A 55,445-nucleotide genomic window follows, 5' to 3' on the forward strand; every position below is an offset into this window, starting at 1 on the left:
CTGCACGCCCCCATTGTGCGACGCGGACCCGGTGCCACCGGTGTTCGACGGCAGGCTCACGGCGGGCCCCACCGACGCGTCGAGCGGTGCGCTCAGCGAGAGCGTCGTCCGCGCGGCGTTGCTGCCTTGTTCCGCCTGCCTGGCCGGAGCGCCCCGCGCCGGTCGGTGGGTGTCGACGTCGGCCGTCACCGACAATCCCGGCAACAACACCGCGCGCAGGGATTCGGGCACGTCGAGACGAATGCGCACCGGAACGCGCTGCACGATCTTGGTGAAGTTACCCGTGGCGTTTTGCGCGGGAAGCAGCGCGAACTGCGCGCCGGTGCCGGGCGAGAGCGAGTCGACCACGCCGTGGATCGGCTCGCCCGGCAGCGCGTCGACGTGCACCGTCACCGGTTGCCCGGCACGCATGTGACCGACCTGCGTCTCCTTGAAGTTTGCCGTCAGGTAGACGTTCTGAACCGGCACGACCGTCAGCAGACGCGTGCCGGGTTGCGCAAACTGGCCAACGCGAACGGCGCGATCGCCCACGCGGCCGGCCAGCGTGCTCTTGACGACAGTGTCGGCCAGATCGAGCTCCGCCTTGCGGGCGCCGGCCTGCGCCACCGCCAGTTGAGCCCGGGCCTGCGCGAGTGCGGCATCGAGCGTATCGGTCTGGCGCTGGGTCGACTGCAGACTGGCCTCGTTGCTCTTGAGTGCGGCGTCGGCGCGAGTGCTTGCATTGCGCAATTCGGCCAGGCGCTCGTCCGTCTCGGCACCCGTAGCCACGAGTGGGGCGTAGCGCCTGACCTGACCGGCCGAATACGCCGCGTTGGCGCGTGCGCTGTCGAGTTCCGCCCGCGCCTGAGCGATGGTGGCGGCGTGCTGCGCGAGTTCGGCCTGTGCGCGGGCAACGTCGGCTTCACGGGCAACGACCGTCGCACGCGCCTCATCGTAGGCCGCCTGGTACTGACGGCTATCGAGCCGCACCAGCGGTTGGCCGACGCTCACCGTTTCGTTGTCACGCACCAATACTTCGGTGACGTAGCCGCCCACCTTCGGCGCGACGGTCATGCTGTCGGCCTGCAGATAGGCATCGTCGGTGGATTCGATGAAGCGCCCGACGAACCACCAATGCGTGCCCCAGCCGAGGCACGCCACCATGCCCAGCGCGAGCGCGCCGAGCAAAAGGCGTTTGCGGCGTGGGTTGCGCGGGGTTTGCGTTGGCCCGGGTGTGCGCGCGCTCGCCTCGGCGCCGCCGTCTCTGGCGGCGGGCGAATCGACGCCGTGCACGGCGCCATGCGTTGATTCCGCCGGTTTGACCTGTGCTGCCGTCGTCATGCGCGTTCCTCAGAATTATTCCAATTGGCAGAATTATTCCAGTTGATCGATTTATGTCAAGTGTTATATTTTTGACGAAAGTTTTGGCAAGCAAGGAGTGACATGACAGGGACTTCACGCGCCGGGCGCGCACGGAGTGCCGCTGCGCGCCCGCGCCATGCGGTCGACACGGGGTATCAGCGCGGTGAGGAAACACGCGCGAGGATTATCCTGGCGGCGATCAAGTGCTTCGGGGAATATGGATTCGCGGGCGCGTCCACGCGCGACATTGCCGCCGAGGCGGGCGTGAACGCGCCGGCGCTGCAGTATTACTTCGATAACAAGGAAGGGGTGTACAAGGCGTGCGTGGAGTACATCGCGGACCTCATCCTTGGGCAGATGAGCGCGGCGATCGAAGCGGCCGAGCAGGTGCTGATCGATCCGGCCTCGACCGACCGGCAACTCATCGACGCGTTCCTTGAATTGCAGAACCGCAAGGCGGGCTTCATGGAGGAGGTGCCGGAGATTGATGGCTGGCACATGTTCATGGCGCGCGAGCAGGCGGGGCTGGGCCCGGAGGCGGGCTTCAAGGTGTTCCACGAGCGTGTCTCGAGGCGTCTGGCGGCGGTCGGCGCGGGCATCGTGACACGCCTTGCCGGCGTGGCGCCCGACGATGAGGCGATGCGCATTCGCGCCGTGTGCATCAGCACGTTGGGCATGGCGTTTCGCGTGATGCGTCGCTCGGTCGATTGCTCGATGGGATGGGACGGCGAGCCGAACCCCGAACGCAACCGGATGGTGCGCGACGCCGTGCTCGAACAAACGCGCTATCTGCTCGAGCGCACGGTGCGGCAGCGCAAGGCGTCGGGCCGCTAGCGCGGCCGCCCGACGCGGGGCATGCGAGATGCGAGAGTGGGCTAGGGTGGGCGAGGACGGCCGTCCTCGCCGGAGGCTCAGAAGATGTGGCGGATACCCGTTGCCACGCCCACCTGTGTCGAATTGCCCGGCAGTTCGATGCGCGCCGCACCACTTACCTTGTTGTAATCGACGGTGCCGTAGATCTGGGTGCGTCGGGACAGCGAGTACTCGGCGAGCAGCACATACGTATAGCGGCGGCCCGAGCCGGCATCGCCCGCCTGCGCGTTGATGTTCCTGATGTCGTCGAAATACGCCGCACCGGTGATGGCGAGGTTCGGCATCGCCTGCACGGTGGTGCCGAGATAGAACGTCATGTCCTTGCGCGGATTGTCATTCAGGTTGCCGGTGGCGACCGTGTGAGCCGGGTCGTTGAGCGTGCCGTCGAGCCAGCCGCTGCGATCGCGCCCGCCCATGTAGCCGACGAACACCCTGGCGATGGAAACGCTGTAGATACCGCCCAGGCCCCACATCTGCTGCACGCGTTTGGCGGCGTCGCGGGCCTGCTGGTAGACACCCGCGACCTGCAACGGCCCCATGGCATAGGCTGCGCGCGCGCCCCAGTAATTGCTGGCGGCCATCGTGCCGGCGGTATTGCCGAAGCCGTAGGTCGCGCCGACCGACAGGCCGCCGAACGTACCGGCATAGCTCACGGCATTGTCGACGCGCCCGCGCGTGATGTTGTACATCCACGAGTTGTTCGCATAGTTGCCGATCGTGAGCGGGTCGAAGTCGCCGTAGACGTTGAACGCCTCCGTGGCCTGACGGCCGAGCTTGACGGTGCCGTACTGGTTTTGCAGGCCGACGAACGCGTAGCGGTCGAACAGGCGCGGATTGTTCGTGAGTTGACCGTTCTGCGGATTGATGCCGGACTCGAGCTGGAAGATCGCCTTCATGCCGCCGCCCAGGTCTTCCGATCCCTTGAAGCCGAAGCGGCTGTTGGTCACGGCGCCGTTGGCGACTTGCCAGAGGGCGTCGTTGTTGGCGTTTGCGTTGGTCTGATAACGCACGCTCTGGTCGACGATCCCGTAAAGGGTGACCGAGCTTTGCGCTGCGGCGGCGGTACTGAAGGCAAGGCCGCAGGCGGCCGAGAGCACGGCCAGACCGGCCGGAATTGCGGACTTCATGAGTCTCCTTTGTTGTCTTGAAGACGTTCAGGGCGTGTTCAAACCTCCGCGTCCGCGATCGATTTCGCAGCGCACGGAGCGATTCGGCACGACAGCAGCCATCGCCGAAATCCGCCCGGTATGTCGAGGTGCCGAAATGCCGCCTGCGTCCGGCCGCCTGGGCAGGGACCGCACACCAGCGCAAAAACGGAACTTGCTTGCTATTTCTGTCGGAGAACTGGCGGCGGGTCGAAGGATCTGCCAGAATTTGGGAAAACTTGACGGATTCTGCCAATGAACCTCGACCTTGCCGATCTGCGCATTCTTCGCCATCTCGAACTCAACGGTCGCATCTCCAACCAGGAGCTTGCCGATGCCGTCGGCTTGTCGCCGTCGGCATGCCTGCGCCGGGTGAAGCTGCTCGAAGATCGCGGGGTGATTTCCGGGTATCGCTGCATCGTGGACGCACAGCATATCGGGCTGGAGTTCGAAGCGCTAGTGCAGATCACGCTGCGTCCGGACGTGGAACAGTGGCATGAAAAGTTTCTGGCGTGCGTGCAGAACTGGCCCGAAGTGGTCACCGCGCGCATCGTCACCGGCTCGGCCAATTACATCCTGACAGTAAGAGCGCGCAACCTCGCGCATTACTCCGACTTCATCGTCAATGAGCTGTACCGCGCCCCGGCCGTGATGTCGATTCAGTCGAACATCGTGCTCAAGACGATCAAGAACGCGCAGTCGCTGGTCGATCTCGTCAGGCAAAAGTAAAAAATATAGAAGATATTAACTAATTCCCGTGGCGCGAGACATCGCGCGAGGGCAATCCCAGCAGAGCAGGACAGAAGAAGAGACGCAGCATGGAAGTCATTACGACCATCGAGGACTTGCGGGTTCTCGCGCAGCGGCGGGTGCCGCGCATGTTTTACGAGTATGTCGATTCGGGGTCGTGGACCGAGTCCACCTATCGCGCCAACGCGGCGGATTTCGCCGGTATCGGGTTCCGTCAGCGGGTGGCGGTCAATATCGAGCATCGCAGCACTCGCTCGACGATGCTGGGGACGCCGGTCGCCATGCCGGTGGCGCTCGCCCCGACGGGGATGACCGGCATGCAGCATGCCGATGGCGAAATCCTCGCGGCCCGCGCGGCCGAGGCGTTCGGCGTGCCGTTCACGCTCTCGACCGTGTCGATCTGTTCCATCGAGGACGTGGCGGCGCACACGAAGGCGCCGTTCTGGTTCCAGTTATACGTGATGCGCGATCGCGACTTCATCGAGCGATTGATCGATCGCGCCAAGGCGGCGGGGTGTTCGGCGTTGATGGTGACGATGGATCTGCAGATCAGCGGCCAGCGTCATCGCGACATCAAGAACGGTCTGTCGGCGCCGCCGAAGCTCACGTTGCCGAACATCGCGAACATGATGACCAAGCCACGCTGGTGCATGGGAATGCTCGGCACGCGGCGTCGCACGTTCGGCAACATCGTGGGGCATGCCAAGGGCGTGGACGACATCGGTTCGCTCGCCGCGTGGTCGGCGGCGCAGTTCGACCCGTGCCTGTCGTGGAACGATGTCGAGTGGATCAAGAAGCGTTGGGGCGGGAAGCTGGTACTCAAGGGCGTGCTCGACCCGGAAGACGCGCGCGCGGCGCGCGATACGGGCGCGGATGCGATCGTGGTGAGCAACCATGGAGGGCGTCAGCTCGACGGCGCGATTTCGACGATTCGGGCCCTGCCGGACATCGTCTCGGCGGTGGGACGCGACATGGAAGTCTGGCTCGACGGCGGCGTGCGCTCGGGGCAGGACGTGATCAAGGCGCTGGCGCTGGGCGCCAAGGGCACGCTGATCGGTCGCCCGTTTCTGTATGGCCTCGGCGCGATGGGGCAGGCGGGCGTGCGTCGTGCGCTCGAGGTGATCGCCAAGGAAATGGACGTGACGATGGCGTTGACCGGACGCACGACGATCGACCGGCTCGATACGTCCATGCTCATCCCCGGCAGCTACCCGACGGGAATCGGGCCTTATCTGCCGGAGCCGGGCGGCGAGTGACCCGCCTGCCCGGCCTGCCCCTCGAAAATCGGGACACGCCGGGCGCATGAGGTAAATCGTCTGCGCCAGGCGCCGGCCGATCAATGATGATGGTGCTTGCGATGGCCGCGGCGCTTGCCGCGATAGTCGTCGTCGTACGAGTTCGAACGCGACATGTTGCCGCCGAGCGCGGCACCCGCACCGCCGCCCACCGCTGCGCCGATCAGACCGCCCGAGCGCCCGCCCATCGCGTTGCCCGCGGCGGTACCCGCGCCGCCGCCCAGTGCGCCGCCGAGAATGGCGCCGGTGCGCTCGCGGCGGTTCGAGGTGATCGCGCCGCCGGCGCCGCCGCCGACAGCACCGCCCACCACGGCGCCGGTGCTGCCGCCCAGCGCGCCGCCCACGGCAGCGCCCGCGACACCGCCCAGCGCACCGCCGAGGGCATTGTTCATATCACTGGCCGAAGCCGTCAGGGAAGTGGTGGCGGCCAGAGCGGCGATCGCCATCATCGGAAAAATTCGCTTGAACATGAGTCTCGATTTCCATTCGGATTGACGCGACGCAAGTATAAAGACGCGTCGGCCCCTCGCCGCGGTCCCATTGTTTCGCCTGACGTAAGACGGGTAACAAAGTGTTTCGGTGCGTGCATTCGTAAGGATTCGGCTATACGTCGTCATTGCCGCGCCGCCGCGTTCCCGCCTTCATCTCCGCCACGAAGCGGTACAGTTGCGCCGCGGCGGGCGAGAGCGGGCGGGCCTTGCTTCGGATCATGCCGACGCGCCGGCTCACGACCGGATCGATCAGCGGCACGCTGGTCAGCAACGGGTGGTCGCCGCCGGGCATGGCCATCGTGGGTACCGCCGCCACGCCCAGTCCCGCTTCGACCAGACCGAGCATGGTCGTGACGTGCTGTGTCTCGCAAATGCTCGGCGGCCGCTGCGGCAGTCCCGTCAGCGCCTGATCGAGCAGCAGCCGGTTGCCAGAGACCTTGCCCACCGTGATGTAGTCGTACTCGTAGAGTTCGCGCCACGTCACCCGCTTCTTGCCGGCAAGCGGATGGTCGCGGCGACAGGCCGCCACGTAGCGTTCCTGGAGCAATAATTTGAATTCGATGTTCGGCTCCTGACTGCCGATGAAATTCAGGCCGAAGTCCGCGTCGCCGTTGGCCACCGCTGCCAGCACTTCGTTCGCGCTGGCATCGAGCACCGAGATACGGATGCGTGGAAACGCCCGGTGGTAACGCGAAATGACCTGCGGCATGAAGTAGTACGCCGCCGATGGCACACAAGCGATGGTCACGTGCCCGAGGCTCGACGACGCCACATCGCGAATGCCGAGCAGCGCATTGTCCAGATCGTCCAGAATCCGCTCCGCATCACGGGCAAACGCACGGCCCACGTTGGTGAGCGCCACGCGCCGCGTGCTGCGCTCGAACAGCTTGACGCCCAGCGCCTCCTCCAGCTTGTCGATCCGGCGCGAGAGCGCCGGTTGCGAGATATGGATCGACTCGGCCGCGCGGCGAAAGCTCGAGAGCTGTGCCACCGCGCGAAAGGCCTGCAAGTCATTCAGGTCGAAATTGATCGCCATGTCGTAGGGACGTCCAGAATTCCGGGGTAAGGGTCGCGAGCGCGCCGGCCGGCATCGCGGCGCCCGACGGAGTGCCGCGCAGTGTAGCGTGTTACCGATCGGTAGGCGCATTAGCACTCTACGATTGATAGCCTATGCGCATCAATCCTTCCAAAACTTGCAATTCACAAGCGACGAACTTCCGGCGCAACATTGGCGCCTTCCAGAATGCGTCCACGGCGAAGAAAAGCGCCCCCGGCGAAGACGCAGAACGTCGATTCATTGACGGCCCGATCCTCCGGGCCGCAAGCAACACGGAGACAGCGCATGTCACAGCGCCCCAATGACGCCAATGACGCGGTTTCGCGTCGCCCCTCGAAAGCCGGCGCGGTCCTGCGCGTGACTGCCGGCAATTTCCTCGAACAGTTCGACTTCTTCCTGTTCGGCTTCTACGCCACCCAGATTTCCCGTGTCTTCTTTCCGACGAACAGCGAGTTCGCCTCGCTGATGCTCACCTTCGCGGTGTTCGGCGCGGGCTTCCTGATGCGACCGCTCGGTGCCATCGTGCTGGGCGCGTACATCGACAATGTCGGCCGGCGTAAGGGGTTGGTGACCACGCTGGCCATCATGGCGAGCGGCACGATCCTGATTGCCTTCGTGCCGGGCTACGAGACGATTGGGCTCGCCGCGCCGGTGCTGGTGCTCATTGGCCGACTGCTGCAGGGTTTCTCGGCGGGGGCGGAGTTGGGCGGCGTGTCGGTGTACCTGGCCGAAATCGCCACGCCGGGACGCAAGGGGTTCTACACGAGCTGGCAGTCGGCCAGCCAGCAGGTCGCCATCGTCGTCTCGGCGGCCCTCGGCTTCACGCTTTCGCTCACGCTCAATGCGCAGCAGATCGCGGCCTGGGGCTGGCGCTTGCCGTTCTTCGTGGGCTGCATGATCGTGCCGGTGATCTTCGCCCTGCGCCGCTCGCTTCAGGAAAGCGACGAATTCAAGCAGCGCAAGCGCCATCCTTCGCTCGGCGAGGTGTTCCGTTCCATGGCCGCCAACGCGGGCGTGGTCATCGGCGGCACCATGCTCGTGGCGCTCACGACCACGGCGTTCTATCTGATCACCGTCTACGCGCCGACGTTCGGCAAGAGCGTGCTGCACCTGTCGAGCGCCGACGCGCTGCTCGTCACGCTGTGCGTGGGCGTGTCGAACTTCATCTGGCTGCCGATCGGCGGCACGTTGTCCGATCGCATCGGGCGCCGTCCGGTGTTGCTGCTCTTCGCCGGTCTCACGCTCGTGTCCGCATACCCCGTGCTGACGTTCCTCGTGCAGGCGCCGAGCTTCTCGCGCATGCTCGTCGCACTGCTGTGGCTGTCGTTCCTGTATGGCATGTACAACGGCGCCATGATCCCGGCGCTGACCGAAGTGATGCCGCCGGAAGTCCGTGTGGCCGGCTTCTCGCTCGCTTACAGCCTCGCCACGGCAATCTTCGGCGGCTTCACGCCGGCGCTCTCGACCTATCTGATTCACGCCACGGGCGACAAGGCGGCGCCCGGCTACTGGATGAGCTTCGCGGCGCTGTGCGCGATCTGCGCAACGTTGATGCTCTATCGCCGCCGTGCGGGCGGCCAGGGCAGCACCCGCGCGGAACTTGCCGCCGGCTGATGCCGCGCACCTCGCCCGCCGCCCGCGCTCCTTCGGCGGGGCGGCGCGCCCGAGGCAGATTTCCCTGTCCGACGCCGTCGCGCGTCCGTAATCCCCAAAAGCAAAATTCAGAGAGACAACACCATGAAAATCACTGCTGCCCAGGCTCGCATGCGTCGCCTGTTGACCGTCTTCGGCGCCGGCATTGCCGCGGCGACGCTGCTCGCCGCCACGCCCGCCGTCGCGGAAGAACTTCACGTGATGAACTCCGGCGGTTTCACCGCGGCGTACAAGGTGCTGCTGCCCCGGTTCGAGGCGTCGAGCGGCGACCACGTCGACACCGCGTGGGGCCCGTCGATGGGCAAGGCGCCCGAGGCTATCCCCAATCGTCTGGCGCGCGGTGAAACGGCCGACGCCGTGATCATGGTCGGCTACGCGCTCGACGATCTCATCAAGGCCGGCAAAGTGCGGGCCGACTCCCGCGTCGACCTGGCGGACTCGCGCATCGGCGTGGTGGTCCGGGCAGGCGAGGCCGTGCCCGACGTGAGCACGCCCGACAAGCTCAAGGCGGCGTTGCTCGCGGCGAAGTCGGTCGCGTATTCCGATAGCGCCAGCGGCGTCTATATCGAGCGCGAGCTGTTCAAGAAGCTCGGCATTGCGGAGCAGATGCACGGCAAGGGCGTGATGGTGCAGAAGACGCCCGTGGCCGAAAAGGTCGCCGCCGGCGAGTACGCGCTGGGGCTGCAACAGGTCAGCGAGCTGCTGCCGGTCAAGGGCGTGAGCTTCGCCGGCAAGATCCCCGAGTCGCTGCAATCGGTCACGCGCTTCGCGGGCGGCGTGCCGGTCAATGCGCCGCATCCGGAAGAGGCGAAGAAGCTCTTGATGTACATGGCCGCGCCGGACGTGGCGAAGGACGTCCGGTCCACCGGCCTCGACCCGCTCGTGCATTGAGCGTCGGCGTGCGTGCAAGTCTCCTGACCCGATGGGGTTGGACGACGAGACAGGCATAATTTTCGCTCGGCAACCTTGGCGGGTTTGGCACACAATGACGTGTCAAACCACGGCGTCGCCAACGACGACGCCACGCCAAGGAGAGAGACATGGCCATCGCGCCAGCCACACCGTCCCCGGCCGCTCGCGCCGGGCGCACCGGCCCTCACGACGTCCCCGCGCTGGATGACATCGTCGCGCTCGACGCGCTGGCGCTGTCCGACGCCATCCACAAGCGCCGCGTGTCATGCCGCGAAGTGATGCAGGCATACCTCGCGCACATCGCGCGGCACAACCCCGCGGTCAACGCGATCGTGTCGCTGCGAGACGCCGCTGCACTGCTTGCGGAAGCCGACGCACGCGATCGTCAATTGGCCAGCGGCGAGTCGCTTGGCTGGATGCATGGCATGCCGCACGCGGTCAAGGATCTGGCGTCGTGCGCCGGGTTGCCTACGCGCAAGGGCTCGCCGTTGACCTCCACGGCGCCCGACACGCAGGACAGCATCAGCGTGTCCCGCATTCGCGCCGCGGGCGCGATCTTCATCGGCAAGACGAACGTTTCCGAGTTCGGTCTGGGCTCGCACAGCTACAACCCGGTGTTCGGCGCCACGCGCAACGCCTACGACACCTCGCGCGTCGCGGGCGGCAGCAGCGGCGGGGCGGGCAGCGCGCTCGCCCTGCGCATGCTGCCGGTCGCCGACGGCAGCGACATGATGGGCTCGCTGCGTAACCCGGCCGCATTCGGTAACGTGTACGGCTTCCGACCCTCGCAAGGGCGCGTGCCGTACGGTCCGGCGCCGGAAGTTTTCGTCCAGCAACTGAGCACCGAGGGACCGATGGGGCGCACGGTCGCCGACGTGGCGCAGCTGCTCGCCACGCAAGCGGGCTATGACGCTCGCAGCCCGCTCTCGATCGCTCGCGACGCCTCGCACTTCCCCGCGTCGCTGCAACGCGATGTCAAGGGACTCAAGCTCGGGTGGCTCGGCGACTACGGCGGCCACCTGCCCATGGAAGACGGCGTGATGACGCTATGCGAGGCGGCGCTGCATGACTTCGCCGCGATGGGATGCGAAGTCGAAGGCTGCACGCCGGACTTCGCACCGGACCGTCTCTGGCAGACGTGGCTGACGTTGCGTCACTGGCTCGTGAACGGTGCACTGGGTGAGATGTACGCCGATCCGGCGCGTCGCGACAAGCTCAAGCCCGAGGCGCAATGGGAAGTGGAGGGGGGCAATGCGCTGCGCGCGGCCGACGTCTTTCGGGCGTCGGTCGACCGCAGCGAATGGTATCGCTCGCTGGCGCGCCTGTTCGAACGTTACGACTTCCTGCTGATGCCATCCGCCCAGGTGTTCCCGTTCGATGTCGATACGCACTGGCCGACGGCCGTGGCCGGCAAGTCGATGGATACGTATCACCGCTGGATGGAAGTGGTCATCGGCCCCACGTTGGCGGGTTTGCCGGCGATCAGCGTGCCGGTCGGATTCGACGCCCGAGGCTTGCCGATGGGGCTGCAGATCATCGGCCCGGCGCAGGCCGATCTCGCCGTGTTGCAACTGGCCCATGCCCACGAGCGACAGACGCAGTGGGTGAGCCGTCGCCTGCCGCCGATGCTCGCGGGCGCCGCGCAACGCTGAATCACGCTGAATCGCAGGGGCGCGTCGGACGGCACGGTCGATGCCGTGCGTGCCGGTCGCCGCCGCTCGGCTTACCGGCCGCGCGTCGCCCCGGCCTGCGCGCGCAGCGGGCGAAGCAGCTCGCCCAATGCGTTGTGGTCGATCTCGTGCATGAGCGCAAGCAGACGGCCGAGCTCGCCCGGGGGGAATCCTTCGCGGGCGAACCAGCTCAGATAGTTGCCCGGCAGGTCGGCGATGAGCGTGCCCTTGTGCTTGCCGTAGGGCATTGGCGTGGTCACGAGGCGCATGAGCGCGTCGGCGTCGAAATCGGTCATGAAATGCGAGCGGGGCGGACGAAAGCCGACACGCTACCACATGCAGCGTCCGGGCATGGACGCGGGACATGCCCGAAGTCCCTGGCCCGCCCGCATGCGCCACATCACCCCCAAGCGTCGGACGCGCGGCATCCGTCCGGCGTGTCAGACGCGCGACATCAGCAGTTGCCAGCCCGCCGTGCCGAATACCACCGCGAGGCAGCCGTCGAGCCAGCGGCGAATGCGCAGGTAGAGGCGGCGTGCCGCGTGCGTCGAGAAGAGAACGGCATAGCCGCAGAACACCGTCATCCCGATGGCGGCGCAGCCGGGTACTACCGCCAGCGGCATGCCGCCGTTTGGCGGGGAGGACAGTGCGGCGACGGAAACCCACCCCAGCACCGCTTTCGGATTGGTCAGGTGAAACAGTGTGCCGCGCACGTACAGGCGTTGGAGCGACAGCCTGCCGTCGTCGTCGATCGGCACGAAATTCGACGCCTGGGCACCGCGCAGTGCCGCGCGTCCCGACTTGAAGGCCAGCCACAGCAGATAGGCGCCGCCGAAGAGCTTGATGGCGATCAGGAATTGGGAATAGGCGAGCAGCGTGGCCGAAATGCCCAGCATGGCGACCATCGCCCAGAAGAGCGATCCCGACATGACCCCCAGCGCGAACGTCAGTGCCGGCCTGCGCCCGTGGCTTGCGGCGATGGACAGGATCGCAAGATTGCTCGGCCCCGGGCTGGCCGCGTTGACGAAGTACGCCGTGAAGGCGATCAGCAGGTGAGCGGAAGCGGAAGCGGAAGTGGTGGCGGTCATGGCGGAACGCAGGCGGGCGTGGGATTTGCGCAGTGTCGCGGTGCCCACGTCGTCGCGCCATGGACAGTTCGTCGATTGGCGGCCGGGCCAGTTGCTTCGGAGCGAGGCCATGGGCGTCGATGGATCGGCGAAGTCGGAGAACCCGATGACGAGAATGCCAGCGGTGCGCTACAGTTCACGGTGACGGGAACTGCAATCCGGGCGCCGAACTCGCGTTGCAGGTCCCGGGCAATCACGGGCGCTCGCGGCACAATCCGCTGGAGCGTCATGACCGCGACGCGCCGTGCCGCTGCATCGCACGTCGCGGAACCGCACCATCCTGGGCGCCGCCGGCCGGCAGGCGCTCGCTGCTTTCCGGGACTCCGCATGACAGAAGCGTTGACCGGCAGCGTCCTCGACGACGACTTGCCGCAGCATCACCACGAGGCGCTGGCGCCGTTGCGCACCTTCGTGACCGAGTTTTCGCACCTGCTCGCGCGCCGTCCGCACGAGGCGACGCTGCTCGAAGCGGGGGCCGGTCTGCTGGCCCGCCTGGTCGAGCGCGACGATTGGTTGCCCGATGCGTTTGCAACGCCGCATCCCGAGCACTATCAGCAATTCCTGCTGCATTGCGACGCCGCGCAACGCTTTTCGATCGTGAGTTTCGTCTGGGGGCCGGGGCAGCGCACGCCGATCCACGACCATACCGTCTGGGGGCTTATCGGCATGTTGCGCGGCGCGGAGGACTCGCAACCCTTCGTGCTCGACGCGCAGGGCGTGCCGGTCGCGGCCGGGGCTCCGGTCCGTCTGGCGCCCGGCGACGTGGAGACGCTGTCGCCTCGACTCGGCGACATCCACCGCGTGAGCAACGCGTATGACGATCGCGTCTCGGTGAGCATTCATGTGTATGGCGCCAACATCGGCGCCGTGCATCGCAGCGTGTTCACGGCGTCGGGCGAGCGCAAGGGGTTCGTCTCCGGCTACGCCAACGCCCGGCTGCCGGCGCCGTGGGGCATGCCGCAGTAGTGTCTGGCAAGCGTTCGCCGTCAGATCCCGTTCAATACCGACACCTTCGGGGAATTGCCGTGTCCGTTCAATCCGATGTCCCTTTTCCTGTCCTGAGTTTCGCCGACGTGCGCGCCGCATTGCTGGCCCGCGAGGAGATCGCGCTGCTCGATGTGCGCGAGGAAGATCCGTTTGCGCAGTCTCACCCGCTCTGGGCGGCCAACATGCCGCTCTCGCGCGTCGAAATCGAGGCATGGGCGCGCATTCCGCGTCGCGACACGCGCATCGTTCTCTACGGAGCGCATGACGGCGAGGATCTCGCGCCGCGCGCGGCCGACGTGCTGCGCAAACTGGGCTACACCGACGTCAACTTGCTCGAGGGCGGGCTCGACGGCTGGGTCGCCGCGGGCGGCGAGGTGTTTCGCGACGTGAACGTGCCGAGCAAGGCCTTCGGCGAGTGGGTGGAGAGCGTGCGACACACGCCGTCGCTCCCGGCGCAGGAAGTGCAGGCGTTGCTCGACGCCGACGCCGACATGGTGATTGTCGACGCGCGGCGTTTCGACGAATACCAGACGATGAACATTCCCGGCTCGACCAGCGTGCCCGGTGCCGAGCTGGTGCTGCGCGTGCGCGAGCTCGCCCCGGACCCGGCCACGCGCGTGATCGTGAACTGTGCCGGGCGCACGCGCAGCATCATCGGTACGCAGTCGCTCCTGAACGCCGGGCTGCCGAACCCGGTCGCGGCACTGCGCAACGGCACCATCGGCTGGACGCTGGCCGGCCAGACGCTCGAGCACGGGGCGGATCGCCGCCACCCGGCGACCGTGCGCGAGGCAACGTTGGCCGTCGCGCGCGAAGGTGCGCGGGCGGTCGCGGATCGTGCCGGCGTGCGACGTATCGCGTTGCAGGACGTGCCTTCGCTGGGCGCACCGGGCCGGACGATTTATCGCTTCGACGTGCGCACGCCCGAGGAATACGCGGCGGGCCATCTGCCGGACTTCGCCAGCGCGCCGGGCGGACAACTCGTGCAGGAGACGGACCATTGCGCGCCGGTACGCGGCGCGTGGATCGTGCTTGCGGACGACGACGGGGTGCGCGCCGACATGACCGGCTCGTGGCTCGCGCAGATGGGATGGACCGTGTACGTCGTGGAACCGCACGGCGCCCACGAACGAGACGCCCGGGGCGGTTGGCCGCTGCACACACCGAGCGCCCCCGACGTCGCCACCGTCACGCCGGCGCTGCTTGCGCGCTGGCTCGACGAGGCCGAACCGGGACAGCTCGAGGTGCTCGACTTCACGTCGGGCGCGAACTACGTCAAGCGCCATATTCCGGGTGCCTGGTTCGTCATTCGCGCGCGTCTGGCCGATGCCCTGCGCAAGGTCGGCCCGGCGCAACGCTACGTACTCACCTGCGGCTCCAGCCTGCTGGCGCGTTTCGCGGCCGACGACCTGCGGCGTCTGACCGATGCCGAGATCGTGGTGCTCGACGGCGGCACGCAGGCGTGGATCCAGGCCGGATTACCGCTGGAATCGGGTCAGACGCGTCTGGCCAGTCCGCGCGACGATCGGTATCGCCGTCCGTACGAGGGCACCGACAACGCCGCGGCAGCCATGCAGGCCTATCTCGACTGGGAGTTCGGCCTGGTCGAGCAATTGCGCCGCGATGGGACACATCACTTTCAGGTCGTGTAGACAGCGCCGCGCGGCGCCGTGTGCATGCGCCCGGCGCCGCGCGCCCTGCCTGATGTCGGGGCGGACGTGGCATACTCCCGATCTTCCGACGCCGCCGCCTGATGCGTCTGCCGGCATCGCACCTCCCATCCGGGGGGCCGTGCCGGCATCGCGGCCGACCCGTTTCCGATTCGACCATGCCATTGCAGCGCTTCATCGCCCGCCGACTGGGCGCCCTTACCGAGCCGAGCACCCGCATTCCCTATGCGTGGGTGTATCACGAGCCCGACGTCTTCATGCAGCGGACGTCGTCGCTTACCGTGGCCAAGAAATACCTTCACCGCCGTCTGCGGCTCGCGTTGAGCGGACAGGCCAATCGCGAGGTGCGCCATGTCGCGCCAAACGCACGGGTATTGTGGATCTACGGCGGCAAGGCCTCGGTTGGCGATGCGGTCATGGACCTCTCCGGGCGCGCACTCCTGCGTGAGCGCGAAGGCCCGATCGACCTGCTCATCACGCCGGGCCTGAAGGCCGTCTTCGAAGGCGACGACATTTTCCGTCAGGTCTTCGACGATCCTGCGCGACTGAATCCGGCCGACTACGATGTCGTCGTGCTGCAGGAATTCAACTACCCGACGCTGCGTCTGAAGCGCAAACACTTTCCGTCGCTGCCATTCGCCTGCCTGTTCCGCTTCTTTCACGGTCCGGACCGCAACCAGACGCAGTTCAGTCTCGCGGCCGTCAACGACGTCTTTTCGCTCGGGTTCGGTCCGGATGCCTTGCTGGCGCGCGCCAAGCCATACCTGCGTCAGGAGTCCGACCTGCCGGAAAGCGTGGTGCGGCAACTTCCGGCACGCCCGTTCATCGTGCTCGCCATGGGCGGTGTCGAGCCGCGTCGCACTTACGCCCATTGGCGGGAATTCCTGCAGGCCTACGACATTGCCTATCAACCGGGCCTGCCGACGGGGGTCGTGCTGCTGGGTTCCGGCAATGGTGTCGACGCCGCCCGGGCGCTCATGGAAGCGAAATTCGTCCACCTGCGGATGGCGTCTTTCGTCGGACAGCTGACGCTTCGCGACGCGAAACGCCTGATCGCCAATGCGGCACTGTTCGTAGGCGCGGACGGCGGGCTGATGCACGTCGCGCATACCACGCCGACACCCAGCGTCACGCTCTTCGCAAAGGCCGAGCCACCGTATCTGCGCCTGACGCCGCAGTGCCGGTCCACGCCGCTGCAAACGGAATCGGACGTGAGCGCCGTCGATCCCGACGAACTCGCGAACACCGTCATCGATACGTTGCGCGCGGCGCCCGCCAGACTGCGCTGAGTCGCTAGCGAGCGCGCCCGGCGTTGGGCGCCGGCGCACAATACACGCGCGGCTGATCGTTGTAGCCGACGCTCGCGCCGTCTCCCACGCGCATTGCCTGAAAATAATCGGTGTGGCCCGGCTGAAAACCGCGATACACGAATCGATAGGCGACATCGTCCGGGGTGTCGTCGTTCGGCAACCGGCTTGCACGAAGCGTTTTCACGCGCAACCAATTCCTGAGCGCGAAGTATTCGAACTCGCTCGCCCGGTGCACCACGCTCAACGCGTCGCCCTGTCGCACCCGCCCGGTAAAGCGTGCCGTGCCTTTCCCGTCGCGATGATAATTCGACTCCATCGTGCCGAAGACCTGTACTCGCGTGCCGTCGGAAGTCCGCGTGTCGAATTCGATGGTGGACAGACACTGCCATTCGACACGGTCGTTCGGAATCAGCCACCACGCGGCAAACCACGGCAAGGCGGCCGCGGCCGCGATGCCCAGCCACAGAGTGCGCCTGGACAGGCGACGACGTGCAGATCGCGGTGGAGCGGGTTCAATACGGGTCATGATGTCGCATGGTCGATCAGCAGATAGGACAGGCAATCGGAGTCGGCACGCCCGATCGGCTCGCGACACAAAAAGTAGCTGAACACGTCGAAATTGCCCGCGCCGTTGATGTAGACATAGCGATCGCTCGCGTCGCCGATCGTGACGGGGGGAGTGCTCGCCAGTCGCGCGAGACGTTGCGTCACGAAATCCGTGTTCTCGCGATAATCGGGCGCCACGAAAACGCGGTTGCCCGGTGTGGCGTCGAGCGCGGTCCATTGCGCTGACTTGGCGTTCGTGCGCACGTCGCCTCGCAGCGACGGGATCGTCCATGTGGCCAGTACGGCGCTGATCGCGGCCACGCTGACCCAGATGCCAACAGTCGTCCAGACCGACGGACCCTGGACACGCGTTGCAGTGCCGATCCCGTCGCCGGACGCAGGTGAATTTTCGACGCTGGAGGTTTCACTCTCATCGCGTGAACTTTGGGCAATTTCCCGGTCAGTTGTCGCATCTGTGCGGCCGTTTTCGACAGTCGTCGACGGGGGAGGGGGCGCCTCGACGAAAGGGCTCACGCGTGTCACGCCCGTTAGCCGATAGCCGATTCGGGGCAGCGTGACGAGCAATCCCGGGTCGGCGCCAAGGTGTTGCAACGCCCGGCGAATACGAACGATCGATTGACTGAGGTTGTTGTCCGTGACGACGGCCCCGTATTGCTCCCAACCCTGGGCGAGCAGCGTGCGCTTCGTCACAATCTCGCCGTCGGCCTCCAGCAGTACCTGGAGGCAGCGGCCCGCGGTCGCACCGAGCGATACGCTCAGCGCGTCATCTCGCCGGGAGACGAGAGCGAAGGTGTCGGTATCGAAACCCGCGATGTCACCGATAAGGAACTTGACCATAAATCGTCGCGAAGGCGTGGGACACCCTGGCGCAGTGTTGAACAGGAGCGCGACAGAGACCGGATCGTTCTGGTGACGGAATTCGACGTCTATCGCGTTGCAGCATGTTACTCCCTGAGCGGTTGCGCGGGGACGGGGCCGGGATCGCCAAGTGTGCGCCTTCGATCACCACGGCGACACTGTCAACATTGGCAGCCCTTGGTCTTGGCCACCGTGATGGTCTCGTCTGCCGTCCAACGTCGACATGTGCACTCGCCCAATGCGGGGGGCGAGCGCAAGCCCGGGGACACCCTTGCCGAATCGCCTGGACGATGAGCGCTCCATGAATGAAGAACCTGTCGGCGTGCCCAACGTTGACCTGTCAACGTTGACAGTTTTCGCTGAATATTCGCGTGGATACGCTGCCTCCATCTACATGGAGGTATGCGATGAGAGTCGATGTTCAGAGAGGTGCCCAACTGGTCCCGTCCACCCGTTCCGAGATTGCGCGCTTTCGCCACAGGGTTTTCGTCGAGAAACTGGGTTGGCATGTTCAGGCCTCCTCTGCCTGTCCTCGACCGACGGAGGGTGAGGAGTCCGATGAATACGATCATGACGACACCGTCTACGTCACACTGCGCGGCCGGGAAGACGCCATTGTGGGATGCGCGCGTTTACTGCCGGCGAAGAACCGGTATCTGCTCGGTGACCATTTCCGACATCTCGTCGACGACCTCCGGGCCGCCGTCGATGTTGGCGACGCCGTCGAGGCCACAAACGCGTCGGCGGGTGCCAAATACGGCTGCGCGAGTCACGTGGTCGACACGCCCGTGTGGGAGCTGTCGCGATTCGCGTGGGATCAGCCGGAGCCGAACATGCCCAGGGGCGCCGGGCGCGAAGCCAGCCACGGAGCGCATGAACTCCTCAGAGCTGCGGTGTTCACGGCACGGGCCCTTGGCGCGCGGCGTCTGATCGGTGTGACCTTCGTGAGCCTGGCACGCTTGTTCGTGCGCATCGGGGTGCCGACACACAAGCTCGGTGCGGCCTATCGCATCGATGGGCGTTGGGTCGCTGCCTATCGCATCGACATCGACGCACAGACGCTGACCGCACTCGGCCTCTCGGGGCGGCGCCGCAAGTCTCGCATACGGCGCCCTGGGGGGCGCCGTGCGAGGAGTCCGAGGTGATCCTTCCCGCGCGCGCTACCGCAAGCGAGTGCGTCAGCCCCACATGACCAGGCGAATCGCGCTCTGCACCTTGTTGCGGCAGCCGGTCTTGTCCAGGCAATTGCGGATGTGAAAGTTGACTGTGCGAGTGGAGATGCCGAGGATATCGCCGATCTCGTCGGCGGTTTTCCCCTCGGCCGTCCAAAGCAGCACTTCCCGTTCGCGCGCCGACAGCGAGTCGAAATCGAACGGGGGGCGCTGGGGGCGCAGCAGCCGGCTCATCGCCTCGTGCGTGTAGTTCGCGAGAACGCCGACACCGACCCGAAGCGACTTCAACTCCACGTCGTTCAGCGCGTCGTGGCTCCGTCCGAAGCTCAACAGTCCGAACTCGCCGTGTGGTCCCCAACTGGAGCGGGCTACACCGTGCTTCAGACCGAAGTCATGCGCATCGCGCCAGAACGCGTCAGCGGGGATGAGCGTGGGGTCGCGCCATTTGATGAGGTATTGGCATTGCGTGCCGGCGTGCACCGTCGGATCGACCGCGAGATAGCCTCGCTCGCTGTACCGCGCCATCCAGCCGGCGGGGTAGCTGTCGAACACGCGGACTTCCGACTGGGTGGCGCTGCGGGGATGTCGAAAGCCGTACGAGCAATATTCGAAACCGATGCGTTGTGCGAACTCGTTGACGCGTGCAAAGAGAGTGTTCGCGTCATTTACTTCTCCACAGTCGTCGCGAATCGTTTCAAGCAAATGCATCAGAGCGGGCATGATGCCTCCCGAAGGCGCGGCACCTTGAAGACACCGGGCGGTTCGGTGTTTTTTGCCGCTCCGTCAGTTCCGTACGCGCGCACGACTTCTCCATGGCGATGTTGGCCACGGGCCCCGATGAAGGATGAAAGCGTCGGAATCGAAATTGAATAACTGCAACTGATGGTGAAGCTCACGCAGGCCGTCGAAACTGCATGCCACGACAATGCAGGAATTAAAGGCTACGTACCGGAACGGGTGACTTATGTCACGTGTAAAAAACTGAAATACTCGCTCCGATGCGATGAAGAATATCAACCGGATTTTGGTATTTCAATGAATGCATCTAAAATATCGAAAAACGGGACATCTCGATTTTCAAGATAATTTTTTGTTATTTTAAATGTATTGAAATCAATGGTTTGTGGAATATTCGACGTGAATCCCACGTGGTCGTGGCTGCTTGGGAAGCATTTTTTGTGTTGATGATTGGTATAAAAATTGTGTAAAAATTTCCAGATTTTTTAAATAAAGTTTTAAAAAAATCGAAGAATTTTTTTGGTGATTTAAAATCGAATTGTTGTCGTTATTCGGCGGCGTGGTTTCGGTAAATTGTTTTTTGATTGAGGGTCAGGGTTGATTCGCCTTTATCGCAGCTCGAATGAGTTCGGTGAGTGCATTTGCGTCGATGGGTGCACCTTGATGGAAATCGATGGCGCGGCGGGTATTACCTTCGAGGCTGGCGTTGAAGAGGCCTGAGGGGTCGGGAAGGGAGGCGCCTTTGGGGAAGGTCATCTTGACGGTGGTCTTATAGGTTTCGCCGGTGCAGAGGATGCCATTGCAGGACCAGACGGGGACGCGCCATTTCCATTCCTCGACGATGTTGGGGGAGGTTTGGGTGATGATTTGGCGGAGGTGTGCGAGGATGGTGCCGCGCCAGTCGTTCAGTTCGGCGATGCGGGCGTCGATGAGGGCGGCGGCTTCGGTGGCGTTGGGAAAGGATTTCTTCATGTCGCGGTCTCCGGAGGTGACACGATAGAGGAAGCGACATTGTAGCGGGGCGATTGGTGTGCGGAGGCGGGAGGAGGGAGGGGGAATGGGGAAGGGGGAAATACAGCGGGGGGAAATACAGCGGGTTGGGGGGTGGAAGGGGGAAGACGGACCGCGGTGCCTTTTCGAACCGAGTTGGGTCTATGTCTGAGGGGCGGAAAGGTGCCGCGGTCCGTCGGGGGGCGTGCAGTACCGGGGGGGGAGGGAGAGGATCCCACCGGTACGGCGAATGCAACAAGCGTTGGCAGAAAAGCCGGGTCAGAAAGCGGCGCTGTAGATGGCGAGAGCGTCTGCTTCGGTGACTTCGCGGGGGTTATTGACGAGCAGGCGGGTTTGGCGCATGGCGTCGGAGGCCATGCGGGGGAGGTCGTCCTGCTTGACGCCGACTTCGCGAAGTGAGCGGGGGATGGCGGTGTCGACGATCATCGATTCGATGTGTTGGATGAGGGCATCGGTTTTTGCCTCGTCGCTGCCGGTGAAATGCGTGGGCAGGATGACGTCGGCGAGTTCGGCGTAGCGCTCGCTGGCGGCGGGCGCGTTGAATCGCATGACGTGGGAGAGCACGAGTGCGTTCGACAGGCCGTGCGCCACGTGAAAAATACCGCCGATCGGATAGGCGAGTGCGTGCACGGCGGCCACGGGTGAGTTGGCGAACGATTGACCTGCGAACATTGCGCCGAGGAGCATCGCTTCGCGTGCGTGGCGATCGGCGCCGTCGCGGCAGGCGGGCAGCAGATTGCGCGAGAGCAGTTCGAGCGCCTTGACCGCGAGCATGTCGGAGATCGGGTTCTTCAGGTGTGCGGAAGTATAAGCCTCGATCGCGTGGACCATTGCGTCGATGCCTGTTGCCGCGGTGGCGGCGCGGGGCAGGCCGAGCGTGAGTTCCGCGTCGAGGATGGCCAGATCGGCGAAGAGTTGGGGGGCGACCACGCCCATCTTCGTCGTCTCGCCCGTCGTCACGATCGACACCGCGGTGACTTCCGATCCGGTGCCGGCTGTCGTGGGCATCTGCACCAGGGGCAGGCGCGAGCCAGTCACCTTCTTCACGCCGTACATTTCCTGGATGGACTGCGTGCCTGGCAGCAGCACGGCGAGCAGCTTCGCCACGTCCATCGACGAACCGCCGCCCAGGCCCAGGACGATTTCCGCGTCGGCCGCGCGTGCGCGTTCGGCGGCTTCGAGCACCACATGTTCGGGCGGATCGGCGATCACGTCATCGATCACCGAGACCTGCCAGTCGTGCTTTGCCAGGTCGGCGAGTGCGGGGGCCAGCAAACCGCTCTTGTGCAGAAATCCGTCCGTGACCACGCACAGACGCTTGCCTGCCGGAAACTGCTCGCGCAGCAGCGCGCCCAGGCGCCGGGCCGCACCGAACTCCACCACGACGGTGGGGACCGTCTGGAAACGAAATGCATTCATGATCGATTTCCTCTTGAAACCTGTGTGTTGAAAGCTACGCGACCATCTGGCCGCGATCGATCCGGTAGACGTCATCGAGCACCGCGCCCGCATGCTGCAGATCCGCGCCCGACAGAATCACCGCGAGGCCTTCGCCGCGCATCTGGCCGATCACTTCGGCAATGCGCTTCGACAGCGCTGGCGCCACGCCTTCGAACGGTTCGTCGAGCATCAGCAGGCGCGAACTCGTCATCAGTGCGCGCCCGACGGCCACCAGTTTCTGCTGGCCTCCCGACAATTGCAAGGCGCGGCGCGGCGCCCATTCGCGGGCTTCGGGGATGATGCGGTACACCTTGTCGAGACGCGCCTGCACGTCCCTGGCTTTCAGGGCCCAGGCCGGCACGCACAGATTCTCTTCCACCGTCATGTCCGGAATCAGCCGGCGGTCCTCCGGCGCGTAGCCGATGCCGAGCGACGTGCGCTCGTGCGAAGGCGCCTTCGCCAGATTCACGCCGTCGAACGTCAGCGTGCCACCGTTCGCTTTCACCAGCCCCATGATCGCGCGCAGCGTCGTCGTCTTGCCCGCGCCGTTGCGGCCAATCAGACCGACGATCGCGCCCTTCGGCACCGAAAACTGCACGCCGCGAAGAATGTCCGTCGCGCCGAAGCGCACATTCAGATTTCCGACTTCAAGCATGGGCCACCTCGCTCGCCACCCCGGCGGTGCCCGGCACCGCGGCCACCGTCTCGCCAATGATCAACTCACGCACCTGCGCGTCGGACAGCACCACATCCGGCGTGCCGTCGGCCAGAATGCGCCCGTCGCAAAACGCCAGCACGCGGTCGCTGTAGCGGCGCACGATCTCCATGTCGTGCTCCACGAACAACACCGTAATGCCCAGTCCGCGCGCTGCATCGAGCACGCGGTTCATCACGTCGAACTTCTCCTCCGCCGCCACGCCCGACGTTGGTTCGTCGAGCAACAGCACCTCCGGCTTGCAAACCATCGCGAGCGCGATGTCCAACAGCTTGCGCACCCCCTCCGGCAACGTGCCCGAGACCATGTCCGCAAACTCCAGCACGCCCAGCCGGGCCAGACTGTCGTTGGCCAGATCCGCCGACAGCCCCGAGATTGCCAACGCGATCTCGATGTTCTCGCGCGCCGTCTGCGAACCGAACAATTGCGGAATCTGGAACGAACGGGCGATCCCCAGACCCGTGATCTTGCGCGGTGCCAGCCCCGTAATGCGCTTGCCTCGGAATACGATCTCGCCGCGATCCGGCTTGATGTATCCGGTGAGCATGTTCACGAACGTCGTCTTGCCGGCACCGTTCGTGCCGATCAGCCCGACCACGCTCTGCGCGTCGATATTGACCGTGATGTCCCTGGCCGGCGTCACGCTGCCGAACGTCTTGTACAGGCCCGTGGCCTCAATGATGTGATTCGATGCCATCTCCTGCCCCTTATGCGGCGTCGCCCGAAGCGGCAGCCGTCTTCGTCTGTGCCGCGCGCGTCACCGGATGCCCGGCCGCCATCTTGCGACGGCCCAGCCCCAGGCTCGTCAGGCCGCCCGGCAGGAACGCGATGATCGCCAGCATGATCGCGCCCATCACGATTTGCCACGTGTTCGGCGCATAACGGTAAGCCATCGCGCGGGCCACCTCCAGCAGCAGCGCGCCGATGAACGGCGAGAACGCAAAGCGTGTACCGGAGAGCACCGCAATGAAGACGAACTCGCCCGAGGTCGTCCAGAACGCCATGTCCGGATCGATGTGCCCGATATTGAACGCCTGCAAGGCGCCACCAAGACCGGCCAGCGCCCCCGCGATCACATACGTCAGATGAATGTTCGCGCGTGCCGACGTGCCCAGGTATTCCACGCGGATCTCGTTGTCCTTGATCGCGGGACCGAGCCGGCCCGGCGTCGAGCGCATGTAGACGGCAACCGCCATCACGCACACGATCGCGGCGATGAAGCCCACGGCGAACAGGTTCGTGCCCGTGAGCTGCCACGGCTCGGCACTGCTGCCCAGCGTGGGCGCGTTCACGTTGAAACCGTCGCTGCCGCCCAGCTCCACGTTATTGAGCAGCAGCCCGTAGCAGATCATCGACAGCGCCAGCGTGAGCATCGCGAAGAAAATGTCGCGATAGCGCGCGAGCAGGAAGCCCAGCACCAGGGCGAGCAATGCCGAGACGATCATCGAGATCGCGAGCAGCGCGAACAACTCCGTGAGGCCGTAATAATTCATGCCAAGGCCAACGCAGTACGCCCCGACCGCGAAGAAAAGCGCCTGCCCGAACGACGCCAGGCCCGTGCGCAGCAAGAGCGCGAGACCCAGCGCCACGATGCCCTTGGACAAGGCCACCGACACCAGGAACTGCCATTGCGGCAGCGCAAGGCCCGCCGCACCAATCACGACGAAGCCGATCACCGCGAGCCACGTGCCGGGCGCGCGCAGTTGGGAACAGATTGCGGAACTCATATCTTGCGGGCCTCCAGCGGAGCGAAGATGCCTTTCGGGCGCACAGCCAGCACCAGCGCCATGACGATGTAAATGGAGAACAGCTCGCCTTGCGGCCAGTAATGCACCGCGCTCGCGCGCACCAACCCCACGAGCAGCGCGCCGAACGCCGCGCCGGGCAGCGAGCCCAGACCGCCGATGACGACCACGGCAAACGTCAGCACCACGATCTCGACCCCCATGCCGGGCGCCACCGACACCGTCGGCGCCGTCAGCGCGCCGCCGATGGCCGCGAGCACCGCCCCGGCCATGAACGTGACCACGAAATAGCGGCTCACGCGAATGCCCATCGCCTGGCTGACCTCGCGATCGTGAATCACGGCGCGCAGCAAGCGACCGCTGCGTGTGAACTTCAGGAAGGCCGTGAGCCCCACGCCTGCCACGAGCGCCACGCCCACGATCAGGAAGTTGTAGTTGGGGTACGAAAGATCGCCCAGATCGAAGTTGCCGAGGAAGCTGTACGGTTCCGAGACCGTGTACGGGTCCACGCCCCACACGAGCTTGATCGCGTCTTCCATGATCAGGAAGAGCGCGTAAGTGACGAGCAGCAGTACCACGGGGTCCTGCCCGTAGAAGCGCTTGAGGATGCCGCGCTCCATGATGAAACCGATGGCCCCGCCCGCGACAATGGCCGCCAGCACGAGCAACAGGTAGCTCACGTACAGATTGCCGCCACGGGCAACCCACGGGCCGATCAGCGTCACGCCGGCGTAAGCGCCGAGCGCATACAGGCTGCCGTGCGCCATGTTCAAGATTTTGAGCACGCCGTAGACGAGGGTCAGTCCCAGGGCAACCAGGAACAGCCACGCGGCGTACATCACCCCGTCCACCAGGACGGCGTAGATCTGCGACATCTCGCATTCTCCTTGGAACGCAAAGCGGCGGGCGGACCCCCGTCCGCCACACCGGCTTTGCGGATTCGACGCAAGGTCGATGACAGCTTTCTTGCATGGAGGACACGCGGTCCTCCCAGACTCGCCACCCTCGCCGTGGCACGCCGGGTGCTCATGGCGAAGGTCATGTGCCCGCGGCTCAGTGCTTCAGGCCGCCCTTGATCCAGTCGGCCGACTTCACGCCTTCGGGTGGGGTCACTTCCGCGATCGAGTACTGCTTCACGTCCGTCACGGTGACCTTGCCGTTCACGTTCTTCACCACGCCGAACGCGGTGCCCTGAGCGGCCTGGTGCCCCTTGCCCAGCGTGAGGCCGATCTTGCCGGCCGGTGCGTCGAAGCTGAGGTGCTCGAACGACGCGATGACCTGCTCCGGCGTGGGCTGCTTGCCGCCATTCGCGGCCTGCGCCTTCTCATAGGCCGCCTTGAGCGCGAGAAGGCTCTGGTTCATCTTGTAGGAGGGGTAGCTGGGCGTGTCGTTGAACTTCGCGCTGTAGGCGGCGCGCAGCCAGCGGTTCAGGGCGTTGTCCGGTGCGAACATGCCGTACATGCCGCGTGCGCCGATGATCACGCCGTCGGGCAGGCGCGTCTTGCCGTGCGTGGCCGTCTCGCCGGCGGTCAGCACCGTGAGCGACTTCTTGAACAGGTCGCGCGGGCCGGCCTGCACCACCAGACCTTCCAGATCGCCGCCCCAGAAGCTCGAGTGCAGCACGTCCGGGTGGGCGGCCAGCAGGCTCGAGATACCGGCGTTGTATTGACCGGCGCCGAGTTGCGGCATTTGCGAGCTCACGGCCTTCGCGTTCGGCTTGAGGACCTTCAGCGTGCCCTCGAAGTCGGCCCAGGCGTCCTGGCCCCAGGCGTAGTTCTGGTTGATGCCGGCGTACGTTTGCAGATCCGGCTTGCGCTCGGCCACGTAACGCGCCGCACCCACGTTATCCATCGTCGCGGTGGCGACCGGGCGGAACACATACTTGAAGCTCGCGTCTTCGAACACGCGCGGCGTGCCGCAATCGAAGAACAGCGTGACCTTCTTCATTTCCTCGGCGACCGGGGCAATCGCCAGGCAGTTGCCCGACGACGTGTAGCCGACCACATAGTCCACGCCCTGATTCAGCAGGTTGCGATATTCGCTCACCTGCTTGCTCGTGCTGCCCGCCTCGTCGATGTAGACGAGCTCGATCGGCGCACCGCCGAACCCCTTCGTTGCGTAAGGCGCGGGCACCTTGCCGGCATTGAGCTCGGCGGCGGTGACTTCGGCGGCATTCTTGGCCGGCACGCCGAACGGGCCCGCGGCCGCGCCCGACATGAACGTGACGATACCGATCTTGATCGGCTTGGCGTCGGCGTGCGCCGTGGTGGCAACCGAGGCGATGGCGGCGCCGGCCGCCAGTGCGAGGGCGAGCGGCTTCATGCCGCGCTGGATTACGCGCTTCATACGGGTTTCCTTTGGTGGTGTTGCGACTTGTCAGTCGATTTTTGGATTGACGGAGTTCTGGTGCCCCGGTGCGATGTCGGGGCCCGGCGTGCAAACGCTCAGGCCCGCGCACATCACACTTGCAGGCACAGGTACTTCAGTTCGAGGTATTCCTCGATGCCGTAGTGCGAGCCTTCGCGGCCCACCCCGGATTGCTTGATGCCGCCGAACGGCGCGACTTCATTCGAGATCAGGCCCGTGTTCAGGCCGACCATGCCGTACTCGAGCGCCTCGGCCGTGCGCCAGGCGCGCGCGATGTCACGGGTGTACAGATACGCGGCGAGGCCGAATTCGGTGTCGTTCGCGAGTGCGATCGCATCGACGTCGCGCGTAAAGCGGAACAGCGGTGCGACCGGCCCGAAAATCTCCTCGCGCGCCACGCGCATTTGCGAGGTGGCGTCGGCGATCACGGTCGGCGCGTAGTACGTGCCGCCCAGCGCATGCGCGTTGCCGCCCACGAGTACGCGGGCACCGCGCGACTTGGCGTCTTCGACCAGCGTCACGACCTTCTCCACTGCCTTGCCTTCGATGAGCGGACCGATGACCACGCCGTCTTCGAGACCATTGCCGACCTTCATCTCCGCCACGCGCGCGGCAAACTTCGCGGCGAAGGCGTCATAGATGCCGTCCTGGATATAGAAGCGGTTCGCGCACACGCAGGTCTGCCCGCCGTTGCGGTACTTGGCGGCGATTGCGCCCTCGACGGCCGCATCGAGATCGGCGTCGTCGAACACGATGAACGGCGCGTTGCCGCCCAGCTCGAGCGACAGCCGTTTCACCGTCGGCGCGCATTGCGCCATGAGCAGGCGGCCCACGCCCGTGGAACCGGTGAATGACAGCTTGCGCACCGTGGGGTGCGAGGTGAGCACACCGCCCACGGCACGCGCGTCGCCCGTGACGACCTGGAAAACGCCCGCCGGAATACCGGCGCGCTGCGCCAGCTCGGCCAGCGCAAAGGCCGACAGCGGTGTGAGCTCCGAGGGCTTCACCACGATGGCGCAGCCGGCGGCCAGCGCCGGCGCCACCTTGCGCGTAATCATCGCCGCCGGGAAATTCCACGGCGTGATGGCCGCGCATACGCCGACCGGTTGCTTGAGCGTTACCAGACGCTTGTCGGCCGCGGGCGTGGCGAGCACATCGCCGTCGACACGCTTGGCCTCTTCCGCGAACCACTCGATGAAGCTCGCGGCGTAGCCGATTTCTCCCCGCGCTTCGGCAAGCGGCTTGCCCTGTTCGCGGGTCATCAGATACGCCAGGTCCTCGGTGTTTGCCATCATCAGGTCGAACCAGCGGCGCAGCACGGTGGCGCGTTCCTTGCCGGTGCGTGCCGCCCAAGCCTTCTGGGCGGCTTCGGCGGCCACCACGGCCCGCGTGGTTTCTTCCGCGCCGAGCTCCGGCACCTTGGCCAGCACTTCGCCCGTGGCCGGATCGATCACGTCGAACGTCCTGCCGCTGTCGGCGGCAATCCATTGGCCGTCGACCCAGGCAAGGGTCTTGAACAGAGTGGGGTCTTTGAGTTGCATGGCTGGAATCGTGTGTTGGCGGAACGGCGCGCAGCAGTGTCTCGGGTTGTTGCTTGCCGTTCTATCTATTGAACGGTATTCTATGTATTGAATATGATTCTACGTATTGAACGTTTTAGGTGCAACTAAGGGGTTTTCCTAGGGCGGGATGAGAATCACTTGCCCGTACCATGCTGGCGGCGTGGCCCGTCGTCGGGAGCGCCGAATCCACCCCTGAAATTTCCCAAGCCGATTCCCGATTCATGCCCAAGCGCAAACTCGACGTCCCTGCCAACGCCTCCTCGTCCGCCACTGAAGCCGAACCGCTCAAGACCACGGCGCCTGCCGTGGTGCGCGCCGTGCACATCCTCGATGTGATTGCCGCGTCGTCCGAGCCGGTGGCGCTGGCCGACCTGGCGCGCGAGACGGGCGTGCCCAAGAGCACGCTGCACGGGTTGTGCGACACCCTGGTCAAGCTGCGGCTGGTCAAGCGCCATGCCAACGGGGGCATGACGATGGGGTCGTATGTGATGGGGTGGGCGAACGCCTTTCTCTCGCAGACCAATATCACCGAGGAGTTCCGCGCTGTCTGGGAAGCGTCGCGGGCGTTCGCGCAGGAAACCGTGACGCTGTCCGTGCTCGACGGCGCCGAGGTGATCTACCTGGCCTGTCACAACGGCAATCGCCCGCTGGGTGTGACGTTTCGCATCGGCATGCGATTGCCGGCGCCGTACACGGCCACCGGAAAGGCCATGCTCTCGACGTTGCCGCCCGGCGAGGCGGCCGATCTGCTCGCCGGCGCCTGGCCCGCACCGCTCACGCGTGCGAGCGTGGCGACATATCCGGCGTTGGCCGAAGAGATGGCGCAGGTGCGCCGCGACGGGTATTCGATCGACAACGGCCAGATGCGTGAAGGCATGATCTGCTTCGGCGCCCCGGTGTTCGACGCCAGCGGCGAGCGTGCCGTGGCGGGCCTCGCCGTGAGTTTCCTGACCAACGAGATCGACGCCGAGACCGGGCGCCGCATCGGGCGCCAGATGCGCGAACTTGCCGATCAGCTTTCGGTCCGGCTGGGCGCGCCAGCCCGCCGATAAGGCATGTCAGCGTGGCGCCAGCCGCGCGTCAGGCGGGCGTTGGCTGGCCGACAGCGTGGTGCGGCCACTGGATTGTTATCTTTAGCGGAACAGTCATGTTCAGTTATGCGGGCTATTCCCTAGGGGTTATCACTGGCATCATCTGGCCTTGACCGATGTCCAGACAAGCCAGAGGAAGCGTAGGGAAGCGCGATCCCGGCGGTGCCATGGGGCGGACATCCACTAGGGAAGCACTACGCCATGTCCAATATCGCAATCGTTTATTACTCGCAGGGCGGCGCAACCGCCATGATTGCCCATTCGGTGGCCCAAGGTGTGAACGACGCCGGCGCGCACGCGCAGTTGATCAGCATCGAGCCGCATCAACTCGTTGACGGCCAGTGGCGCGACGACGCCACGCTCGCGCGCCTGGCCAATGCCGACGCCATTATCTTCGGCGCACCGGCGTTTCAGGGCGGTATCGCCGCACCGTTCAAGGCGTTCGCCGACGCCACGACCCGGTGGCGCGCGCGCAGTTGGCGCAACAAGGTCGCGGGTGGTTTCTCGTTCAGCTATCGACCTGGTGACGAAAAGCGCAACACGCTCGACTATTTCGCGGCGCTTGCCGGCCATCACGGCATGGTCTGGGCCGATACGCAGATGTCCGATGAGCCTGGACCGACCGCCAGCGAATTGCGCGAGCCTGGCGATTTCCCCGTCGCCACCGCACCGGGCGTGGACGTCGACGCGGCTTATGCGCTCGATCCGGCCGATGTGATCGCCGGCAAGCAGTATGGCCGCAACGTGGCGGCGCTCGTGGCACGTCTGGCGGGAGAGGTTCTGGAATCGCCGGCTGTGCTGGCGCGTCGGGCGCTGAAGGAAGCCGAACGGCGTCTTTGAGCGATGTGGGCGGGCGCCGGGCCGGGCACGAAGTGCGTGCGTTGAATGTCGGAAAACGACGAGAAACGAAGAGAAACGACGAGAAACGACGAGAAACGACGAAAGGGCGCGTCACGGCGCGGCATAAGGGAGGGCGTAAGGGCGGGCAGACATGCCGGCCCTTGCGCCCTTTTTCATGGGGCGCGCCGATTCAGTTGGCGGGAGCGTCGCCCGACGGCTCGGCGTGGATCTGCAACACGGCATCACGCTTGGCCAGCAGGTGCTTGCGCAGGATTTCGCCCAATCGCTTGCCGTCGTGCTTTTCCAGAGCGTCGATCATCTGCTCATGCTCGGCAATGGCGCGATCCCATTTGTCGGCATGGAAGTTCGACCGAAAGCGCAACGCCATGAGACGACGGTTGATGGACACGTAAGTCTGGCGTAACGCCCCGTTGCGCGCGGCTTCGTTGATGCGGTCGTGAATGGCCTGATTGCGCGCGTAGTAGCCCGGCAGGTCCTGTTGGGCACGGCACGCGAGCATCGCGTAGTGCAGCGCCTTGATCTCGGCGAGCTCGACGGGTGTCATGCGCTCGGCCGCCAGCTCGCCGGAAAACGCCTCGAGCGCGCTCATCAGCTCGAACATCTCCCGAATCTCCTTCTCGGTCATGCGCGCCACGCTTGCCCCGCGATTCGGCGCGATCTCGATGAGTCCCTCGGCGGCGAGCACCTTGAACGCTTCGCGCAGCGGCGTGCGTGAAATGCCGAGGGTCTCGCACAGCTCGCGCTCATTGAGTTTCACCCCCGGCGAGAGCACCCCCTCGATGATGAGGCGGCGCAAGTGCTCGACGACCGTGTCGTGCAGGCGCAAACGCTCCACACGCGGGATCTCGGGCGCGGCAATCGTCGACGTGTTTTCCATATTTTGCATTCAAAATCATCGAGCCTTCATGGTCGCGATTGTAACGCACGGTGTCCGGATGCCGTATCGCTAGGGTAAACGACTGTATTAAAAGCGCTTCTCGGCCCTTGCGAAAGCCATGGTCTCTGCTAAAGTATTTTGCATGCAAAATTCAAAAGCGGATTTTTCAAGAGGAGAGAGACGTTCATGCTGAAGCTCGATTTCCACCCCTCGGGTCGCCATTTCCTGCAGATTCCGGGGCCGAGTCCGGTGCCCGATCGTATTCTGCGCGCCATGAGCTATCCGACCATCGATCACCGGGGGCCGGAATTCGGTGCTCTGGGGCGCAAGGTGCTCACTGACATCAAGAAGATCTTCAAGACCGAACAACCGGTGGTGATCTACCCGGCATCGGGCACGGGGGCATGGGAGGCCGCGCTGTCGAACACGCTTTCGCCGGGGGACCACGTGCTCATGTTCGAGACGGGGCACTTTTCCACGCTGTGGAAGAAGATGGCCGAGAACCTCGGCCTGAAGCCGGAGTTCATCGGTCTGCCGGGCACCGACGGATGGCGCCGCGGCGTGCAGCCGGACATGATCGAGGCGCGCCTGCGCGCCGACACGGCCCATGACATCAAGGCCGTGTGCGTGGTGCACAACGAAACCTCGACCGGGGTGACCTCGGACATCGCGGCGGTACGGCGCGCCATCGACGCCGCCGGCCACCCGGCGCTGCTGCTCGTCGACACGATCTCGGGGCTCGGCTCGGCGGACTACCGTCACGACGAGTGGGGCGTGGACGTGACCGTCTCGGGTTCGCAAAAGGGGCTGATGCTGCCGCCGGGCATCAGCTTCAACGCGGTCTCGGCCAAGGCGCTCGAGGCCGGCAAGCATGCAAGGCTGCCGCGCGCGTTCTGGGGCTGGCAGGAAATCATCGAGGCGAACAGGAACGGCTACTGGCCTTACACGCCGAACACGAATCTGCTGTACGGCCTGTCCGAGGCGCTCGACATGATTCTGGAGGAGGGGCTGGACAACGTGTTCGCACGTCACCAGCGTCTGGCCGAAGCCACGCGCCGTGCGGTGCGTGCGTGGGGGCTCGAGATCCAGTGCCAGGACCCGGCCGTCTACAGTCCGGTGCTCACCGGCGTGGTCATGCCGCAGGGCGTGGACGCCGACGACGTGCGCAAGCGCATCTATGAGCGCTTCGACATGTCGCTCGGCCAGGCCCTGGGCAAGATTCGCGGCACGATGTTCCGCATCGGGCATCTGGGCGACTGCAACGATCTCACGCTCATGGCCACGCTGGCCGGTTGCGAAATGGGTTTGCAGATTTCCGGCGTGAAGCTCGCCGGTTCCGGCGTGGTGGCCGCGATGGACTATCTCGCGCAGGCCAAGGCCGCGCCGTCGCTCAAGGCCGCCGCCTGACGTGCCGTAGTCCTAAGCATCAAGGGACACGAGAGGAAGCGAGGGCCGCCGGTTCCAGGCGGCCCCCTTGCAGTGAATGCTTGACCTGTCATTCGGGTGATACAGGACCTCACGACAGAAAGGTCCGTGCCCGGCAACACCTCTTGCGTTGCCCGCATGCCGCGGGCGCGCTTCACAGGATGTTTCAGGAGACAATGCAATGAAGCTTTTCAGAGCGACAAGGGTCGTGCTGGTGATGCTATGCGTCATGTATTTCATCACCTACCTCGATCGCGTCAACGTCAGCACGGCCGCGGCCGGCTTCGGCAAGGAATTCAACCTCAACAAGACCGAAATCGGTCTCGTATTCTCCGCATTCGCCTATCCCTATCTCGTCTTCCAGATCATCGGCGGCTGGGTGAGCGATCGCTTCGGCGCGAAGCGCACGCTGCTCATATGCGGCGGTCTGTGGGCCGTCGCGACCATTCTCACCGGCATGGCCGGCGGTCTGGTCACGCTGTTGCTCGCGCGCTTGCTGCTCGGTCTGGGCGAGGGGGCCACGTTCCCGGCCGCCACGTCGGCCATGTCGCGCTGGGTCTCCAAGGACAAGCGCGGCTTTGCGCAAGGCATCACCCACGCGGCCTCGCGTATCGGCAATGCCGTGGCGCCGGCCGTGGTGGTATTCATCATGACCACGCACGGCTGGCGCGAATCGTTCTACCTGTGCGGGATCGTGAGCCTGGTCTGGGTCGCGGTGTGGGGCTTCACCTTTACCGAGCGTCCGCAGGATCATCCGCGCATCACGCCCGAGGAACTGGCCGTGCTGCCGGCGCTCAAGGCCAAGAGCCAATCGGTGCCCTGGGGCCCGCTCTTCAAGCGCATGATGCCCGTGACGATCGTTTATTTCTGCTACGGCTGGACGCTGTGGCTGTTTCTGTCGTGGATTCCGCAGTACTTCCTGCACAGCTATGACCTCGATCTGAAGAAGTCGGCGCTGTTCGCCTCGAGCGTGTTCTTCGCCGGTGTGGTGGGGGACACCCTCGGCGGTATCGTGACCGACAAGCTGTACGAGCGCACTGGCAGTCTCAAGCGCGCCCGAAGCTGGATGGTCTCGGTGTGCATGCTGCTTACGCTGATCTCGCTCGTGCCGATGATGTTCACCCACCATCTGTACGTGTCGATGGCCTGCCTCGCCTGCGGCTTCTTCTTCGCCGAAATGACGATCGGACCGATGTGGGCGATTCCGATGGACGTCGCACCGGAATACTCGGGCACGGCCAGCGGCATGATGAACACGGGCTCGGCCCTGGCCGCCATCCTCTCGCCGGTGCTCTCGGGCTACCTCATCGATCGCACCGGGAACTGGGAACTGCCGTTCGTGGGCAGCATGGTCCTGATGGCCGTGGGCGTGGTCCTCGCCTTCCGCATGCAGCCGGAGAGCAAGTTCTCGATGGCGGGCGACGCCGCCGCGAGCAACGTGCGCCAGCCCGCCTGACGTGTCGCTCAGGTGTGTCTCACGTGCGTCTGGCCTGCGCCAGACGCACGTCGGAGCGCAGGATGACCGGTCGACCTTCCGATTCGCCTTGTCGCCAGGCGAGCGCGGCACCGGGTCGTATCCTGCCGCGCAGCGCCTGCCGGCGGCGATCCTCGTGAGCGCCCGGCAGGCCCGCCGCATCCCGATGGCCGCGCCGCTGGGGCGGCCAGTTCAATGCCTGCAAATTTGCGCAATCTCATGAATTCCCAATCGAACGCCAACGCCGGCCTCGTGGGCCAGCCCGTGCATCTGATGCCGATGCGGCGCGCCGGTGTCGCCATCACGCCGCTTCAGGATCGTCTGCGCCGCGAGTTGCGCGGCGACGTGCTTTTCGATCGCGCGAGCCGTGGCCGCTATGCCACGGATGCTTCGATCTACCAGATATTCCCCGTCGGCGTGGTGGTGCCGCGCGATCAGGACGATCTGCTTCGCGCCCTGGACATCGCCCGCGACCAGAACGTGCCGGTGCTCGCGCGCGGCGCGGGCACGAGCCAGTGCGGCCAGACGATCGGCGAAGCGCTTGTCATCGACAACAGCAAGTGGCTCAATCGCGTGGTGGCGTTCGATGCCGAAGCCCGCACCGTGACCGTCGAGCCGGGCATCGTGCTCGATCATCTCAATGCGTGGCTCAGGCCGCATGGGTTGTGGTTTCCGGTGGATGTGTCGACGGCCGCGCAATGCACCATCGGCGGCATGGCGGGCAACAACTCATGCGGCTCGCGTTCCATCGAATACGGCAACATGGTGCACAACGTGTTGTCCATCGACGCGGTACTCGCCGACGGCGCGCAATTGCATTTCGGGTCGCTGCATGCGCCGCCGGCCGACGCGCGCACGAAGGCGCTGCTCGCCGCCGTGCGCGAGATCGCGATGCGCGAGCGCGACGAGCTACGTGAGCGCGTGCCGCGCGTGCTGCGCCGCGTGGCGGGCTACAACCTCGACCTGTTCGACTGCCTCAACCCTCGCGCCTACACCGACGACGGGGTGGCGAATCTCTCGCATCTGCTGGTCGGCTCGGAAGGCACGCTGGCGTACAGCCGCCAGATCACGCTCAGGCTTGCTCCGTTGCCGACGCACAAGACGCTCGGGGTGGTGAACTTCCCGACGTTCTACCAGGCGATGGATCTCACGCAGCACATCGTCCGGCTGGGGCCGGTGGCGGTGGAGCTGGTCGATCGCACGATGATCGACCTGGCGATGGACAACGCGGCGTTTCGCCCGGTGATCGAGAAGGCGCTCGTAGGCGATCCGCAGGCAATCCTGCTGGTGGAATTCGCCGGGGACGACGCCACCGCGCTGCGCGCCCGGCTCGACGATCTCGCCACTCTCATGGCCGATCTCGGCTTGCCCGACAGTGTGGTGAAGATGCCCGACGCGGGGCCGCAGAAGGCGCTCTGGGAAGTGCGCAAGGCAGGGCTGAACATCATGATGAGCATGAAGGGCGACGGCAAACCGGTGTCCTTCATCGAGGATTGCGCGGTGCCGCTCGAACATCTGGCGGAGTACACGCGGCGCCTGACCGAAGTGTTTCATCGCAACGGCACCGAGGGCACCTGGTACGCCCACGCGAGCGTGGGCACGCTGCATGTGCGACCCATCCTCGACATGCGCCGCGACGGCGCGGTGAAGATGCGCGCGATCGCCGAGGAGGCGGCGGCGCTCGTGCGCGAGTACAAGGGCGCCTACTCGGGCGAGCACGGCGATGGCCTGTGTCGCGGCGAATGGGTGGCCTGGCAGTACGGGCCGCGCATCAACGCGGCGTTCGGCGAGATCAAGCAACTGTTCGATCCCGACAATCGCTTCAATCCGGACAAGATAGTGCGTCCGCCGAAGATGGATACGCGCGAACTCTTCCGCTTCGCGCCCGGCTATGCCGCGATGCCGGTGACGCCCGCGCTCGACTGGACCGCCTGGAACGTGAAGCGCGACGCGCTGAGCGGCGAGCAGTCCGCGTCCGATACCGGCGCCGATGCGACGCACGGCCTGGCATCGGCCGTCGAGATGTGCAACAACAACGGGCATTGCCGCAAGTTCGACGCCGGCACGATGTGTCCGAGCTATCGTGTCACGCGCGACGAACAGCACGTCACGCGCGGTCGGGCGAACACGCTGCGGCTGGCGATCTCGGGGCAGTTGGGCGACGACGGACTGGCCGGCGACGACGTCAAGGCGGCGCTCGATCTGTGCGTGTCCTGCAAGGGTTGCAAGCGCGATTGCCCGACCGGCATCGACATGGCGCGCTTCAAGATCGAGGCACGTCATGCGCGCGCGAAACGCCATGGTGTTTCGTTCCGCGACAAGCTCATCGCCTATCTGCCGCGTTATGCCCCGTGGGCCAGCCGCGTGGGCGGGTGGCTAGACGCGGCGCAGCGGCTGCCGGGCAACACCGCGCTCAGGCGCTGGCTTGGCCTTGCGCCCGAACGTTCGGTGCCCGCGCTGAAGCCCTCGTTCCTGTCGACGCAGTCGCCGCTGAACGCGTCCGTCGCATCCACCGCATCGCTCGCCGGTCGGCGCGAGGTGGTCCTCTTCGTCGACACGTTCAACAATTACATGGAGCCGGAGAACGCTCGCGACGCAAAGCGCGTACTCGAAGCGGCCGGCTACGTCGTGCACGTCAACCGGCGCGAGGGCGAGCGCCCGCTGTGCTGCGGCCGCACGTTCCTGGCGGCCGGTCTGGTCGACGAGGCGAAGACCGAGGCGCGGCGTCTGCTCGACGCGGTGATGCCGTTTGTCGAACGCGGTGTGCCGATCGTGGGGCTCGAACCGTCGTGCCTGTTGTCCCTGCGCGACGAGGTACTCGGTTACGGCTTTGGCGAGGCCGCGCGCAAGGTGGCCGACAACGCGTTTCTTTTTGAGGAGTTTCTGGTTCGCGAGAAGGCAGCGGGGCATTTCGACGTGGCGTGGCAGGCGCTGCCCGACGGCGTCGGCGAGGCGTTGGTGCATGGTCACTGCCATCAGAAGGCGTTCGACGCGTATTCGCCCGTGACGGCGGTGCTTGGTTGGGTGCCGGGGCTGAAGGTATCATCGATCGAGTCGTCATGCTGCGGCATGGCGGGCAGCTTCGGCTACGAGGCGGAGCACTATGACACGTCGCGCGCGATGTCCGAACTGACGCTGCTGCCGGCCATCCGGCAGCGGGGCGCGAACACCATCGTCGTGGCGGACGGCACGAGTTGCCGGCATCAGATCCACGACGGGGCGAACGCGCGGGCGATGCATGTGGCGTGTGTGCTCGCCCGGGCGCTGCCTGCTTGATGTCCGCGTGATGTCCGCGCGATGTCCGCGTTTTCCGCGAACCCCTTGAAAGGATTGTGATGTCCGATTCAGTCAATTCGGTGTCGTCGCCGGCGAGTGTCGCCGGCCCCTTGGCGGTGCCACCGGTCGCTCAGGCGGGGGACTCGCTCGCCGAGGTCGCCACGCCGTCGTTGCTCCTAGATCTCGACGCCTTCGACGCGAACGTGGCGCGCATGGCCAGCGCCGCGTCGGCGCGCGGCGTCGCGGTACGTCCGCACGCCAAGGCGCACAAGTCCGTGACGATTGCGCGCGCCCAGGTCGCCGCGGGCGCCGTTGGCGTTTGCTGCCAGAAACTCACCGAGGCGATTCCGTTCGTCAACGCCGGGATCGGCAGCATTCACATCAGCAACGAATTCGTGGGGCAGGCGCGTGTGGCACTGGCCGTGGCGATGGCCGCGCGTGTCTCGCTTTCCGTCTGCGTCGACGACGTGCGACAGGTGGCGCCGCTTGGCAAGGCGGCGCAGCGCGCGGGGGTGCGCATTGCCGTGTTGCCCGAGGTGGACGTGGGACAGGGGCGGTGCGGCGTCGATTCGACCGAAGCGCTCGGCCGGCTGGTCGACGCCATCGACCATTACGAGGGCCTGCGCTTCGGCGGTCTGCAGGCGTATCACGGCAGCGCACAGCATATTGCCAATTGGGACGAGCGCCGCGATACGGCGCGGCGTGCCGCCGATCAGGCGAGCGCGTATGTGCGGTTTCTGGCCGCGCGCGGGATTGCGTGCCCGGTGGTCACGGGCGGGGGGACGGGCACGGCGGAGTTCGATATCGAGAGCGGTGTGTACACGGAGATCCAACCGGGGTCCTATGTGTTCCTCGACGGTCATTACGGTTCGCTGGAGTGGCGCGACGACTGGCGTTTCCGTCACGCGCTGTTTCTCGCATCCACGGTCATGAGCACGGCGCGCGCGGGCATCATCGTTTGCGATGCAGGGCTCAAGAGCGTGGCAACGGATTCCGGTCTGCCGCGGTTCTGGTCGTCGCAGCAGGCGGGGCAGCCGCAGTACCGCACGGCCTCGGACGAGCATGGCGTGCTGGCCCTGGCGTCGCCGCACGAGGACGGGGCGGGCTGGCTCGGCGAGCCGATTCTGTTGGTGCCGGGGCATTGCGACCCGACGGTCAACCTCTATGACCGGTACGTCGTTGTACGGCATGGGCGGGTCGAGGGCGTTTGGCCGATCGAGGCGCGCGGCCTGAGTCAGTAAGCCGATACGTCGAGGTGCCACGGTGCCGCGTGGCTTGAGGCGTTGCGCAAGATGTACCGTCTCATGGCAATGCGATGTGGGGAAGTCAGAGACTCACGCGGGCGTATCGCCAGGCCGCTGCAAAATATTTGTGGCGGGGGCTTCCCAAGATCGAAAAAGCAGGCTATAGTCTCACTTCTTCGCCGTACGGGGGTATAGCTCAGCTGGGAGAGCGCTTGCATGGCATGCAAGAGGTCAGCGGTTCGATCCCGCTTACCTCCACCAAAACGGAAGACTTTAGGTCCCCTTCGTCTAGAGGCCTAGGACATCACCCTTTCACGGTGAGTACAGGGGTTCGAATCCCCTAGGGGACGCCAGATTCAGCGGCGTGTGTCTCGGAAAGCTCCGAAACACGACGCAAGATCGGACGTCGACAAACGCGCCTGGTTTCACGACCAGGCGCGTTTTGTTTTTTCAGCGCACCGGCGTGCTGGCTGTCTCGCCGACGACCGTCTTCCATGGCCGCACGCGCCACGATTTCACCAGACCATTCACCACATACGGGTCCGACTTCGCGAAGGCTTCCGCGACGACCGGCGACTCGCCCCTGAACAACAGGGCCGCCGTGTCGACGGGATCTTCCAGGGCGCCCGCAAGCAGCAATTCGCCCCGGTCGGCCGTTTGCCAGGCAAGCGACAGATGCGCCTCGCGGAATTGCCCGCGGCGTTCGAGATAGTCGTCGACCAGGTCGTATATCAGCAGGTAATGCATGTCGATGTCTCCTTGGGAATCGGTGCCGTACGTCGCCATTATCGGTAAAACGCCGACGGTGGTACGCCAAAATGCCGCTTGAACATCGCGGCGAACGCGCTCTGGCTCGCATAGCCGTGATCGAGCGCCACATTCACGATCTTCTCTCCGCGCGCGAGCGCTTCCAGCGCCTGGAGCAGTCGCGCCTGTTGCCGCCAGCGACCGAACGTCATGCCCGTCTGCGCGGCGAAGCGCCGTTGAAAGGTCTTGCCTGAGAGCCCCGCGTCATTGGCCCACGCGTCGATGATCGTGTCGTCGCCGGGCGTTTGCATCAGTTGCTCGCATACCCGCACGAGACGGGCGTCGCGCGGCCACGGCAAGTAAAGCGGCAGCACCGGCAGCGCGATCAACTCGTCGAGCAACAGTCGCATGAGCCGTGCGTCGCGCGAGTCCGGTGCATAGTCGGGCGCAATGTCGATGGCCGAGAGAATCAGCTCGCGCATGAGCGGCGTGATTTCCACCACGCAACTGGCCTGCGGCAACGGCTGCGTATCCGGTTCGACGAACACGGTGCGCATCTTTACATTGCCGCTCATGCGCACCGTATGCTCGAGCCCCGCCGCCAGCCACACCCCGCGGGTGGGCGGCACGACCCAGCGTCCCGACGCCGACGCAATGATCATCACGCCTTCGATGGCGTACAGCAACTGCGCGCGGCGGTGCGAATGCGACGCAATGAATGCATTGTGCGCGTAATCGACCGCCATGGCCGCCATCGGCATGGGTGTGTTTTCGAAACGCAGATGATCGGTATCCCGCATATGCCGCATATGCCGCATATGCCGCATATGCCGCATATCCCGCGATGACGGATGAGCGCTCACACGGATGTCCTTTTTCAGGCAGGTTTGGAGATTTTAGCGTGAGACGCCCAGTGCGACATGGTTGACGATGAGGCTTCCCTCTCACCTTCACGTTCGCGGAAAATCGTCATGGGGTACTACCTGTATCCGCTCGGCGCCATGTTGTTGTGGGCCGGCAATGTCATCGTCTCCAAACTCTCGGCCACGACCATTGCGCCGTCGGCCATCACCTTTTATCGATTGGTGCTCGCATTGGCGGTCATGACGCCATTCGTCATCCAGGCGCTCCTGCGCAACTGGACAAACTTGCGCCCGCATCTGGGCAGGCTCGCATTTCTCGGGTTCCTGAGCATGTCGTTCTACCAGAGCCTGTCGTATCTCGCGGCGCACAGCACCACGGCGACCAACATGGCCATCGTGACGGCGCTCGCACCGTTGCTCACGCTGCTCTGGAGTGTCGTGCTGCTGCGCGAGCCGCCCACTCTCGGCATGCTCGTCGGCGGGCTGCTCTCACTGGTGGGGCTGATCTACCTCATCGCGCAGGGACAGCCGTCGCGCCTGCTCGACGGCGGTGTGCACCTCGGCGACATGCTGATGTTGATCGCGTCGGCCTCGTATGGGCTCTACAGCGTGCTGCTGCGACGCTGGCACGTCGATGTGCCGCCCGCACAGTCGACGTATGTGCAGGCCTGGGCGGCGCTCGTGACGATGATCCCGATGCTCGCGTTCGTGCCTGCCGGACAGGCGCAGCTCAACGCCGCGACGGTGCCGCTGGTCCTGTACGCGGGTTTGGGCGCCTCGATCCTGTTGCCGATTCTGTGGATTCGGGGCATCCGCCATCTTGGACCGAACCGTTGCAGCATGTTCATCAACGTGTTGCCTATCATGACAGCGGGTATCGCGGTCGTGTTGCTGGGTGAGCACTTGCACACGTTCCACGTGATCGGTGGTGGCGTCGCCCTGATCGGCGTCTTCATCGCGCAGCGCTGGCAGCGCCCCTTGCCAGGCTTGCGCACGGTGGCTGACGAGGTGGCCGACGATTCGGACGAAGTCCCTGCGTGAGTCCGTACGCCGCGCCCTTGCATCACGTGGTATCTCTCGGGGCGTGGCGCAACGCAGGGCGGGGCGTGTCAGGACAGGGCGCCGACCGGACTTACGGGTTTCGCACTGCGACCCCGTAAGTGCTCACTATGCGACGGTCCTGTTCTTCGGCCGAGAAGGCTTCCCAGAGCAGGCCATTGCAGTCGGTGCTGCTCGAATACTCAGGCGCGTCGTCGTCCTCGAAGCCCACGTGTCGCAATTCTCCGGCGCGGGCGGGCGATTGATTGATCGAGAAGTTCAGCAGATCGGTGCGCCACATGGCGTAGGCGCCGGGCACCACGGCGGCGGGAGACATGCCGAGACGTACGGAGTAATCCTTGATGGACTCGTCGAGATCGCGCACGGCGAGAGCGATGTGAAAGCGTTTCATGGGGGTCCTTTGACGATGGGCAGAGGGAAGCATCGGCGCGGTGTGAGTGCCCGCTAGCGGGCGCGCCGTGCATCGATGTAGCCCATCATAGGGACGGTTGCGAAACGCAGCCAGACGGTGGCTTATCCCGGTATCCGGAGTGACGGGATGGCCGGATATCGCCCGGGCGGGCCGTCGTTCCCCGTGGCGGTGTATCTCGTGACGCAGTCGCCGTCCGACCCGGACGCCGTCGTCGGGTGCTGATCCGGGCCAAGGAGGATCGGCGTGCGCGGTGAGCGTGCGCTTACTGGGGGCGCCGGAATTCGTTGTCGACCCACGCCCGCGCGCTGTTGCGCGAGAGCTTGAATGTCGGCGGCACCTTCACCGAGGCGAGGGTCTCGCCGAACCGGTCGACGGCGCTGAGCATGGCATACGGATCGTATTCGTCGGGCACGATGTCGAGCGTGACGTCGATATCGCCATCGGGGCCGTCAACGCTCACGCGCTTGTGCAACTGCGCGTGCAGTTGCTGCTCGTGACGACGCAGCACTTCCGCCGCCGTCTTGACCAACGTGTGGAACGCGCCGGCGTCGAGCGGCTTCGGGTTCTTCTTGTCTCGCCCCATCGTCCAGGGGCCCACGAGTGCGGGCTCCGACTGCCCGTCCCGGTACATGGCGACGGCCCAGCCATCGTCGTCCTCGTTCTTCACGACCTTTGCCGTCCAGCCGTCGTCCCGCCAAAGACGGTCTTCGTGGAGCGTGTCCTGGTTGTCGGAGGCGTCATCGGAGAGGGAGGAGCGGTCGTGTGCGTTGGCGGTCACTGTCGGTGAAATCGTGGCTGGGGGATGAGAGGGATACGTCGCGATGAAGTCCGCGCGGGGCGGACGACAGTGCGCATGCGGTAAAGGATGCAATTTTACCGCGTCCGGCCGAGGCGCGGACGCCGCACCGCTACTCGTTGGCGCACGCCAGCGCGACGAGTAGCGCCACTGGCAGGAGCACGCACCAGAAACCGGCGCCGTGATAGGCGAAGCCACCGAACACGGCCCCCACCGCGAACGCGGCCAAGGCCGGCAGCATCTTGCGCAGTCGGGCGCGCGCAGCCTTGTCGTCGCCGCAGTTGCCGCTCGCGAGCTCTACGATGTCGATCACGATCTGCGTGGTGTTGCCGGTCATGATCGTGGTCGGGGCGAGGTCGGCGAGCACGAGTCGCCCGAGGGCGTTCTGGATGGCGAGCGCGGCCACGCCGAACATGCCCGAGAGGATCGCGAGCGGTGCGTCGGCGGAGACGATGGGCTGTGCCGCCATGCCGACGATCATGAAACCGAGCAGCAGCGCCGTCTGCATGCAGAGCAGCAGGCGCAGCGGCCGGCGGTCGGTGCGCGAATACGCCTGCACGATCAGTTTCACGAGGGCGACGAAGATCACGAACACGGGCAGCGCCAGCAGTTTGGCGAACACGCCGACGTGGGTGGCGGCGACGAGTTGCACACCGATCATCACGAAGTTGCCGGTCACGTGTGCGGTAAAAAGGCCGAACAGCGCGATGAAGCCCACGACGTCGATGTAGCCCGCCACGAACGCAAGCGACATGCCGATGGCGGTGGGTTTGGAAAAATGGCCGACCCAGGTGCGCGCTAGCGTGGCGGCCTCGGTCGGCGTGGGGATGTGGCGGGGGGTACCCATGGCGGCTCCTCTGACGACTTCCGTTGCGGATGCAGGCATCGCGCACCCGTCGCGACGCGCGCGGGTGCCGATCAAGCATAGCATCGCGTCGCGGCGTGGGGCGCCGCGCGCGCCTGCCATGGTGCAACGTACCGACGTGCCGCTCCACCGTCAAAAGGTCTTATTGCGCACCGGGGCATTTCCCTCTTTCGCCGGGGCGAGCGCGGACGATGGCGGACGAGGGCGAACGCGCATCGGCGATGCGTCGCAGCGTTCCGGCTGCGCCGCGACCGCCATGCGTCATGCGTCATGCGTCATGCGCGGGGGATGTCGGCGCGTCGTTCGACGGCACGTATCGCGTCGAACGTTTCCCGCGTGCGAACCATTTCGGTGACGATGATCGCGAGGTTCATGGCGTTGCGCCCCGCGCGCGCGGCGGCTTCGTCGTTTGCGCACGTCTCGAAGTACATCTTCTCCACCTGGCGGTCGACCTGATACGCGAAGTCGCCCTCGGCGTCGTTGCGATGCAGTCCGAACCATTCCAGGGCGCGAACCAGTTCCGGCGATCGCACCAGATAAAGCCATTGCGAGTTGAGCACCGAGTCGGCGGTCCTGTCGTGCAGGAGGCCAACGCCGAAATCGTGAAACTCGGCGGCCACCGGCAGATCCTGATACCGCAGCGAAAGCAGCAGGCGGGCGGTGTCGTCGGGCGTCAGCGTCTCGGAGGCGGTGAGACCGCGCCAATCGTCCTTCACTTCGATCCGATGATCGGCGACGCGAAACGCGGGCGCCTCGTTTTCCCCGACACAGAAATGAAGCTGGTCGCGATGCGCGGGCGCAACGTACCCGATGAGCTCGAGAAACGCATCGAACTGCGCTTGCGCGTTCGGGGCGTTGGCCAGACGGAAGATTGCCAGCTTGGCGTCTTCCTTGTGGGTGCCGAGGAACCAGTCCTTGATGCGGCCCCAAAGGCTGCGGACTTCGGCCTCGCTGCGCGCCCTGGTGCAGGTGTCGATGGCTTGCGCGCTGAGGGTGCGGGGCGTGCTGCCTGCCAGGGTGATGGGTGCGGCCATATCCTCAAGACTCTCCTGTTGCAGTGGGGGGGGGGGAGGGGGGCGGCCCCCCGAGGGGGGCGGGGGGAATCGAAACCGGGCGTCAATGTCGACGCCGAAGTCGGCGTCGATCCTGGCGTCAATCCCGGCATCAATCCCGGCGTCAATCGCGCTGTCTTACCGCGGAGGTCAGCAGCACGAGCGTCGAGGCGTATTCTGAGAATCGATGAGCGTCGCTGTGCGACGCCCCGCCCGCCAGGAGCGTTTCGCGCACAAAATCGGTGACAAAGGGGTTGATCCTCATTTGTTCACTGTCCCGATGCATGCCGAGCACGTGCATCGCATCGAGGAGCGCGGGCATGCCGAACATGTGCCCGCGCGCCGCCTTGTGGAGCTGAGCGGGCGTCGCATCCGGTCCCAGCAGATCGAGATGGAGGCCTGCATGACTCATGCCCTCGATCACGCGATGATCGTCGTGCGTGAGCGTCATCAGCACCCGGCAGCTGTCTTCGATGCTCAGTGCCGGGCTTTGCTGCAGAAACGCCTCGGCATCGGTCTGCATCATGATGCGGTCGCCGCCGATCTGGAAATCGAGCCCATGGGCGCTCGCGATGTTCCACTTCAGAACCGAGCCGTGCTCAGGGGACACGTAGCGCGTGAGGTCGGCGAACGCCCTGAACTGTGTCTCGGTGTCCTGCGCATTGGCCAGCCTGAAGATGGCCAGCTTGGCGTCTTCCTTGTGCGTGCCCATGAAGAAGTCCTTGATCCTTCCCCACAGGCTGGTGAGTTCCTTCTCGCTCGGCGCGCTCGCGTACCGGCCGATCTTGTCACTGTCGATTATCCGCTCGAAATGTCCGGCGAGCGCAATGTGGCTTGGGGTCACAGAGGTAGTCATGTGAGGTTGGGTATCCTGGGTCGCAGCGCCGGCGGGCACTTGGGGAAGGTCATCCATGGGCGGACGGCAAACGCCAATGTCCGCCCCGAGGATTGTCGCGAGATCAAACGCCCATGGATTCCAGAAATCGTCCCGTGCACGGCGAGAATTCCGGGGCACTGATAGCATGTGGCTTTGCTCGACGCATCGGTCTCCCACGTTGCGTCGTTGCCATCCACCGAGGAGTCCTGCGACGTCGATTTCCCTTTACCGCGCCACTATCCCCGTCTACCTGCGCGGCCTGACCGTCATGGCCGACTACATCAAGAAGGCGCGCATGCATTGCGAGACCCGGGGGCTCGATCCGGCGACGATCCTTCAGGCAAGACTCGCGCCCGACATGCTCGACTTCGTCGCGCAGGTCCAGCGAGTGAGCGATACGGCAAAGTTCGCTGTGGCGCGTCTGACGGGGCTGGAGTCGCCGAAGTTCGACGACAACGAGACGACGTTCGACCAGTTGCGCGATCGCATCGCGAATACCGAGGCGTTCATTGCGGGCGTGCTCGAAGACCGCTTTGACGGCGCCGATTCGCGGCAGATCACGCTGAAGTTCAAGGAATACCAGACCACGATGGACGCGGTCGATTACCTCCTGAAGTTCGCGTTGCCGAACTTCTATTTCCATGTGACGACCACGCACGACATTCTGCGGGCACAGGGGGTGGAGGTCGGCAAGACCGACTATCTGGGGCCGTTCGAGATGGAGAAGATCCCGGCGTGATGTCGGGGATCGAAGGCAAGCCCCGCCGCCCATGAGGGCGGCGGGTGCCGGGGGGGGGGCGGGTACGAAGGCGTCTCGACCCGGGTCGCGGGCGCCGCGTGTCAGCGTGTGGCGATCGGCAGGTACATGCGCAGTTCGTCCTGAAAGCGGTTGCCCACGCGCATGGCATCGGGTTCCCGGCCGATCTCGACGAAACCGAAGGACTGGTACAGGGCGATGGCCGCGCGGTTGTCGGCGCTCACCTGCAGCGTGACGTGACGCAAGCCTGGCTGCGAGCGTGCGAGGGCGAGTGCGGCGTCGACCAGTGCACGGCCAATGCCGCGCCCCGTCGCATCGGCCTGCACGTACATGCCCCATAGAAAGCCGACGTGCGCGAACTTCGGGCGCGGCTGCCGCCCGAGGCCAAGCACGCCGACCAGACGGTGGTGCCCGAACGCACCGAAGACACCGCTCTCGGGCCGTGCCGTCAGCCATTCACGCACGCGCGCCAGCGGCCAGTCTTTCTCCTCCTCATAGCTCGAACCGAACGCCTCGGGGTGCGCCTGCAACCCGGCGAGTCGCAGTGCCTGAAAGGCGGGCGCATCGGTCGGCACGAGCCGTCTCACGTCGACGCCGGACGGTGGTGCCGTCATGGCAGGCGCGGCTCCATCATGGCCAGCACCGTGCGTGCGGCCTCCTCGGACGAGGCCGGATTCTGGCCGGTCACCAGCCTGCCGTCGCCGACCACATGCGATTGCCAGTTGCCACCCTTCTCATACAGCCCGCCCAGGCGCGTGAGTTCGTCTTCCACGAGAAACGGCACCACGTCGGTCAAACCGACGGCGTCTTCCTCTTCGTTCGTGAAGCCTGTCACGCGTCGCCCGCGCACGAGCGGCTCGCCGTTTTCGCCGCGAACCTGCCGCAGCACGCCCGGTGCGTGGCAGACGAACCCGATGGGTTTGCCGGCGCGCTCGAAGGCTTCGATCAGGTGGATGGAGTTGGGGTCCTGCGCCAGGTCCCAGAGCGGGCCGTGGCCGCCCGGGTAGAACACGGCATCGTAGTCGTCGGCTTTGACGTCGGCCAGCCGGAGCGTGTTGGCCAGCGCCTTTTGCGCTTCGGGGTCCTCGCGGAAGCGGCGCGTGGCGTCGGTCTGGGCGTCGGGCGCATCGCTCTTCGGGTCGAGCGGCGGCTGACCGCCGGCCGGTGAGGCCAGTGTGACGTTGAGCCCTTCGTCGATGAAGACATAGTAGGGCGCGGCGAATTCTTCCAGCCAGAAGCCGGTTGCCTTGCCGGTGTCGCCGAGGCGGTCGTGCGAGGTCAGAACCATCAGGATGTCCATGAAGCATCTCCCTGTAGAGTCGGCCATGCGGCTCATTTTACCTGTCATGCGCGGGCGTCGCAGGCGACGGCGTGTTGCCGCACAGGTTCCCTTTTCCTGGCCGACGCGATGCTTCGGCGCGGAGGGCGCCGACGGTCGTCTTGTGAGCGGAATTCACACGAAATCGCAATCGAATTCGATTTGCGGCGCCGCGCGGCTCGGCTATGCTGGTGCGGATGCGGGCCCCGCCCGCCGCCGTCCTCTTTTCCGACCCGGCAGAAACTGCCAGTTCCGTGGAGCAAGACATGCAATTGATTGGAATGCTGGATTCCCCGTACGTGCGTCGTGTGGCGATCTGCCTGAAGCTGCTGGGGCTTCCCTACGAACATCGCTCGTTGTCGGTGTTCCGTACGTTCGACGAATTCTCCGCGATCAACCCGGTTGTCAAGGCGCCCACGCTCGTGGCGGATGACGGCACGGTCCTCATGGATTCGACGCTCATCCTTCAGTACCTGGAATCGCTGGTCGACGCCGAACGGCGCCTGGTGCCGATGGCGCCCGAGGCCAGGTTGCGCGCGCTGCGACTCACGGGCCTCGCGCTCGCCGCATGCGAGAAATCGGTGCAACTCGTCTATGAGCGTGAATTGCGCCCGAGCGAGAAGCGCCACTCGCCATGGACCGATCGCGTGCGCACTCAATTGCATGCAGCGTTTCAGGCCCTGGAGCTGGAGTTGGCACAGGTGCCGCTCGTGGCCACGCCGGACCAGATCGGCGAGCACGGTGTGACGGTGGCGGTCGCGTGGCGTTTCCATCAATTGATGCTGCCGGAGATCGATTTCGGCGATCAGTTTCCCGAGTTGGCCAATTTCTCCGCGCAGGCCGAGGCGCTGCCGGCCTTCCGGGAGACGCCGCCGCTGTAACGCGTGCCGTGCGCGGGTGGGCATGCACCGCGATCGACAAAAAAAGCCGGACGGCAAACCGTCCGGCTTTTTGCGTTGCGCGTCGCATTGGGGCGCTGCGCCGCGGCGGATCAGCTCTTGAGTCGGTACCCCGTCTTGAACATCCAGGCGACGACGGCGAGGAAAACGGCGAGGAAAACGAGCGTCATGCCGAGACTCACGCCGACGCTCACGTCGGCCAGCCCGTAGAAGCTCCAGCGAAATCCGCTGATGAGATACACCACCGGATTGAACAGCGTGACGGTACGCCAGAACGGCGGCAGGATGCTCGTCGAGTAGAAGCTGCCCCCGAGGAACGTGAGCGGCGTGATGATGAGCAGCGGCACGAGTTGCAGTTTTTCGAAGCCGTCGGCCCAGATGCCGATGATGAAGCCCAGCAGACTGAAGGTCACCGCGGTGAGCACCAGGAACAGAATCATCCACAGCGGATGCTCGATGCGCAGCGGCACGAAGAGTGCCGCGGTGCCCAGCATGATGACGCCCAGAACGATCGACTTCGTGGCCGCCGCGCCGACATAGGCGCACACGATTTCCATGTACGACACCGGCGCGGAGAGCACCTCGTAGATCGTGCCGGTGAAGCGGGGGAAGTAGATGCCGAACGACGCGTTGGTCACGCTCTGCGTGAGCAGCGAGAGCATGATCAGCCCGGGCACGATGAACGCACCGTACGGCACACCCTCGATCTCGGGAATGCGCGAGCCGATGGCCGCGCCGAATACCACGAAGTACAGCGAAGTCGAGATGACCGGCGAGATGATGCTCTGCATCAGCGTGCGACGCGTGCGCGCCATCTCGAAGTTGTAGATCGCCCTGACGGCGTAGAGATTCATGGCGCGACTCATCCTTCTTTCTTGTGCACGAGCGAGACGAAGATGTCTTCGAGCGAGCTCTGCGTCGTGTGCAGATCCTTGACCGAAATCCCGGCGCGTTCCATGTCGCGCAACAAGGCGGCGATAGACGTCTGTTCGATGTTCGCGTCGTACGAGAAGACCAGTTCGGTGCCGTTATCGTTGAGCACGAGCCCGTAGGCGGCGAGGGCGTCGGGCACGGCGGACAGCGGCTCGGTCAGTTGCAGCGCGAGCTGCTTGCTGCCCATGTGGCGCATGAGTTCCGTCTTCTCCTGCACGAGCGTGATCTGACCGCCGGTAATGATGCCAATCCGGTCGGCCATTTCCTCGGCTTCTTCGATGTAGTGCGTGGTCAGGATCACGGTCACGCCGGTCTCGCGCAGCGACTGCACGAGGCGCCACATGTCGCGCCGCAGCTCGACGTCCACGCCCGCGGTGGGTTCGTCAAGGAAAAGCACACGTGGTTCGTGCGAGAGCGCCTTGGCGATCAGCACGCGCCGCTTCATGCCGCCCGAGAGCTGCATGATGCGGCTGTCCTTCTTTTCCCAGAGCGAGAGCGCGCGCAGCACCTTCTCGATGTAAGCCGGATTCGCGGGCTTGCCGAACAGGCCGCGCGAAAACGAGACGGTGGCCCACACCGACTCGAACGAGTCGGTCGTCAGTTCCTGCGGCACCAGACCGATGGCTTCACGCGCGGCACGATAGTCCGTGATGATGTCGTGGCCGTCGACGGTCACGGTGCCCGAGCTCGGGCGCACGATGCCGCAGATGGTGCTGATGAGGGTCGTCTTGCCGGCGCCGTTCGGGCCGAGCAGGGCGAAGATCTCGCCGCGTTCGATTTCCAGGTTGATGTTCTTCAGCGCCTGGAATCCGCTCGCGTAGGTCTTCGACAGATTCTGGATTGAGATCACGGATGGCATGGCGGCGACGATAGCACAGGCGTGAGAAACACGTGAGGCAGACGTAGGGCAGCCGTGGAGCACGCGCGCAGGGTTGCATTCTGCCCGGGCCCGGGCCCGGGTGCCGGGCGCGGCGTGGGCGAGCGCCGCGGCGACGCACGTGCGCGCCGCCGGGGTTCGCGTTCGGGAGCGAAGCGCGCGCGAATCGGGGGCGCCGTGGTCGCCGCGCGCCCCCGACTCGTGGCTTCAGGCGGTCATGCCTTCAGCCCTTGGGCATCTCCTTCGGCACGATCACCATCCAGTTCATCCCGAACTTGTCCTTGACCATGCCGAACGACGTGGCAAAGAACGTCTCGCCGAGCGGCATGTTGACCTCGCCGCCGTCGGCCAGGGCGTTGAACGCCTTCTCGGCGGCGCTCGCCTCGGTGAAGTCGACCGACAGCGAGAAGCCGTCGAACTTGGGCTTGCCGCTCACCATGCCGTCCGAGGCCATCACCATCGTGTCGCCGATGTGGAACTCGCCGTGCATGATCTTCTCATCGCTGCCCGGCGGCAGCATGCCTTCGGGGCAGCGCTCGGGACTCTCGCCGTAGCGCATCATCATGCCGCGCTTCGCGCCCAGTGACTTCTCGTAAAACGTAATCGCCTCTTCGCAACGACCTTCGAAAAACAGATAGGAATGGACTTGCATGGAGCGCTCCTCGTGATGTCCGGAAAAGCGGGGGCGGACCAGCCGGCGGCTGGTGAACGCCCGCGCAGGGGAATGCAGCAGCGATGCGTGCTACAGGCGGAAATACGACTTCGACGACTTCAATGACTTCAATGACTTCGCGTTGTGATGCTCCTCGGGCGGCACCGCGTCGAGCGTCGCGAGCGCCGGGGAGTCATGTCCGGGACGCGTGCCAGCTTTCCCCGTGCGCATTGCATCCAGCCATGCGGTGTGGAATGCACGAATGGCAGCGTTGTCGCCGTGTTGGGAATACGTCTCAACCATAGTGCCTCCGCGTGAAAAGCGTGGATGTCGATGCAATGCAACTTGTCTTTGTGGACAGTGTACACAAACAATAGCAGACATAATGGACACTGTCCACAAGGGGTAGTCATGACAGAACAAGAGACGGTCACGGGGCCAGCACGCACGACTTACCGCCACGGCGACCTGCGCCGGGCGTTGCTGGATGCCGGTATCGCGCTGGCGCGCGACGGCGGACCGGACGCTGTGATCCTACGCGAGGCGACGCGTCGTGCCGGGGTGGTTCCCAATGCGGCGTACCGGCACTTCGCGAATCGGCAGGCGTTGCTCGATGCGGTGCGCGCGGCGTCGCTCGCGGCGCTGGCCGTGGGCATCGAGCGGGAAATCGCGGCGCTCGACGCGCCGTTGCAAGACACCGTGGCGCATGCGCGGGCGGTGCTGCGTGCGGTCGGCATCGGCTATCTGCATTTCGCGAGGGCGCAACCGGGCCTGTTTCGCACCGCGTTCGCGCCATCGGAGAATGTGCGCTCCGCCGGCGGGCCGGAGAAGGCGGGGGCGAGCGGCCTGAATCCGTTCGAGCTGCTCGGGGCGGCGCTCGACGGCATGGTGGCCGCCGGGATCATCGACGCCGGGCAGCGTCCCGGTGCGGAGTATCTGGCCTGGGCGGCGGTGCACGGACTGGCGGTGCTCGTCATCGACGGCCCACTGCGCGATCTTCCCGACGATCAGGTCGACGGACTGGGCCAACGGCTCGTGGCGATGGTCGAGAAGGGGTTGTAACGATCCGTCGTGGCCCAACTGCGGCTCGCGGCATTGCCGTGACCTCGCCGACAATCCCCGTCAAGGATTGACGAGGGTGTTGCATGGGTGTCGGGAGGGTGTCGGGAGGGCGCGGCGAAGCCGTCGCGAGGAGCGTGATGGGCGGGGGGATCAGGGTGAGGTCAGCCGTGGCGTGAGCAAATCGGCCAGCCAGTTCATGAAGGCCTGCGCGCGGCGAGGCAGATGCCTGCGATTCGCGTACAGCAGGGTCACCGCCAGCGGCTCGGCCTGAAACTCGGGCAATACCTCCTGCAAGGCGCCATCGGCCAGTAGTGCGCGTACACCGCTTTCCGGCGCCTGGATCAGTCCCAGGCCGGCGAGGCACGCGGCCTGATAGGCGTCGGCATTGTTCACCGTGAGCACGCCTTCCATCGGCCACTGCGCATAACGTTCGCCGTCGAAATACTCCCAGCCGGCCGGGCGCGTGCCCAGCGTGGTCGTGTAGTGAATCAGCCGATGCGCGCCGAGATCGTCGAGCGTGCGGGGCACGCCGAAGCGCTCGAGATACGCGGGACTCGCCACGTTGACCTGGCGCATGCGCCCGAGCGGCCGGGCGATCAACGTGGAATCGGCCACGGCGCCGACACGCAGCACGCAGTCGAACCCCTCGCGCACGAGATCGACGCGGCGGTCGGTGCTCGACAGCTCGATGCGCAGTGCGGGATGTTGCGCCAGAAAAGTCGGCAACTGCGGGATGACGGTCGTGCGTGCCAGCGTCGCCGGCAGGTCCACGCGCAGGCGTCCCGTGAGCGCCTGGCCGCGCGCGACGAACATCGTCTCCCATTCCTCCATGTCGGCGAGCAGGTCCTTGCATCGCTCGACACACGCCTGACCGTCCTGGGTGAGTTGCACGCGACGCGTGGTGCGATGCAGCAGTCGCGTGCCGAGCTTCGTCTCGAGCTGCTTGATCGCATTGGACACGCTCGCACGCGGCAGGCCAAGACTGTCCGCAGCCTGGGTGAAACTGCCCGTTTCCGTGACGCGCACGAAGATGCGCATGGCGTCGAGTTGATGCATGGGAGGCGGTGATTGTTATCCGAATTTGATCAGTGTAATTAAATTCAGCAGGTTTATTGGTGAAATTCGTTGCAATAGCATGTTGAACGTACCGCGGCATCCGAAGCCCATTGCTGCAACGGCGGACGCAAATCTGGCGACAGGTCCGTCGAAGGCAAAGGCATCGGAAAGCGAAGGCCGTCGGCATTGTTCAACCGGGCGTTGCGAGCGTGCAGCGTCCACGTTTTCAGGAGCCTCACCATGACCCGCAAGATTGTTCTCATCACCGGTGGCAGCCGCGGCCTGGGCCGCGCATCGGCGCTCGCCGCCGCGCGTCGCGGCATCGACGTCATCCTGACCTATCGCAGCGCACGTGCCGAAGCCGATGCCGTGGTCGCCGAGATTGCAACGCTGGGTGCGAACGCCGTCGCCCTGCCGCTGGACGTGTCGGACGCGTCGCAGTTCGCCCCGTTTGCCGCGCAGGTCGGGCGTGTGCTGCGCGAGGTCTGGCAGCGCGACACGTTTGATTTCCTGCTCAACAACGCCGGTACGGGTTTGCATCGGGCGTTCAGCGAGACGACCGAAGCGCAGTTCGACGAACTGGTGCGCCTGCATTTGAAGGGGCCGTATTTCCTCACGCAAACGCTACTGCCGCGGATCGCCGACGGTGGGCGGATCCTGAACGTCTCCAGCGGGCTTGCCCGCTTTTCGCTGCCGGGGGCGTCGGCCTACGCGATGATGAAGGGCGGCATTGAAGTGTTCTCGCGTTATCTGGCAAAGGAGTTGGGCGCGCGCGGCATTCGTGCCAACACGATCGCGCCGGGCGCCATTGCCACGGACTTCAACGGCGGTACCGTGCGCGACAATCAGGGCGTCAATCAGATGATCGCGGCCAATACGGCGCTCGGACGCGTGGGGGAAGCCGACGACATCGGCGGCATGGTGGCGGCGTTGCTCGCGGACGAGACCGGCTGGATCAACGCGCAGCGCATCGAGGCGTCGGGCGGCATGTTCGTGTAATGCAAACGATGTCGGCGCTGGCGGCCGCGCGGGTTCACGGATCAGTGTGCGATGCGGCGTGAGCGCATCGATCCGGACCAGGCGACCGCGCCGACAATGCACACGCCGCCCACCGCCATCCTGAGCGTGGGCGACGTGCCGAACAGCACCCATGCGAAAGCGATTGCGTAGACGGGTTCGAGCGCGATGACCACCGCCGCCTGACTGGCCTTGACCGTGCGCAGCGCGTGAATGAACAGCGTATACGCGAGGGCGGTGCACGCCACGCCCAGGCAGGCGAGCCATCCCCATTGCACGGCCGGCAGGACGAGCGCTTCGCGCCACGCAAACGGTCCGAGCACCAGCACGATACCCAGGCATTGCCACCAGCTCGCCTGCAACGGCGAGGCCCGCGCGCCGAGTACACGGTTCGACAGCGCGATGACGGCATAGATGGCGCCAGACAGCACGCCCCATGCGAGTCCCACGGTCGCCCCGGCCCGCCAGTCGAAGGCCGGCGTGACGAGCGCGAGTCCGACGCAGACCAGTGCGATCACGCCTGCGTCGCCCAACGTGGGACGCTCCCGGCGCAATGGCCACTCGAGCAGGATCGCAAATGCCGGGAAACAGGCGAAACCGAGCGTGCCGACGGCCACGCCTGCCGCCTTGATGGCAAGAAAGAAGGCGAGCCAGTGCGCCGCGAGCAGCACGCCGGCCACGATGAGCCTTGCTGCGGCACCCGCCGAGACACCTTGCCAGGGAGCGCCGCCCGCCAATCGCGCGGCGCCACGCATGCCGGCGAGCCCCACGAGAGCGATGGCGCTCAACGCGAGCCAGGAAAAGAGTCCGCGCCCGAAGACGATCAGCGTGCTGCTGGCGGCGATGTGCTCCCCGAACAGTGCGGACGCGCCGAACAGCATGGCGGCGGCATGCAGTGCGACTTGCGGACCGGCCCCGCCACGCGGGTGCGGCGAGGCTTGCGCGGCGTCGAGGGGTTTTGCCGCGCGGCCGCCCTCAGGCATCGCCCGACTTTTCGGATTTGGCGGAAGCGTCGGTGGTATCGGGCACCGGGATGGCCGTGGTGTACATGACCTGCTTGAGCGCGAAGCTGGAGCGAATGTTGCGGATGCCGGGAATGCGCGAGAGACGGTCGGTGATGAGGGTTTCGTAGGCGCTCATGTCGCTCACCATGACCCGCAGGAGGTAGTCGGCGTCACCGGACATCAGGTAACACTCCATGACGTTCGGCAAGGCCGTGACGGCGGCCTCGAAGGCGTCGAGGCCATCGCGATTCTGATTCTCGAGGGTGACGTGAATGAACACGTTGATGTGCAGCCCGAGTTTGGACGGATCGAGCAGCGTGACGCGCTGCCGGATGTAGCCCGCCGCTTCGAGGGCCTTCACGCGCGCGAGACAGGGCGAGGGCGAGAGGTTGACCCGCGAGGCGAGTTCAACGTTGGTCAGGCGGGCGTCGGCTTGCAGTTCCCGCAGAATCTTCAGATCAATGGCGTCGAGTTCCATACCACTTGTTCCATACC

General features: G+C 65.4%; 55 protein-coding genes and 2 tRNA genes (1 of these 57 only partly in view). 23 read left to right on the forward strand and 34 right to left on the reverse strand.

The window, feature by feature from the left end:
- Nucleotides 1-1,320 carry the 5' portion of an HlyD family secretion protein gene (locus LV28_RS31045; RefSeq protein WP_048806417.1) on the reverse strand. The gene continues 9 nt to the left of window position 1, outside the view, so only the first 1,320 of its 1,329 coding nucleotides appear in the window; the start codon lies at nt 1,318-1,320; its stop codon lies beyond the left edge, outside the window.
- Between the two features lie 102 nt (nt 1,321-1,422).
- Between LV28_RS31045 and LV28_RS31050 the strand changes: the two genes are divergently transcribed.
- Nucleotides 1,423-2,175: a CerR family C-terminal domain-containing protein gene (locus LV28_RS31050; protein WP_048806416.1), complete on the forward strand. Its 753-nt coding sequence runs from the start codon at nt 1,423-1,425 to the stop codon at nt 2,173-2,175.
- Nucleotides 2,176-2,252: 77 nt separating this feature from the next.
- On the opposite strand, the gene LV28_RS31055 is transcribed toward LV28_RS31050, so the two are convergent.
- On the reverse strand, nt 2,253-3,341 hold the full coding sequence (locus LV28_RS31055) for a porin (RefSeq protein ID WP_023594960.1): 1,089 nt from the start codon (nt 3,339-3,341) through the stop codon (nt 2,253-2,255).
- Between the two features lie 273 nt (nt 3,342-3,614).
- Between LV28_RS31055 and LV28_RS31060 the strand changes: the two genes are divergently transcribed.
- Together LV28_RS31060 and LV28_RS31065 are read left to right on the forward strand one after the other, a co-directional pair.
- Nucleotides 3,615-4,088, forward strand: coding sequence for an Lrp/AsnC family transcriptional regulator (locus LV28_RS31060; RefSeq protein ID WP_023871924.1), 474 nt, complete (start codon nt 3,615-3,617; stop codon nt 4,086-4,088).
- An 89-nt stretch (nt 4,089-4,177) separates the two neighbouring features.
- On the forward strand, nt 4,178-5,365 hold the full coding sequence (locus tag LV28_RS31065; RefSeq protein WP_038618302.1) for an alpha-hydroxy acid oxidase: 1,188 nt from the start codon (nt 4,178-4,180) through the stop codon (nt 5,363-5,365).
- Nucleotides 5,366-5,445: 80 nt separating this feature from the next.
- Here the strand turns inward: LV28_RS31065 and LV28_RS31070 are convergent, their stop codons facing one another.
- Nucleotides 5,446-5,874: a hypothetical protein gene (locus LV28_RS31070; RefSeq protein ID WP_023594962.1), complete on the reverse strand. Its 429-nt coding sequence runs from the start codon at nt 5,872-5,874 to the stop codon at nt 5,446-5,448.
- 133 nt (nt 5,875-6,007) lie between these two features.
- Nucleotides 6,008-6,931, reverse strand: coding sequence for a LysR family transcriptional regulator (locus tag LV28_RS31075; protein WP_023871922.1), 924 nt, complete (start codon nt 6,929-6,931; stop codon nt 6,008-6,010).
- Between the two features lie 306 nt (nt 6,932-7,237).
- Here LV28_RS31075 and LV28_RS31080 point away from each other — a divergent pair, with 306 nt between their 5' ends.
- The 3 genes from LV28_RS31080 to LV28_RS31090 all read left to right on the forward strand — a co-directional run bounded on the left by LV28_RS31080 (nt 7,238) and on the right by LV28_RS31090 (nt 11,169).
- Nucleotides 7,238-8,566, forward strand: a complete 1,329-nt coding sequence (locus LV28_RS31080; protein ID WP_038618299.1) for an MFS transporter — start codon at nt 7,238-7,240, stop codon at nt 8,564-8,566.
- Nucleotides 8,567-8,716: 150 nt separating this feature from the next.
- Nucleotides 8,717-9,496, forward strand: coding sequence for a substrate-binding domain-containing protein (locus tag LV28_RS31085; protein WP_038618296.1), 780 nt, complete (start codon nt 8,717-8,719; stop codon nt 9,494-9,496).
- A gap of 149 nt (nt 9,497-9,645) precedes the next feature.
- Nucleotides 9,646-11,169, forward strand: coding sequence for an amidase (locus tag LV28_RS31090; protein ID WP_081326831.1), 1,524 nt, complete (start codon nt 9,646-9,648; stop codon nt 11,167-11,169).
- Between the two features lie 71 nt (nt 11,170-11,240).
- Here LV28_RS31090 and LV28_RS31095 read toward each other — a convergent pair whose 3' ends face one another.
- Nucleotides 11,241-11,483 carry a DUF3820 family protein gene (locus LV28_RS31095; RefSeq protein ID WP_023594968.1) on the reverse strand — a complete coding sequence of 81 codons (243 nt, stop codon included), beginning with the start codon at nt 11,481-11,483 and terminating at the stop codon, nt 11,241-11,243.
- A 144-nt stretch (nt 11,484-11,627) separates the two neighbouring features.
- A complete protein-coding gene (locus LV28_RS31100) occupies nt 11,628-12,275 on the reverse strand; it encodes a LysE family translocator (RefSeq protein ID WP_029754782.1) in 648 nt (215 codons plus the stop codon).
- Between the two features lie 366 nt (nt 12,276-12,641).
- Between LV28_RS31100 and LV28_RS31105 the strand changes: the two genes are divergently transcribed.
- From LV28_RS31105 to LV28_RS31115, 3 genes are all read left to right on the forward strand, one after another.
- Complete coding sequence (locus tag LV28_RS31105; protein ID WP_024788543.1) at nt 12,642-13,280, forward strand: cysteine dioxygenase family protein; 639 nt, start codon at nt 12,642-12,644, stop codon at nt 13,278-13,280.
- Nucleotides 13,281-13,333: 53 nt separating this feature from the next.
- Complete coding sequence (locus tag LV28_RS31110; protein ID WP_038621382.1) at nt 13,334-14,953, forward strand: rhodanese-related sulfurtransferase; 1,620 nt, start codon at nt 13,334-13,336, stop codon at nt 14,951-14,953.
- A gap of 176 nt (nt 14,954-15,129) precedes the next feature.
- On the forward strand, nt 15,130-16,260 hold the full coding sequence (locus LV28_RS31115) for a glycosyltransferase family 9 protein (protein ID WP_048806415.1): 1,131 nt from the start codon (nt 15,130-15,132) through the stop codon (nt 16,258-16,260).
- A gap of 4 nt (nt 16,261-16,264) precedes the next feature.
- Here the strand turns inward: LV28_RS31115 and LV28_RS31120 are convergent, their stop codons facing one another.
- Both LV28_RS31120 and LV28_RS31125 read right to left on the reverse strand, forming a co-directional pair.
- Complete coding sequence (locus LV28_RS31120) at nt 16,265-16,807, reverse strand: hypothetical protein (protein WP_063598409.1); 543 nt, start codon at nt 16,805-16,807, stop codon at nt 16,265-16,267.
- Nucleotides 16,804-17,685, reverse strand: coding sequence for a winged helix-turn-helix domain-containing protein (locus tag LV28_RS31125; RefSeq protein ID WP_023594974.1), 882 nt, complete (start codon nt 17,683-17,685; stop codon nt 16,804-16,806). Before LV28_RS31125 ends, LV28_RS31120 begins: the two co-directional genes overlap by 4 nt.
- A gap of 392 nt (nt 17,686-18,077) precedes the next feature.
- Between LV28_RS31125 and LV28_RS31130 the strand changes: the two genes are divergently transcribed.
- On the forward strand, nt 18,078-18,851 hold the full coding sequence (locus LV28_RS31130) for an acyl-homoserine-lactone synthase (protein WP_257125739.1): 774 nt from the start codon (nt 18,078-18,080) through the stop codon (nt 18,849-18,851).
- A 33-nt stretch (nt 18,852-18,884) separates the two neighbouring features.
- On the opposite strand, the gene LV28_RS31135 is transcribed toward LV28_RS31130, so the two are convergent.
- From LV28_RS31135 to LV28_RS31175, 9 genes are all read right to left on the reverse strand, one after another.
- Nucleotides 18,885-19,598: an autoinducer binding domain-containing protein gene (locus LV28_RS31135; RefSeq protein WP_081326833.1), complete on the reverse strand. Its 714-nt coding sequence runs from the start codon at nt 19,596-19,598 to the stop codon at nt 18,885-18,887.
- Between the two features lie 609 nt (nt 19,599-20,207).
- Complete coding sequence (locus LV28_RS31140) at nt 20,208-20,588, reverse strand: DUF1801 domain-containing protein (protein WP_038618293.1); 381 nt, start codon at nt 20,586-20,588, stop codon at nt 20,208-20,210.
- Nucleotides 20,589-20,885: 297 nt separating this feature from the next.
- Nucleotides 20,886-22,046, reverse strand: coding sequence for an iron-containing alcohol dehydrogenase (locus LV28_RS31145; protein ID WP_038618290.1), 1,161 nt, complete (start codon nt 22,044-22,046; stop codon nt 20,886-20,888).
- Nucleotides 22,047-22,080: 34 nt separating this feature from the next.
- Entirely contained in the window at nt 22,081-22,722 is a 642-nt protein-coding gene (locus LV28_RS31150; protein WP_023594979.1) for an ATP-binding cassette domain-containing protein, read from the reverse strand.
- Nucleotides 22,715-23,479: an ABC transporter ATP-binding protein gene (locus LV28_RS31155; protein ID WP_023594980.1), complete on the reverse strand. Its 765-nt coding sequence runs from the start codon at nt 23,477-23,479 to the stop codon at nt 22,715-22,717. Before LV28_RS31155 ends, LV28_RS31150 begins: the two co-directional genes overlap by 8 nt.
- A 10-nt stretch (nt 23,480-23,489) precedes the next feature.
- On the reverse strand, nt 23,490-24,509 hold the full coding sequence (locus tag LV28_RS31160) for a branched-chain amino acid ABC transporter permease (protein WP_048806413.1): 1,020 nt from the start codon (nt 24,507-24,509) through the stop codon (nt 23,490-23,492).
- Nucleotides 24,506-25,402, reverse strand: a complete 897-nt coding sequence (locus tag LV28_RS31165; protein WP_023594982.1) for a branched-chain amino acid ABC transporter permease — start codon at nt 25,400-25,402, stop codon at nt 24,506-24,508. The genes LV28_RS31160 and LV28_RS31165 overlap by 4 nt, the downstream gene beginning before the upstream one ends.
- A 178-nt stretch (nt 25,403-25,580) precedes the next feature.
- Nucleotides 25,581-26,873 (reverse strand): ABC transporter substrate-binding protein, encoded by a 1,293-nt coding sequence (locus tag LV28_RS31170; RefSeq protein ID WP_023594983.1) that lies wholly within the window; start codon nt 26,871-26,873, stop codon nt 25,581-25,583.
- Nucleotides 26,874-26,986: 113 nt separating this feature from the next.
- Nucleotides 26,987-28,435, reverse strand: coding sequence for an NAD-dependent succinate-semialdehyde dehydrogenase (locus LV28_RS31175; protein ID WP_025250489.1), 1,449 nt, complete (start codon nt 28,433-28,435; stop codon nt 26,987-26,989).
- A 242-nt stretch (nt 28,436-28,677) separates the two neighbouring features.
- Here LV28_RS31175 and LV28_RS31180 point away from each other — a divergent pair, with 242 nt between their 5' ends.
- Complete coding sequence (locus LV28_RS31180) at nt 28,678-29,508, forward strand: IclR family transcriptional regulator (RefSeq protein WP_024788864.1); 831 nt, start codon at nt 28,678-28,680, stop codon at nt 29,506-29,508.
- A gap of 240 nt (nt 29,509-29,748) precedes the next feature.
- A complete protein-coding gene (locus LV28_RS31185) occupies nt 29,749-30,387 on the forward strand; it encodes a flavodoxin family protein (RefSeq protein WP_023594986.1) in 639 nt (212 codons plus the stop codon).
- A gap of 190 nt (nt 30,388-30,577) precedes the next feature.
- Here the strand turns inward: LV28_RS31185 and LV28_RS31190 are convergent, their stop codons facing one another.
- Nucleotides 30,578-31,294, reverse strand: coding sequence for a GntR family transcriptional regulator (locus LV28_RS31190; protein ID WP_023594987.1), 717 nt, complete (start codon nt 31,292-31,294; stop codon nt 30,578-30,580).
- Nucleotides 31,295-31,471: 177 nt separating this feature from the next.
- On the opposite strand from LV28_RS31190, the gene LV28_RS31195 reads away from it, so the two are divergent.
- The 6 genes from LV28_RS31195 to LV28_RS31225 all read left to right on the forward strand — a co-directional run bounded on the left by LV28_RS31195 (nt 31,472) and on the right by LV28_RS31225 (nt 39,057).
- Nucleotides 31,472-32,692, forward strand: a complete 1,221-nt coding sequence (locus tag LV28_RS31195; RefSeq protein ID WP_038618287.1) for a pyridoxal-phosphate-dependent aminotransferase family protein — start codon at nt 31,472-31,474, stop codon at nt 32,690-32,692.
- A 199-nt stretch (nt 32,693-32,891) separates the two neighbouring features.
- On the forward strand, nt 32,892-34,166 hold the full coding sequence (locus LV28_RS31200) for an MFS transporter (protein ID WP_023594989.1): 1,275 nt from the start codon (nt 32,892-32,894) through the stop codon (nt 34,164-34,166).
- A gap of 237 nt (nt 34,167-34,403) precedes the next feature.
- Nucleotides 34,404-37,460, forward strand: a complete 3,057-nt coding sequence (locus LV28_RS31210) for an FAD-binding and (Fe-S)-binding domain-containing protein (protein WP_038621368.1) — start codon at nt 34,404-34,406, stop codon at nt 37,458-37,460.
- A gap of 59 nt (nt 37,461-37,519) precedes the next feature.
- Nucleotides 37,520-38,701, forward strand: coding sequence for a DSD1 family PLP-dependent enzyme (locus LV28_RS31215; RefSeq protein WP_024788866.1), 1,182 nt, complete (start codon nt 37,520-37,522; stop codon nt 38,699-38,701).
- 188 nt (nt 38,702-38,889) lie between these two features.
- Nucleotides 38,890-38,965: transfer RNA gene (locus LV28_RS31220), tRNA-Ala, on the forward strand.
- A 16-nt stretch (nt 38,966-38,981) separates the two neighbouring features.
- Nucleotides 38,982-39,057 (forward strand) — tRNA-Glu (locus LV28_RS31225).
- Nucleotides 39,058-39,154: 97 nt separating this feature from the next.
- Here LV28_RS31225 and LV28_RS31230 read toward each other — a convergent pair.
- Nucleotides 39,155-39,451, reverse strand: a complete 297-nt coding sequence (locus LV28_RS31230; protein ID WP_023871902.1) for a YciI-like protein — start codon at nt 39,449-39,451, stop codon at nt 39,155-39,157.
- 38 nt (nt 39,452-39,489) lie between these two features.
- Entirely contained in the window at nt 39,490-40,251 is a 762-nt protein-coding gene (locus tag LV28_RS31235; protein ID WP_023871901.1) for an AraC family transcriptional regulator, read from the reverse strand.
- A gap of 171 nt (nt 40,252-40,422) precedes the next feature.
- Here LV28_RS31235 and LV28_RS31240 point away from each other — a divergent pair, with 171 nt between their 5' ends.
- A complete protein-coding gene (locus tag LV28_RS31240; RefSeq protein ID WP_048806412.1) occupies nt 40,423-41,355 on the forward strand; it encodes a DMT family transporter in 933 nt (310 codons plus the stop codon).
- Between the two features lie 91 nt (nt 41,356-41,446).
- Here LV28_RS31240 and LV28_RS31245 read toward each other — a convergent pair whose 3' ends face one another.
- From LV28_RS31245 to LV28_RS31265, 5 genes are all read right to left on the reverse strand, one after another.
- On the reverse strand, nt 41,447-41,764 hold the full coding sequence (locus tag LV28_RS31245; RefSeq protein ID WP_023594996.1) for a VOC family protein: 318 nt from the start codon (nt 41,762-41,764) through the stop codon (nt 41,447-41,449).
- Between the two features lie 283 nt (nt 41,765-42,047).
- A complete protein-coding gene (locus tag LV28_RS31250) occupies nt 42,048-42,563 on the reverse strand; it encodes a hypothetical protein (protein ID WP_023594998.1) in 516 nt (171 codons plus the stop codon).
- A 130-nt stretch (nt 42,564-42,693) separates the two neighbouring features.
- Nucleotides 42,694-43,428 carry a YoaK family protein gene (locus LV28_RS31255; protein ID WP_023594999.1) on the reverse strand — a complete coding sequence of 245 codons (735 nt, stop codon included), beginning with the start codon at nt 43,426-43,428 and terminating at the stop codon, nt 42,694-42,696.
- A 293-nt stretch (nt 43,429-43,721) separates the two neighbouring features.
- Nucleotides 43,722-44,480, reverse strand: coding sequence for a hypothetical protein (locus LV28_RS31260; protein WP_023871899.1), 759 nt, complete (start codon nt 44,478-44,480; stop codon nt 43,722-43,724).
- Between the two features lie 142 nt (nt 44,481-44,622).
- A complete protein-coding gene (locus tag LV28_RS31265; RefSeq protein WP_147291577.1) occupies nt 44,623-45,411 on the reverse strand; it encodes an SGNH/GDSL hydrolase family protein in 789 nt (262 codons plus the stop codon).
- 142 nt (nt 45,412-45,553) lie between these two features.
- On the opposite strand from LV28_RS31265, the gene LV28_RS31270 reads away from it, so the two are divergent.
- Nucleotides 45,554-46,114 (forward strand): DUF1993 domain-containing protein, encoded by a 561-nt coding sequence (locus LV28_RS31270; protein WP_255315227.1) that lies wholly within the window; start codon nt 45,554-45,556, stop codon nt 46,112-46,114.
- 101 nt (nt 46,115-46,215) lie between these two features.
- Here the strand turns inward: LV28_RS31270 and LV28_RS31275 are convergent, their stop codons facing one another.
- Nucleotides 46,216-46,746 carry a GNAT family N-acetyltransferase gene (locus LV28_RS31275; protein ID WP_038618279.1) on the reverse strand — a complete coding sequence of 177 codons (531 nt, stop codon included), beginning with the start codon at nt 46,744-46,746 and terminating at the stop codon, nt 46,216-46,218.
- Entirely contained in the window at nt 46,743-47,432 is a 690-nt protein-coding gene (locus tag LV28_RS31280; protein WP_023595004.1) for a type 1 glutamine amidotransferase domain-containing protein, read from the reverse strand. The genes LV28_RS31275 and LV28_RS31280 overlap by 4 nt, the downstream gene beginning before the upstream one ends.
- Before the next feature lie 284 nt (nt 47,433-47,716).
- Here LV28_RS31280 and LV28_RS31285 point away from each other — a divergent pair, with 284 nt between their 5' ends.
- Nucleotides 47,717-48,331, forward strand: a complete 615-nt coding sequence (locus LV28_RS31285; RefSeq protein WP_023871897.1) for a glutathione S-transferase — start codon at nt 47,717-47,719, stop codon at nt 48,329-48,331.
- A 110-nt stretch (nt 48,332-48,441) separates the two neighbouring features.
- Here the strand turns inward: LV28_RS31285 and LV28_RS31290 are convergent, their stop codons facing one another.
- The 4 genes from LV28_RS31290 to LV28_RS31305 all read right to left on the reverse strand — a co-directional run bounded on the left by LV28_RS31290 (nt 48,442) and on the right by LV28_RS31305 (nt 51,114).
- Nucleotides 48,442-49,203 (reverse strand): ABC transporter permease, encoded by a 762-nt coding sequence (locus LV28_RS31290; RefSeq protein WP_023595006.1) that lies wholly within the window; start codon nt 49,201-49,203, stop codon nt 48,442-48,444.
- Nucleotides 49,204-49,211: 8 nt separating this feature from the next.
- On the reverse strand, nt 49,212-50,141 hold the full coding sequence (locus tag LV28_RS31295) for an ABC transporter ATP-binding protein (protein WP_023595007.1): 930 nt from the start codon (nt 50,139-50,141) through the stop codon (nt 49,212-49,214).
- 241 nt (nt 50,142-50,382) lie between these two features.
- Entirely contained in the window at nt 50,383-50,811 is a 429-nt protein-coding gene (locus LV28_RS31300) for a VOC family protein (RefSeq protein WP_023595008.1), read from the reverse strand.
- Between the two features lie 90 nt (nt 50,812-50,901).
- Entirely contained in the window at nt 50,902-51,114 is a 213-nt protein-coding gene (locus LV28_RS31305) for a hypothetical protein (RefSeq protein ID WP_023595009.1), read from the reverse strand.
- A 108-nt stretch (nt 51,115-51,222) separates the two neighbouring features.
- Between LV28_RS31305 and LV28_RS31310 the strand changes: the two genes are divergently transcribed.
- Entirely contained in the window at nt 51,223-51,873 is a 651-nt protein-coding gene (locus LV28_RS31310) for a TetR/AcrR family transcriptional regulator (RefSeq protein ID WP_023595010.1), read from the forward strand.
- A 150-nt stretch (nt 51,874-52,023) separates the two neighbouring features.
- Here LV28_RS31310 and LV28_RS31315 read toward each other — a convergent pair whose 3' ends face one another.
- Nucleotides 52,024-52,929: a LysR family transcriptional regulator gene (locus tag LV28_RS31315; RefSeq protein ID WP_023871895.1), complete on the reverse strand. Its 906-nt coding sequence runs from the start codon at nt 52,927-52,929 to the stop codon at nt 52,024-52,026.
- A 240-nt stretch (nt 52,930-53,169) separates the two neighbouring features.
- On the opposite strand from LV28_RS31315, the gene LV28_RS31320 reads away from it, so the two are divergent.
- Nucleotides 53,170-53,928 carry an SDR family NAD(P)-dependent oxidoreductase gene (locus tag LV28_RS31320; protein ID WP_023595013.1) on the forward strand — a complete coding sequence of 253 codons (759 nt, stop codon included), beginning with the start codon at nt 53,170-53,172 and terminating at the stop codon, nt 53,926-53,928.
- A 41-nt stretch (nt 53,929-53,969) separates the two neighbouring features.
- Here the strand turns inward: LV28_RS31320 and LV28_RS31325 are convergent, their stop codons facing one another.
- Together LV28_RS31325 and LV28_RS31330 are read right to left on the reverse strand one after the other, a co-directional pair.
- Nucleotides 53,970-54,929, reverse strand: coding sequence for a DMT family transporter (locus tag LV28_RS31325; protein WP_081326835.1), 960 nt, complete (start codon nt 54,927-54,929; stop codon nt 53,970-53,972).
- Nucleotides 54,922-55,428, reverse strand: coding sequence for an Lrp/AsnC family transcriptional regulator (locus LV28_RS31330; RefSeq protein WP_023595015.1), 507 nt, complete (start codon nt 55,426-55,428; stop codon nt 54,922-54,924). Before LV28_RS31330 ends, LV28_RS31325 begins: the two co-directional genes overlap by 8 nt.
- Nucleotides 55,429-55,445: the final 17 nt, after the last annotated feature.

The organism is Pandoraea pnomenusa (assembly GCF_000767615.3).
Classification (GTDB): Bacteria; Pseudomonadota; Gammaproteobacteria; order Burkholderiales; family Burkholderiaceae; genus Pandoraea; species Pandoraea pnomenusa.

Excerpts from the sequence above, each read along its gene's own strand:
- LV28_RS31330 (WP_023595015.1), bottom strand. The coding sequence starts at position 55,428 with ATGGAACTCGACGCCATTGATCTGAAGATTCTGCGGGAACTGCAAGCC.
- LV28_RS31170 (WP_023594983.1), bottom strand. The coding sequence starts at position 26,873 with ATGAAGCGCGTAATCCAGCGCGGCATGAAGCCGCTCGCCCTCGCACTG.
- LV28_RS31120 (WP_063598409.1), bottom strand. The coding sequence starts at position 16,807 with ATGACCCGTATTGAACCCGCTCCACCGCGATCTGCACGTCGTCGCCTG.
- LV28_RS31050 (WP_048806416.1), top strand. The coding sequence starts at position 1,423 with ATGACAGGGACTTCACGCGCCGGGCGCGCACGGAGTGCCGCTGCGCGC.
- LV28_RS31100 (WP_029754782.1), bottom strand. The coding sequence starts at position 12,275 with ATGACCGCCACCACTTCCGCTTCCGCTTCCGCTCACCTGCTGATCGCC.
- LV28_RS31200 (WP_023594989.1), top strand. The coding sequence starts at position 32,892 with ATGAAGCTTTTCAGAGCGACAAGGGTCGTGCTGGTGATGCTATGCGTC.
- LV28_RS31160 (WP_048806413.1), bottom strand. The coding sequence starts at position 24,509 with ATGAGTTCCGCAATCTGTTCCCAACTGCGCGCGCCCGGCACGTGGCTC.
- LV28_RS31140 (WP_038618293.1), bottom strand. The coding sequence starts at position 20,588 with ATGAAGAAATCCTTTCCCAACGCCACCGAAGCCGCCGCCCTCATCGAC.
- LV28_RS31165 (WP_023594982.1), bottom strand. The coding sequence starts at position 25,402 with ATGTCGCAGATCTACGCCGTCCTGGTGGACGGGGTGATGTACGCCGCG.
- LV28_RS31215 (WP_024788866.1), top strand. The coding sequence starts at position 37,520 with ATGTCCGATTCAGTCAATTCGGTGTCGTCGCCGGCGAGTGTCGCCGGC.
- LV28_RS31150 (WP_023594979.1), bottom strand. The coding sequence starts at position 22,722 with ATGCTTGAAGTCGGAAATCTGAATGTGCGCTTCGGCGCGACGGACATT.
- LV28_RS31115 (WP_048806415.1), top strand. The coding sequence starts at position 15,130 with ATGCCATTGCAGCGCTTCATCGCCCGCCGACTGGGCGCCCTTACCGAG.
- LV28_RS31125 (WP_023594974.1), bottom strand. The coding sequence starts at position 17,685 with ATGGTCAAGTTCCTTATCGGTGACATCGCGGGTTTCGATACCGACACC.
- LV28_RS31300 (WP_023595008.1), bottom strand. The coding sequence starts at position 50,811 with ATGCAAGTCCATTCCTATCTGTTTTTCGAAGGTCGTTGCGAAGAGGCG.
- LV28_RS31155 (WP_023594980.1), bottom strand. The coding sequence starts at position 23,479 with ATGGCATCGAATCACATCATTGAGGCCACGGGCCTGTACAAGACGTTC.
- LV28_RS31240 (WP_048806412.1), top strand. The coding sequence starts at position 40,423 with ATGGGGTACTACCTGTATCCGCTCGGCGCCATGTTGTTGTGGGCCGGC.
- LV28_RS31085 (WP_038618296.1), top strand. The coding sequence starts at position 8,717 with ATGCGTCGCCTGTTGACCGTCTTCGGCGCCGGCATTGCCGCGGCGACG.
- LV28_RS31280 (WP_023595004.1), bottom strand. The coding sequence starts at position 47,432 with ATGGACATCCTGATGGTTCTGACCTCGCACGACCGCCTCGGCGACACC.
- LV28_RS31305 (WP_023595009.1), bottom strand. The coding sequence starts at position 51,114 with ATGGTTGAGACGTATTCCCAACACGGCGACAACGCTGCCATTCGTGCA.
- LV28_RS31235 (WP_023871901.1), bottom strand. The coding sequence starts at position 40,251 with ATGCGGGATACCGATCATCTGCGTTTCGAAAACACACCCATGCCGATG.
- LV28_RS31285 (WP_023871897.1), top strand. The coding sequence starts at position 47,717 with ATGCAATTGATTGGAATGCTGGATTCCCCGTACGTGCGTCGTGTGGCG.
- LV28_RS31060 (WP_023871924.1), top strand. The coding sequence starts at position 3,615 with ATGAACCTCGACCTTGCCGATCTGCGCATTCTTCGCCATCTCGAACTC.
- LV28_RS31065 (WP_038618302.1), top strand. The coding sequence starts at position 4,178 with ATGGAAGTCATTACGACCATCGAGGACTTGCGGGTTCTCGCGCAGCGG.
- LV28_RS31245 (WP_023594996.1), bottom strand. The coding sequence starts at position 41,764 with ATGAAACGCTTTCACATCGCTCTCGCCGTGCGCGATCTCGACGAGTCC.
- LV28_RS31230 (WP_023871902.1), bottom strand. The coding sequence starts at position 39,451 with ATGCATTACCTGCTGATATACGACCTGGTCGACGACTATCTCGAACGC.
- LV28_RS31320 (WP_023595013.1), top strand. The coding sequence starts at position 53,170 with ATGACCCGCAAGATTGTTCTCATCACCGGTGGCAGCCGCGGCCTGGGC.
- LV28_RS31080 (WP_038618299.1), top strand. The coding sequence starts at position 7,238 with ATGTCACAGCGCCCCAATGACGCCAATGACGCGGTTTCGCGTCGCCCC.
- LV28_RS31325 (WP_081326835.1), bottom strand. The coding sequence starts at position 54,929 with ATGCCTGAGGGCGGCCGCGCGGCAAAACCCCTCGACGCCGCGCAAGCC.
- LV28_RS31095 (WP_023594968.1), bottom strand. The coding sequence starts at position 11,483 with ATGACCGATTTCGACGCCGACGCGCTCATGCGCCTCGTGACCACGCCA.
- LV28_RS31180 (WP_024788864.1), top strand. The coding sequence starts at position 28,678 with ATGCCCAAGCGCAAACTCGACGTCCCTGCCAACGCCTCCTCGTCCGCC.
- LV28_RS31275 (WP_038618279.1), bottom strand. The coding sequence starts at position 46,746 with ATGACGGCACCACCGTCCGGCGTCGACGTGAGACGGCTCGTGCCGACC.
- LV28_RS31145 (WP_038618290.1), bottom strand. The coding sequence starts at position 22,046 with ATGAATGCATTTCGTTTCCAGACGGTCCCCACCGTCGTGGTGGAGTTC.
- LV28_RS31185 (WP_023594986.1), top strand. The coding sequence starts at position 29,749 with ATGTCCAATATCGCAATCGTTTATTACTCGCAGGGCGGCGCAACCGCC.
- LV28_RS31255 (WP_023594999.1), bottom strand. The coding sequence starts at position 43,428 with ATGGGTACCCCCCGCCACATCCCCACGCCGACCGAGGCCGCCACGCTA.
- LV28_RS31055 (WP_023594960.1), bottom strand. The coding sequence starts at position 3,341 with ATGAAGTCCGCAATTCCGGCCGGTCTGGCCGTGCTCTCGGCCGCCTGC.
- LV28_RS31310 (WP_023595010.1), top strand. The coding sequence starts at position 51,223 with ATGACAGAACAAGAGACGGTCACGGGGCCAGCACGCACGACTTACCGC.
- LV28_RS31175 (WP_025250489.1), bottom strand. The coding sequence starts at position 28,435 with ATGCAACTCAAAGACCCCACTCTGTTCAAGACCCTTGCCTGGGTCGAC.
- LV28_RS31210 (WP_038621368.1), top strand. The coding sequence starts at position 34,404 with ATGAATTCCCAATCGAACGCCAACGCCGGCCTCGTGGGCCAGCCCGTG.
- LV28_RS31315 (WP_023871895.1), bottom strand. The coding sequence starts at position 52,929 with ATGCATCAACTCGACGCCATGCGCATCTTCGTGCGCGTCACGGAAACG.
- LV28_RS31135 (WP_081326833.1), bottom strand. The coding sequence starts at position 19,598 with ATGCCCGCTCTGATGCATTTGCTTGAAACGATTCGCGACGACTGTGGA.
- LV28_RS31290 (WP_023595006.1), bottom strand. The coding sequence starts at position 49,203 with ATGAATCTCTACGCCGTCAGGGCGATCTACAACTTCGAGATGGCGCGC.
- LV28_RS31260 (WP_023871899.1), bottom strand. The coding sequence starts at position 44,480 with ATGGCCGCACCCATCACCCTGGCAGGCAGCACGCCCCGCACCCTCAGC.
- LV28_RS31265 (WP_147291577.1), bottom strand. The coding sequence starts at position 45,411 with ATGGATGACCTTCCCCAAGTGCCCGCCGGCGCTGCGACCCAGGATACC.
- LV28_RS31070 (WP_023594962.1), bottom strand. The coding sequence starts at position 5,874 with ATGTTCAAGCGAATTTTTCCGATGATGGCGATCGCCGCTCTGGCCGCC.
- LV28_RS31295 (WP_023595007.1), bottom strand. The coding sequence starts at position 50,141 with ATGCCATCCGTGATCTCAATCCAGAATCTGTCGAAGACCTACGCGAGC.
- LV28_RS31090 (WP_081326831.1), top strand. The coding sequence starts at position 9,646 with ATGGCCATCGCGCCAGCCACACCGTCCCCGGCCGCTCGCGCCGGGCGC.
- LV28_RS31105 (WP_024788543.1), top strand. The coding sequence starts at position 12,642 with ATGACAGAAGCGTTGACCGGCAGCGTCCTCGACGACGACTTGCCGCAG.
- LV28_RS31075 (WP_023871922.1), bottom strand. The coding sequence starts at position 6,931 with ATGGCGATCAATTTCGACCTGAATGACTTGCAGGCCTTTCGCGCGGTG.
- LV28_RS31195 (WP_038618287.1), top strand. The coding sequence starts at position 31,472 with ATGCTGAAGCTCGATTTCCACCCCTCGGGTCGCCATTTCCTGCAGATT.
- LV28_RS31190 (WP_023594987.1), bottom strand. The coding sequence starts at position 31,294 with ATGCAAAATATGGAAAACACGTCGACGATTGCCGCGCCCGAGATCCCG.